Raw genomic sequence first — 41,750 nt, 5'->3', positions numbered from 1 at the left:
ATCAACACACCCGGACAACACCGCCACCCCGCCCGCCGTCACGGCCTGCGCAGCGCATTCAACCGATACCGCTACGTGCGGAGGATGGGTCTAGCCGGTCCACCACTTGAGGTCGGCTTCGGTGACCGGCCCGAAGGCAGCCAGGTAGTGACGGGCCATGGCGGCCTGCGCGTCGGCCCGGGGCATGCGCGGCAGGGGTTCGGCCGGTGCCCAGCGGAACCGGGCGGAGGTCCAGTTCCCTGCCGGGCGGGCACGGCGGATACGGCCTTCGGCGGCGAGGACGCCGAGAACGGTCGAGCAGACGCGCTGGCGCGACTCGTACGGCCTGCCGGGGGAGACCGTGATCTGTTCGGCCAGGGCGGGCATGGCTGCGGCGAGCTGGGCTGCGGTGACCTCGCCGCGCTCGGCGAGGACGGTCACGTCGCCGCACGCCTGGCCGCCGCCCCCGCCCGCTACGCGTTCCGCGCCACCGTGCCCGCCGACGCCGAGACGGTACGCGCCCGTACATGGTCCCTGCCCGGCCGCGTCCACCCCGTCGACGACCACAACAGCGCTGAGGGGGGAATTGCCCCTCTGGAAGCCCGAGTTCATGACCTAGAAGAAGCCGAGCCTCTTCGGCGAGTAGCTGACCAGGAGGTTCTTGGTCCACTGGTAGTGCTCCAGCATCATCTTGTGCGTCTCGCGGCCGATGCCGGACTGCTTCGTCCCGCCGAAAGCGGCATGCGCGGGGTAGGCGTGGTAGCAGTTCGTCCAGACGCGGCCCGCCTGGATCGCGCGGCCCGCGCGGTAGGCCGTGTTGATGTCACGGGTCCAGACGCCCGCGCCGAGGCCGTACGCCGTGTCGTTGGCGATCCGGACGGCGTCGTCGAAGTCCTCGAACGAGGTCACGGACACCACCGGGCCGAAGATTTCCTCCTGGAAGATCCGCATGCGGTTGTCGCCCTCGAAGATGGTCGGCTCGACGTAGAAGCCGCCCGCCAGTTCACCGCCGTGCTCGATGATCCCGCCGCCCGAGAGGATCTTCGCCCCCTCCTGCCGGCCGATCTCCACGTACGACAGGATCTTCTTCAGCTGCTCGGCCGAGGCCTGCGCGCCGATCATCGTGTCCGTGTCCAGCGGGTGCCCCGGCACGATCAGTTCGGTCCGGGCGACGGCCGCGTCGAGGAAGTCGCCGTAGCGGCCCCGCTCGATCAGGGCGCGGGACGGGCTGGTACACACTTCGCCCTGGTTGAGGGCGAACATCGTGAAGCCCTCCAGAGCCTTGTCGCGCAACTCGTCGTCGGTGGTCCAGATGTCGTCGAAGAACAGGTTCGGGCTCTTGCCGCCGAGCTCCAGGGTGACCGGCTTGAGGTGCTCGGCCGCGTACTGCATGATCAGCCGCCCGGTGGTCGTCTCCCCGGTGAAGGCGATCTTCGCCACGCGCGGACTGGACGCCAGCGGCTTCCCGGCCTCCTCCCCGAAGCCGTTGACGATGTTCAGCACACCGGGCGGCAGCAGGTCCGCCACCAGGCTGAGCCAGTAGTGCACCGAGGCCGGGGTCTGTTCGGCCGGCTTCAGTACGATCGTGTTGCCTGCCGCCAGGGCCGGGGCCAGCTTCCACACCGCCATCAGGATCGGGAAGTTCCACGGGATGATCTGGCCGACCACGCCCAGCGGCTCGTGGAAGTGGTAGGCGACCGTGTCGTCGTCGATCTGGCTGAGGGCGCCCTCCTGGGCGCGCAGCGCACCCGCGAAGTACCGGAACTGGTCGATGGCGAGGGGCATGTCGGCGGCGAGCGTCTCCCGGATCGGCTTGCCGTTCTCCCAGCTCTCCGCGACCGCGAGGGCCTCCAGCTTCTGCTCCATCCGCTCCGCGATGCGCAGCAGGATCGTGGACCGCTCGGTGATCGAGGTACGCCCCCACGCGGGCGCGGCGGCGTGCGCCGCGTCGAGGGCGCGCTCCACGTCCTCGGCCGTACCGCGCGCCACCTCGGTGAAGGGCTCGCCGGTCACGGGGGAGGGGTTGTCGAAGTACCGGCCGCGGACGGGCGGGGCGTACTCGCCGCCGATGAAGTGGTCGTAGCGGGACGCGTACGACATGAGCGCCCCCTCGGTACCGGGCGCAGCGTAACGGGCCATGGATCCTCCCCTTGCCGGGCGCCGCCCTCCGCCGGGCAGCGCACGCAGGGGAGGCTAGGGGCGGGCAGGTTGCCGGTACGTTGCACGGCCACCCGGTAAACCCTGCTCCGACGGCCCGAGTTCGGCGTCGAGGGCCCGTACGCGGGCCAGCGCGGCCGACCGGTCCGCAGCCGGCAGCGCCGCCGCCAGGGCCCGCCACACCTGCGGGTCGTCCGCGCCCCAGGGGCTGCACACCCAGTCGCGCAACAGCCCCGCGTCCGCACGGGCGATCACCGCGGCCCGCGCCTGGTCCTCGATGCGACGCCGCAGCCGGACGATCCCGGGCGCGGTGGAGGCCGGCAGCAGGGGGCCCGGGTACTGGTTGAGGGCGGCCGAGACGGCGCCCGACGCCAGGTGGCGGGCCACGGCGGTGAAATCGGCCTCCACGGGCGCGGCAGTGCGGTAAGGACGGGAGAGCGGCGCCCGGGAGCCCAACAACCGCCGCAGCCGGGTCATTTCGGCGCGCAGGGTCACCGGTGACACCGACTCGTCCTCGTACAGCGCGATGGCCAGCTCCTCACCCGAAAGACCCTCGGGATGGTGTGCGAGCAGCGCCATGATCTCGCTGTGCCGCCGCCCGAGGCGCACCTTGCGGCCGTCGGCGACCAGCAGCGCCTCGTCCCGGCCCAGTGCGCAGAGCGTGTCCCCGCCGGCCCGCGGGAACGGCTCCAGCAGCGCCAACTGTGCCTCCGCCGCCCGGGCCACCGCCTGTACGAAGGCGAGCGAGTGCGGATGGGCCAGCCCGTCACCGCCGGTGATGTCCACCGCGCCGAGCACCCGGCCCGTGCGGGGATCCCTGACCGGAGCCGCCGCGCACGTCCACGGATGCACCCGCCGGCTGAAGTGCTCGGCGCCGAAGACCTGGACCGGCTCCCCGACCGCGACCGCCGTGCCGGGCGCGTTGGTCCCCATCGCCGTCTCCGCCCAGCGCGTGCCCGGGACGAAGCCGAGGCGCTCGGCCCGCCGCAGGGTCGCGGGCTCGCCCTCCACCCAGAGCAGACTGCCCCGCGCATCGCACACGGCCAGCAGGTGGGCCCCGTGCGCGGCGAACGCCCCGACGAGGTCCCGGAACACCGGCAGCGCCCGGGCCAGCGGATGCTGCTCCCGGTACGCGCGCAGCTCCGCCTCGGCCAACTCGACCCGTGGCACGCACTCCGGGCTGACCCGGGCCCGGGCGCAGCGGCGCCAGGACTTCGCGATGACCGCCCGGACGGGAGCCTCGATCCGCCCGTCCTGGGTGAACGCGGAGTGGGCCCGGCGCAGTTCCCGGGAGCGGGCGGCGGGATCGGCCCCGCCCGGCAGCGCCACCGAAGGATCGCCCATGCCACCCACCCTCCCGTGGTGCCGCGGTACCCGGAGCGCCCCATCGTCGCCGCGCTCCCGTGTCCCGGCAAGCGGTACGTCGGCCAGTACGTCGGCCGATCCGCGCCGAAACCCGGGCAGCCGGGTCAGGTCTCCTCGGCCGGGTCCAGCGCGGCCAGCGCCGCCGCCGGGTCGGCGTCCGACGGGCCCGCCGGGACCCACCGGCCGGCCTCGCGGCGGTACGGCCACCAGCGCCCCTCCCGGCCCAGGCGGAGCTGGCGGCCGGTACCCGGCTCGGTCCAGCGGGCACGGACGCGGCGGAGCTCCGGGGCGGGGGTGCCGGCCCCGCCGTCGGGGGTGTCCCCGTCCGGCGCCTCGTCCGCCCAGGCCGCGGCGAGTGCCGTACGGGCGCGGGTCAGGGCGGCCCGGTCCGGCGTCCAATCGTCCTCCAGCGCCGCCAGGGCCGGGGCCGCGCCGAAGCCCCAGGCGAGAACGGCCAGGTCCATGGCGGCCCGGTTCCTGTCGGTAGCCGCCGACAAGCGGGAGCGGACCCGGAAATCACCGCCCTCGGCCGTGAGTCGTACGGCGTCTTCGGAAAGCGTGAGCGGGGGCTGCGGTGCCCGCTCCGCATGGGCCGGAGCGAGCGCCTCTGCCAGCAGCCGGTGGGCCTCCGACGCGGCCGCCTGAGCGAGGAATTCCACCGCGTCGACGTCCAGGCCGGCCGGAGGCTCCGACTCCGACTCCGTGTCCAGGGTCGGCGGCTGGCCCGGCGCCTGCGGCAGCCGCGGCAACGGGGGCAGCGGCGGCAGCACCCCCCGGGCCGCCCACGCCTCGGCGGCCGGGATGCCGGCGTCGGCGTCGCCTCCGGATCCGGCGCCGGACAGGTCATCCGGAGCTTCCGCTTCCGCGGTGCTGCGCTCCTCCAGCTCGTCGAGCAGGTCCCGTTCGCCGCGGCCGCGCAGGAGCAGCAGCACGAACGGGTCCTGGTCCAGCAGCCGGGCCACCTGGTAGCAGAGCGCCGAGGTGTGCGGGCAGTGGTCCCACTCACCGCAGTCGCAGCGCGGGTCCAGGTCGCCGATGCCGGGCAGCAGTTCCACCCCCGCCGCCGACGCGTCCTCGGCCAGCTCCGGCGGCACCTCACGGTCCAGCAGCGCCGCGATGTGCCCCGACTCCGCGGCCGCCAGCGCGAGCAGCCGGTCCCATTCCGCTTCCGTGAACTCCTGCACCAGCACGTCGGTCCGGTGCGCCGTGCCGTCCGGGTCGCGCACCACCGCCGTGAGCCCGCCGGGGCGCACCGACACGGCCCCGACCGCACCCGTGCGCGCGTACCGGCGGCCCTGCCTGACCTGTTCCCCGTCGAGCGCGCTGTCCTCCAGGGCGCGCAGCCAGGCGTGGCCCCACCAGGTGCGTGCGAAGCCGCGGCCGGCGGCCGGCGGGAGGGCGGCGAAGGTCTTCTCGTACGGATCCTGCGCGTTCACCGGCTCACTCCCCGGGGGTGGTGCGGAGTGCGACGAGCGCGGCCAGCTCGGCATCGGTCAGTTCGGTCAGTGCGGCCTCGCCACCCGCGAGGACGGCGTCGGCCAGGGCCCGTTTGCGTTCGAGGAGCCGCGCGATGCGGTCCTCGACGGTGCCTTCGGCGATGATGCGGTGGACCTGGACGGGCTGGGTCTGGCCGATGCGGTAGGCGCGGTCGGTGGCCTGTTCCTCGACGGCGGGGTTCCACCAGCGGTCGTAGTGGATGACGTGTCCGGCGCGGGTGAGGTTGAGGCCGGTGCCGGCGGCTTTGAGGGAGAGCAGGAAGACGGGGACCTCGCCGGCCTGGAAACGGTCGACGAGCTCCTCGCGGCGGGCCACCGGGGTGCCGCCGTGCAGGAGCTGGGAGGAGATCCCGCGCGCGGTGAGGTGCTTCTCCAGGATCCGGGCCATCGTCACGTACTGGGTGAAGACCAGCACCGAACCGCCCTCGGCCAGGATCGTGTCGAGCAGCTCGTCGAGGAGTTCCAGCTTCCCGGAGCGGGCGGCGGCGCTCACGGCCTTCGGTCCGTGCTCCCCGAGGCCGTGCTCCTTCAGGCCGTGCTCCTTCAAATACTGCGCCGGGTGGTTGCAGATCTGCTTGAGCGAGGTGAGCAGCTTGACCACCAGTCCGCGCCGCTCCATCCCGTCGGCCTCGTAGATCGCGGCGAGCGTCTCGCGCACCACCGCCTCGTACAGGCCCGCCTGTTCGCGGCTGAGCGCCACGGTGTGGTCGGTCTCGGTCTTCGGCGGCAGCTCGGGCGCGATGCCCGGGTCGGACTTCTTGCGCCGCAGCAGGAACGGCCGTACCAGCGCCGCCAGCCGGGCCGCCGCCCGGGGGTCCCGGCCGCTCTCGACGGGCTCCGCGTACCGGGTGCGGAAGGCCGCGAGTCGGCCCAGCAGGCCGGGTGTGGTCCAGTCGAGGACGGCCCACAGCTCGGAGAGGTTGTTCTCCACCGGGGTGCCGGTGAGGGCCACCCGGGCGGTGGCGGGGATGGTGCGCAGGGCCTTGGCGGTGGAGGAGCGCGGGTTCTTGACGTGCTGGGCCTCGTCCGCGACGACCATGCCCCAGGAAGTCGCGGCGAGGCGGGGCGCGTCCAGGCGCATCGTGCCGTACGTGGTGAGCACGAAGCCGCCGGTGAGGCCGTCGAGGGTGCGGCCCGCGCCGTGGAAGCGGCGCACGGGCGTACCGGGCGCGAACCGCTCGATCTCCCTCTGCCAGTTCCCCAGCAGGGACGCCGGACACACGACGAGCGTCGGGCCGGCGGTGGCGGGGTCCTGGGCACGGTGCAGGTGGAGGGCGATGAGGGTGATGGTCTTGCCGAGGCCCATGTCGTCTGCGAGGCAGGCGCCGAGGCCGAGCTCCGTCATCCTCGCGAGCCAGCCCAGACCGCGGAGCTGGTAGTCGCGGAGGGTGGCGCGCAGGGCCGCGGGCGCCGCGGGCCCGGGTGCGCCGGGAGCCTCGGGATCGATGGTGAGCAGCGCGCGCAGCCGCTCCAGCGGACCGGTCGCCTGTACGTCGATACGCGCGCCGTCGATCTCCGCGGAGCCGGTCAGTACGGCGGCCACGGCGTCGGCGGCCGACACTTCGCGGTCCCGTCGCGCGCGGGCCCGCCGGGCCTCGGCCGGGTCGATCAGGACCCACTGGTCGCGCAGTCGGACCAGGGGGCGGTTGGCCTCGGCGAGCCGGTCGAGTTCGGCGGCGGTCAGGTCGCCCTGGCCACCCAGGGCGTAGCGCCAGGTGAAGGAGTGCAGGGCCCCGGGTGAGAGCAGGCCCGGGAGATCGGACGCGGGGGCCGTGGCGGAGCCGCCGACGACCGCCCGGGCGGTGAGCGTACGGGCGAGTCCGCGCGGCCAGTGCACCTGCACTCCGTCGGCGGCCAGCGCCCGCCCGGCGTTGCCGAGCAGCTCCGCGACCTCCTCGTCGGCGAGGTCGACGGCGTCGGGGACGGCGGCGCCGAGCAGCGGATCGAGCGGGGGCCACAGCCGGGCGGCGCGGCGAAGGGCGCGCAGGGCGTCCATCCGGGCACGCGGCGGGAAGCCGGCCGCGGCGGCGCCGGAGCCGGCCCAGACGTCGGCGGCATCGGCGACCAGGGCGGCGTCGGCCAGGCTGTGCATCTGCAGGACCGCGCGGAAGGCCGGGCCGGACGCGGAGCCGGAAGCGGAGTCGAAAGTGGCGTCGGCCTCGATGGGCCGGTCCAGCTCGATCCGGAGCGAGATGCGGACGCCCGCATCGTGCGCGGCGGCGATCTCGGCGGCCCAGCCGCGCAGCTCGGGGCGGTGCAGGGGCGCCACCGCGGCGTAGGCGGCCCCGCCGGCGGCGGTCGGCGCGGCGGGGGAGCGGGGCAGGGTGTCCGCGACGGCGTCGAGGAAGGCGCGCAGCAGCGGCTCCGGCGTCGGCAGCCGGGGCGGGCCCGCCGCGTCGAGGGGAACGCAGTGCGCGGAGGGCGGCATGGCGGCCGCCAGCTCCCGTACCGCCTCCAGGTCGGCGGCTTCGAGCGGGCCGAGCCGCCAGGCGTCGTACCCGGCGGGACTCAGCCCGGGCAGCAGCAGCCCGCGCGCGGCGAGCCGGAGGGCGAGCAGCGCGGCGGCGCCCCAGAAGACGGTCGGGGACACGACGCCGGGAGCGATGCCGGAGGCGGACTCCGGGGCCGCGGTGTCCCCCGAGGCGGCGGCCGCCCGGGCACGGGTGAGCAACGGCAGTGCAGCCGCGACGGGCATGACGAGGGCGGTCACGGCGGTGCGCCGCAGATCGGGAGTGACCACGGTGATTTCCTCGGCGGAACCGAAGGCGGCACCAGCACCAGCGCCGGAACCACCGCTGCCGCTGCCGCCGACTGCGGTCGCAAGGGCGGCGGCGGCTCCGTCGGGCTGCCAGAAGGCGATCCGGCCGCAGCGGGCCGGGTCGGCGGGCAGGAAGGCGGCGGAGCACTGGACGAGGCCGGAGATCTCGGGGAGCACGCGTTCCTCAAATTTGACTACTGGATACGGGGTGGACGACAGTACCTCGCTCGGGCCCCCGGGTGTCGGAGGCGGGCCGTGACGCGGGTCACTTCGCGGAGCGTTCACGCGACCGGGAACGCGCGGCCGAAACCGTGCGTTGATGGGGGTAGTGGCCGACGTAGGAGGAGGTGTCCGCAGATGTCCACGAGCGGAAAGGTCGCGGTTGCCGGAGTCGTGGCAGCCATCGTGCTGTTCTGGGCGGTCGGGTTCTGGGCCGGCCTGTTGGTGCTGATCGGTGTGCCGACGGCGGCCTACCTGCTGCTGGACTCCTCGCAGCGCCGTAGGGTGCGGGGCATATCCAGGAAGCGCATCGGCCGCTGACGGCGGCAGGGGGGGCATTCATGAACACCGGGATGGATACTGCGCAGGCGGCGCAGGTCACTGCGGTCAGCAGCAACGGCGTGTACTCGTTCACGAAGCCCGCGCGGGAGCACATCACGCTGCTCGCCGGGCTCGGGGTGGAAGGGGACGTGCACTCGGGAGTGACCGTCAAGCACCGCTCCCGCGTGGCCCAGGACCCGACGCAGCCGAATCTCCGCCAGGTCCACCTGATCCACCGGGAACTGTTCGACGAGGTGGCCGAAGCCGGCTTCAAGGTCGAGCCGGGCCAGCTCGGGGAGAACGTGACCACGCAGGGCATAGACCTGCTCGGCCTGCCGACCGGCACGCTGCTGCAACTCGGCGGCGAGGCGGTGGTCGAGGTGACCGGCCTGCGCAATCCGTGCCTGCAGATCGACAACTTCCAGAACGGTCTGCTCAAGCAGTTGGTCAACCGCGATGCCGAGGGTCAGCTGGTCCTCAAGGGAGGGATCATGGGCGTGGTCCGCCAGGGCGGCACCATTCGTCCGGGCGACACCATCACGGTGACCCTCCCGTCGGAGCCGCACGTCCCGCTCGAGCGCGTCTGACCGCACCTGCCCCCTTCCGGACTTCGGCAGTGGCCCCGCTGTCAGTAGTAGTCCCGCATCAGCTCCGTGGACCACTGCGGCTGGTGCAGTTCGCCGCGGGGGCCGAACTCGGTCATGTACGGCTTGAGGTCGAGCACCGGCGTGCCGTCCACCGCGTCCAGACCCTCCACGTGGACCTCCAGACCGTCCACCTTCAGGATCCGGCAGCGCGAGACGCCCAGCCGGTTCGGCCGGTTCTTGCCGCGCTGGGCGAAGATGCCCACCAGCGGCCAGTCCTGGTTGCCGCGGGGGTGCCTGGCGCCCGTCTCGATCTTCTCCACCGGCACCCGGTCGAAGTGGTAGACCACCTCGACGTGCGAGAAGTCGGCCAGCCCGTACAGGGCCTCCGGGCCGAACCGCTCGCCGTCCAGGCGGATCGCCGCGGTCTCCCGACCCCAGTCGTCGTCCACGGCCTCCGCGCGGCCACCCACCACCACGCCCACCGGTTCCATCAGCACGGCTTCCCCCTCGTTCGTGTTCCCGTGTCCTTCGAGCGCGTCGTATGCGCCGTATCAGTCGCGCACCCCGCGCACCCCGCGCACCGCGCGCACCCCGCGCACCGCGCGCACCCCGCGCACCCCGGTACGTTCAGACCGGTCGCACCGCGACCCGGTCCAGCGCCGCCAGCAGCCCGGCCAGCTCCGGCAGTTCCGGGTCCCCGTCCCGGGGGACCTGGAGCACCTCGCCCGGCTCCTCGTCCAGCAGCACGAAGGCCGCACCCGCGGTGCGGGCCACCAGCGACCAGCCGGGCCCGTCCACGCGCAGCGTGCGCGCCTCCTCGCCCGCGAACGAGGACCGCACCCGGCCCGGCGGCGGGGGGCTCTGTGTGTACTCCAGGGCCTCCTTGAGCGCCCGGGCCAGCCCCGGATGCGCCGCGGCCGCCGCACCCCCGTCCTCGGGTTCGCGTTCGCTCCAGTCCGCCCACTCCCGGGCGATCTGGTCCGCGCCCATCCGCCGCTGCACCGGACCCCAGGACTCGGCCGAGGGCGGCGCCAGCGGCACCCGGCCGGTGCCGTCCGCGCCCTGCTCGGGATCGTGCGGCTCGGGGATGCCCGCCGTCGCCACCGCCAGCTCCAGGGGCCAGCCCGCCAGCGAGACCACGATGCTCTGCTCGTCAGGGGACAGGTCGTAGTCCATGCCGCAGTCCCACGAGGCGATCGCCATGGCCACGAGCGAGACGTCGTCCACGACCACGGTCCAGCGCGCCCCTTCCTCGTCCTGCCCGAGCACCAGCCCGTAGCCGTCCGGCGCCGGAGGCACGCCCAGAAGCGAGCAGGCCTCCGGGAAGTCGTCACCCAGGATGCTGGGGAACTGCGCGGGGGTCAGCAGCACGGCCGTCAGCACGTACAGCGACCCGCCGTCCTCCTCGTCGGACACGTGGCCTCCCGGTCTCTCTCGTCGGCGCACCCTAACCAGCCGGTAACCCGCGCGTCGAGAGCTGGCGGGCAGCGATTTCCAAGCCCGCTACCTGCACGTAGAGTTGGGAGCCCGCCACAGAAAGGGACACCGGTGCAGCGTTACGACCGGCTGAGGGAGATCCTCCGTCTCGACCCCGACAAGGACTTCCTCTCCATCTACCGGCTCACCGCCACCTACGAGTTCCCATGGGACTTCACCCGCGCCCTGGAACTAGCCCTCTTCCGGACCTACGCCGTCCCCAGCATCGGCAGCCTGCTCGCCGAGACCGCCGAGTTCACCGACCGCTCGCAGAAGCGCTACGACGACACGGCCCTGCTCCTCGACGCGATCGTGGAGCACGGCTTCGAGTCCGACACCGCGCGCACCGCCATCCGCCGTGTCAACCAGATGCACCGCAGCTACGACATCGGCAACGAGGACATGCGCTACGTCCTGTCCACTTTCGTGGTGATTCCCGCGCGCTGGCTGGACGCCTACGGCTGGCGTCCGCTGACCGGCCACGAGCGCCGGGCTTGCGCGAACTACTACGCCGCCCTCGGCCGACACCTGGGCATCACGGACATCCCGGGCTCCTACGAAGAGTTCGAGGCCACCCTCGACGCCTACGAAGAGGCCCACTTCGGCTGGGACGAGGGCGGCCGCGCGGTCGCCGACGCCACCCTCGACCTGATGGCCTCCTGGTACCCGGCGCCGCTGGCCCCGGCCGTGCGCCGCGGCAGCCTCGCCCTGCTCGACGAGCCGCTGCTGCACGCCTTCCGTTACGAGTCCCCGCGCCCCGGGGTCCAGCGGCTGGTCCGGGGCGCCCTGCGGCTGCGCGGGCGCGCCGTCCGCCTGCTGCCGCCGCGCAGGGCCCCGCACTACGCCCGCCAGAACCCGGAGATCAAGGGCTACCCCGATGGCTACGACGTGGGCGAGCTCGGCACTTTCCCGGTGCCCGGCTCGGGCGGGTGCCCCGTGCCCCATCCGCGCCGGCCGGCCGGAGCGGAGGCTCAACCTCCGACCTGATCCCGATCGCCTCCGCGGACCCCCGCGCAAGGGGGCGACGTACAAAAGGGTTTGCGGTCTCTCAGGTTCGTCGGACCGCGAGGGCCAGGAACCGGGCGTCCTCGTCGGCGTACGAGGTCAGCTGCCAGCCCGAACCGGCGAGCAGCGGGCCGAGGTTGTGCTCGGCCCGCATGTCGTCCGCGGTCAGCTCGCGGCCGTGGTGTGCGGCGAGGGCCGCTCGCCCGATCGGGTGGAACAGCGCGAGCCGGCCGCCGGGGCGGACGACGCGGGCGAGCTCGCGCAGGTTCTCCGCCGGATCGGGCAGGTGGGCGATGAGCCCCGCCGCGAAGACCGCGTCCAGCACCGCGTCGCGCAGCGGCAGCCGGGCCGCGTCCGCGAGCAGCAGCGTCCCCTCCGCCGCCCGGCCGGCCTGCTGCGCGGCGGTCAGCATCTGCGGGGTGAGGTCGGCGCCGAGCACGGTTCCCGACGGGCCGACCGCCGCCCGCAGCGGCGTCAACGCCCGGCCGGTGCCGCAGCCCGCGTCGAGGACCCGGTCACCGGGCCGGAGCCCGAACTCGGCCACGGCGGTCGCGAAGGCGGGTCCGTCCCCGGGGAACTTGCGGTCCCAGTCGGCCGCGCGCGCCCCGAAGAAGTCCTGTACGTGCGTGTGGTCTTCGCTCATGCGCTCATAATCCCCCACCGTGCGCCCTGCGCGTCATGGGCGCCCTGCGCTGCGTGTGCAAGGTGGCACGCGGTGTGATCGAAGATGAACGTATCTCTGTCATATTCCAGCAGTTCCAGCGGCTTTCGGAATGCGCCCCTTGTTCGCGCCCTCACCCGGACTAGCGTCCGGTGGCCATGGGACACCTGGACCACGCCGCCTATGGCTGGCTTACCCCCGTGCTGTCATACGTGATGGCATCGATAGGCGCTGCCCTCGGGCTGCGCTGCACCGTCCGCGCGCTCGCCGCGACCGGACCCTCCCGCCGCAACTGGCTCATCACCGCGGCCTCCGCCATCGGCACCGGCATCTGGACGATGCACTTCGTCGCCATGCTCGGCTTCCACGTCACCGGCACCGAGATCCATTACAACGTGCCGCTGACCATCCTCAGCCTCCTCGTCGCCATGACCGTCGTCGGTGCCGGCGTCTTCGCCGTCGGCTACGGCAAGGACCGCGGCCGCGCCCTCGTCCTCGGCGGACTCACCACGGGACTCGGCGTCGCCAGCATGCACTACCTCGGCATGGCCGCCCTGCGGCTGCACGGCGGCATCTCCTACGCCCCGCTGACGGTCGGGCTCTCGGTGGCCATCGCCGTCGTCGCCGCCACCGCGGCACTGTGGGCCGCCCTCAACATCAAGTCGCCGGTGGCCGTCGCCGTGGCCTCGCTCGTCATGGGCGCGGCCGTCAGCAGCATGCACTACACCGGAATGCTCGCCGTCTCCGTGCACGTCACGCCGTCGGACGAAGCCCTGCCCGGCGCCACAGCCATGCAGTTCATCTTCCCCCTGGCCGTCGGACTCGGCTCCTACCTCTTCCTCACCTCCGCCTTCGTCGCGCTCTCCCCGACCGCCGACGAACGGGCCGCGTCCGCCTCGGCCTCCGCCGCCCAGCACCTGGGGGAGCACCCGTCGCCGGCCCGCTGAGGCCGACCCATCACATGCGGATCCGTACCCCCGTCCGCATCCGTACTCGCACAACGCTCGTACCGCACCCGCACCCGCACCCGCACCCGCACAACGCCCGTACCGCCCCGGAACGAGGAGCCCATGCGCACACCCCGCACAGAACCGGAAGCAGCGGCGCCGCGGCTGCCCGCGCACGCGGGCGGTCCCGGTAAGGGGACTGGCCGCCGGGCCCACGCCGGACCGCCCGCCGAGGAGCCGGCGGACCACGGGCCGATCCGCCCGGGCGGCGGCCCGGCCCCTGCGACAACCGCCGGCCCGCGGCTGCGGCTGCGCCCCGGCACCGTCCGCGCGAAGATCGTCTCGTTGCTGATGGTGCCGGTGGTCTCCCTGCTCGCCCTCTGGGCCTTCGCCACCGTCAGCACCGCCCAGGACATCGCCCGCCTCGACCGCGTCCGGCAGGTCGACGCGCAGATACGCACCCCCGTCGCCGCCGCGGTCGCCGAGCTCCAGGCCGAACGGCGCGCCGCCGTCCGACTGCTGGCCGATGCCGCCGGTGCACCCGGCGCCTCCGGCGCCCCTGCCTCCGGCGCGTCCGCCGCCACCGACCAGGCGGTCGCCCAGTCCGCCGCCGCCCTGGACCAGCAGGCGCGCCGCACAGACACCGCCGTCCAGCCGCTGCGCCTCGGCGACCGGAACACCGTGGCCGACACCGGTGACCACACCGCCGACCTCGTCGCCCGGCTGCGCGGCTTCGTCGCCGCCGCGGAGGAGCTCGGCCCCTTCCGCAAGGAGATCGCGAACCGCCGCGTCACCGCCGACGTCGCCCATGACACGTACACCAGCGTGATCGACTCCGCCCTCGCCGTCTCCAGCGCCCTCTCCGGCGGTGGCCGGGACGCCGAACTCGGCCCCGACGCCCGGGTCCTGCTGGAGTTCGGGCGGGCCGGGGAGCAACTGTCCCGTGAGGACGCGCTGCTCGCCGTACCGGGGCAGCGCAGTGCCGAAACGCTTCGCCGCCTGACGGGGGTGATCGAGACGCGCCGCGCGCTGACCGACGCCGCGGCCCGGGACCTGCCCGGTGCGCAGCAGGCCGCCTGGGAAGCCGTCGTCAAGTCCGCCGCCTACGCCGATCTCGCCGCGGCCGAGGACCGCGCCCTGGCCGCCGGGACCGGCCGGGACGCACATGGCGCGCCCGCCGGCTGGGAGGCCGCGTACAGCGGGGTCGCCGGCTCGATGAGGGAGATCGAGGCGGCGGCGCACACCGCGGCCGCCGACCGTTCCGAGCCGTTCGCCGAGGGCGCGCTCAGCCCGGCGGGAGCCGCCGTGCTGCTCGGGCTCGCGGCCGTCGCGGCCTCGCTCGTCATCTCGGTGCGGATCGGGCGGGCCCTGGTCGTGGAGCTGGTCTCGCTGCGCAACACCGCCCTGGAGATCGCGCACCGCAAACTCCCGCAGGCCATGGACAGGCTGCGGGCCGGCCAGGACATCGACGTCGACGCCGAGACCCCGCCCGGTCCGGTCGCGGAGGACGAGATCACCCAGGTCGGCGAGGCCCTGGCCACCGTCCACCGGGCCGCCCTCAGCGCCGCCGTCGAGCGTGCGGAACTCGCCGGCGGGGTCAGCGGCGTCTTCGTGAACCTCGCCCGGCGCAGCCAGGTGCTGGTGCACAAGCAGCTCACCCTGCTCGACTCCATGGAGCGGCGGGCGGACGACCCGAGCGAACTCGGGGACCTGTTCCGACTCGACCACCTCACCACCCGGATGCGGCGGCATGCGGAAAGTCTGATCATCCTGTCGGGCGCCGCCCCGGGGCGCGCCTGGCGCATGCCGATCCCGTTGACCAATGTCGTACGGGCCGCCGTCTCGGAGATCGAGGACTACCCACGCGTCGAGGTCCGCCAGCTCGCCGAGGCCGCCGTGGTCGGCGGCGCGGTCGCCGACCTCACCCACCTGCTCGCCGAACTCATCGAGAACGCCACCCAGTTCTCCCCGCCCCACACCAAGGTCCGGGTCAGCGGCGAGCCCGTCGGGGCCGGCTACGTCCTGGAGGTCGAGGACCGCGGCCTCGGGATGGGCCGCGAGTCCCTGGGCGAGGCGAACCGGCGCATCGAGCAGTCCGAGGCGCTCGACCTCTTCGACAGCGACCGCCTCGGGCTGTTCGTGGTCAGCCGTCTCTCGGCCCGCCACGGAGTGAAGGTGCACCTGCGCACGTCGCCGTACGGCGGTACCACCGCCGTGGTGCTCCTGCCGCACTCCCTGCTCCAGGGCGCGCTCACGACCGGCGCCGGCGCCGTGGAACCGGATGCCATGGAGGCCATGGGGGTCGTGGAAGCCGCGGAGCCGGAGCAGCAGCCGGCCATGAGCCTGGTACGGGAGGACGTGCGCGCCTCGGCGGTACGGGAGGACGCGCGCGGGATCCCGGCCGCCGGGCGGTCCCCCGTACGGGAGGAGCCGCGCCCCGCCCCGGTGGCGTCGCTCCGGCCGCGCGGCCCCGGGGGCACGGTGACCCGTACGCCCGCGGTCGCCGGCGCGCCCGTAGCGGCCGGGGCGGCGGTCTCCGGCTCGGGCTCGGCTTCGGCGTCGGCATCCACCTCGGGTTCGGGTTCGGCCTCGGCTTCGGCTTCGGTGACCGAACTCCCGCGCCGGGTGCGCCAGGCCAGCCTCGTCCCGCAACTGCGCGAGGCCCCCGCCCCGAAGGCCCCGGCCGGCTCGCGGCTCGCGGAGGACCCGCCGGGGCGCAGTCCCGAACAGGCGCGGGAGCGGATGGCGGCGTACCGGGCCGGCTGGGCGCGCGGCGCTCAGGAGAACTCCCCGAACGCACGCAGCGAAGGCGAAGAAGAAGGAGGAGAACGGCGATGATCGAACACCAGAGAATCGACCTCGAAGGCGTCCGCAGGTCCGGGGAACTGGACTGGCTGCTCGACGACTTGGTGGTCCGGGTCCGCGAGGTCCGGCACGCCGTCGTCCTGTCCAACGACGGCCTGGCGGTCGGCGCCTCCAGCGCGCTGAGCAGGGAGGACGCCGAGCATCTGGCGGCGGTCGCCTCCGGCTTCCACAGTCTGGCCAAGGGCGCGGGCCGGCACTTCCACGCCGGGGGCGTGCGCCAGACCATGGTGGAGATGGACGAGGGGTTCCTCTTCGTCGCGGCGGCGGGCGACGGCTCCTGCCTGGCCGTGCTCAGCGACGCCACGGCCGACATCGGGCTGATCGCGTACGAGATGGCCCGGCTGGTGAAGCGGGTCGGGGAGCACCTGCACACCCCGCCCCGGTTCGCGGCGCGCCCGCCGTCCGCCGGCTGAGGGCGGTCCTGCACATGAACGGCCAGTGGTACGACGCCGACGCGGGCCCGCTCGTCCGTCCGTACGCCATGACCGGCGGGCGTACGAGGCCCGGGCCCCACGGCGTCCGCTTCGACCTGATCGCGCTGGTCGTGATGGACCCGGACGGGACGGACGCGGCGGCCGAGGCGCTGCTCGGGCCGGAGCACCGGGCGCTGCTCGGGCTCTGCCGCGACGAGACCCAGTCGGTGGCGGAGCTCGCGGCGGACGCGGACCTGCCGGTGGGCGTGGTGCGGGTACTGCTCGGCGACCTGCTGGAGGCCGGGCACGTCAAGGTCAGCCGGCCGGTACCGCCGGCGCAGCTGCCGGACGAGCGGATTCTGCGTGAAGTCATCGAGGGATTGCGAGCGCTGTGATGGGACTGCACGACAACGGATCCGACGGTGACGGCGAGCTGGCCTCGCTCGCGCTGAAGATACTCGTGGCGGGTGGCTTCGGGGTCGGCAAGACCACCCTGGTCGGGGCGGTCAGTGAGATCCGGCCGCTGCGGACCGAGGAGGTGCTCAGCGAGGCCGGGGAGCTGGTCGACGACACGGGCGGGGTCGACCAGAAGACGACGACGACCGTGGCCATGGACTTCGGCAGGATTACGATCCGCTCCGGGCTGTCGCTGTACCTGTTCGGGACACCCGGGCAGGACCGGTTCTGGTTCCTGTGGGACGAGTTGTCGCAGGGTGCCCTGGGGGCGGTGGTGCTCGCCGACACGCGGCGGCTGGAGGACTGCTTCCCGGCGGTGGACTACTTCGAGCACCGGCGCATTCCCTTCGTGGTCGCCGTCAACTGCTTCACGGACGCCAGGCGGTACGGGGCGCACGAGGTGTCGCGGGCGCTGGACCTGGACCAGGGGACGCCGGTGGTGCTGTGTGACGCGAGGGACAAGGACTCGGGGAAGGAAGTGCTGATCAGGCTGGTCGAGTACGCAGGTCGGGTGCACACCGCGCGCTTGCTGGACTCGGTCGAGCCGCAGGCCGATTCCGTGTGAACGCGAACGGGCCTGCGGCAGCTGGCAGCGGGCAGTGGGCGGCGGGCGGCGGGCGGCGGGCGGCGGGCGGTCGGGATCGTCGGCGATGCCGGCTTGGGCGACCACCTTGTCGATGGGGACGCGGACGAGGAGTTCACTGGGGACGGCGTTGCGGCGGCCGAAGGCCTCGGCCCGCTCCTCGCCCATGGAGCGGGCGCCGATGCGCGTCGCCCAGTGCCCGGCCGCCACGCAGCACCCCGGCCGCGTCGTCGGCGCGCCCGTTGATCTCGGCGCGGCCTTGCAGGACGACGTAGGAGAAGGGCGGCCGGTCGTCGTCCACGCAGAGCGCGACGCGGCCGTCCCGGGCCGGATCGCGCCCCTTGACGGTGTCCTTGCCGGTGCTGAAGACGAAGGAATCGCCGTCGAGAACGAACCGGATCGGAGCGATGTGCGGGCTTCCGTCCTCGCGGACGGCGGCCAGCTTGCCGGTACGGGTGGAACGGGAGACGAATGCCCGCCATTCCTCTTGAGTCATCTTCTTCGCCATGGCTCCATCCTCCTTGCCGGAAAGCCGCTGGTGGGGAAGGCTTGCGCCACAACTACGAGGGGTGGGGCGCGGCCGTGTCGGCCGCGTCAACGGGGAGGGGCTTGAAATGGCACTGGACAAGCAGCTGGACTGGCTGTTGGACGACCTGACACGGCGCGTCCAGCAGGTGCGGCACGCGGTGGTGCTCTCCAACGACGGCCTGGTGACGGGCGCGAGCGCCGGGCTGGCCCGGGAGGATGCGGAGCACCTGGCGGCCGTCGCCGCCGGCCTGCAGAGCCTGGCGAAGGGGTCGGGGCGGCACTTCCGGGCCGGTGAGGTGCGTCAGACCATGGTCGAGTACGACGAGGGAGTCCTCTTCGTCATGGCGGCGGGCGCGGGCAGTTGCCTGTGCGTGCTGAGCGCCGCCGAGGCCGACATCGGGCAGGTCGCGTACGAGATGACGTTGCTGGTCAACCGGGTCGGGGAGCACCTGGGCGTCGCGGAGCGGCGGATCACCGGCGGCTGACTGACCTGGCCTTTTCCGAGTTATCCACAGACCTCGCGGGATGTTGTCGCGCTGAGTTACGGTCTTCACACAGAGTAATCGCTGCTCGTGGGGAGGACCGTGATGACAACGATGGACACAGTGGCGGGCGACCGGGTAGCCGTGGCCGCGGAGACGGCCGCGGACGTGGACGCGGATGTGGTGATGGGCGGCGTACAGGCCGCAGGGGCGCTGGGGTTGAGCCGGAGCGAGTTCGCGCGCGCCGTCCAGCTGGGAATCGTACGGGCCGGGCCGCCGGCCCCGGGCGGGGCCGCGCGCTTCACTCGGGGCGAGCTCGACCGGGTCCGCTCGGCGGGGGGCTGCCCCGACACCCTGCGCGGGCGCGTCGAGACGGCGGCCGGGGCGCAGGCCTCGGCCGGCGTGATGGGGGTCGGGCCCAGCCGGTTCACCCGGCTCGCGCGCTGCGGACACCTCACCCCGGTCGGGTACCGGATCAACCGCTACCGGGCCGTGGTCTGGCTCTATCTGACCGCGGAGCTACGGGACTTCGCGGCCCGGGAGCCGGGGATGCTGCGCGGGAGCGCCCCGCCGGCGGACCGGGAGCTGATGGCTGCCAAAGCAGATCTGCGCCCGCGGAAGTGGCGCGAGAGGCATGTGGGGCTCCTGCTGAGACGGGCCACCGACCCATGGGAGCGGGCGGGCGTACTGGCCTCCGTACTTCCGGAGGAGGAGGTGCGCGAGGCGGTGCCCGACCCGGCGGAGCGGATCGTACTCACCGCGCTCGCCCCGCCCCCGCCCTACGGGCACCCGCAGGTCCCGGCGGCCGCGGCCGTGGCGGCACGGCTGCTGCGAGCGGAGGCGGCCGACGAGATCCACTGGTACCGCACCAGCCTGGACTTCGCCCTGACCGGGGCCCGCGGTCAGTCGAAGTCGACGGGGGACAGGGGGCCGACGTAGACCCAGGCCCCGCCCTCGCGCGAGAAGCTGCTGTGCTCGTGCAGTGAACCGGTGTGCCGACCCTCCCGGTAGTGCGCCCGGAACTCCACCGACCCCTGCGTCTCGAACATTCCGCCGCGCTCGGTGGCCAGGATCTCCAGCCGCTCCCAGCGCTGCCCGGGGTCCAGGTCGAGCCCGTCGGGGCGGGTGGAGGGGTGCCAGGAGCGCAGCAGGTAGGCGGTGTCGCCCACCGCGAAGGCGCTGAACCGGGAGCGCATCAACAACTCGGCGGTGGGCGCCTGCCGTTCACCGGAGTGGAAGCGGCCGCAGCACTCCGGGTAGGCGGCGGGCAGCCCGCAGGGGCAGGGGATGGCCGGGATGGGCATGAGTGGGCTCAGCTCTTCGGGGTGGGGACGGTGAGGAGGGAGGGCGGAAACTACTGCGGCGACGGGGCCGGCTTGGCCGCGTCGGCCGGATACGGGCGGAACAGGCCCTCCTGGACCACGGAGACCAGCAGCCTGCCCTCCAGGTCGTAGATACGGCCACGGGCCAGACCCCGGCCGCCGTGCGCGATGGGGGACTCCTGGTCGTACAGGAACCACTCGTCCGCCCGGAACGGGCGGTGGAACCACATGGCGTGGTCCAGCGAGGCCATGTCGAAGCCGCGCATGCCCCACAGGGGTTCCTCGGGGATGCGCACCGCATCGAGGAGGGTCATGTCACTGGCGTAGGTGAGGGCGCAGGTGTGCACGAGCGGGTCGTCGCCCAGCGGGCCGACCGCGCGCATCCACACCGCGCTGCGGGGATCGGCGTCCTTGAGCTCCTCAGGAGTCCAGCGGAGCCGGTCCACGTACCGGATGTCGAAGGGCTGGCGGCGGGCCATCCGCTCCAGCGCCTCCGGCAGCGCGCCCAGGTGCTCGCGGATCTCGTCCGCGACCTTCGGGAGCGTGTCCGGGTGGGGGAAGTCGAGGCGGGGAGGCAGCTGGTGCTCGATGCTGCCCTGTTCGGGGTGATGGAAGGAGGCGGTCAGATTGAAGATGGTCTTGCCCTGCTGGACCGCGGTGACCCGGCGCGTGGTGAAGGAGCGCCCGTCGCGCACCCGCTCCACCTGGTACACGATCGGCACCCCGGGGATACCGGGGCGCAGGAAGTACGCGTGCAGGGAGTGGACCGGCCGGTTGCTCTCGATGGTGCGGCCGGCGGCGACCAGGGCCTGTCCGGCGACCTGCCCGCCGAAGACGCGCTGGAGTGACTCCTGGGGGCTCGCGCCCCGGAAGATGTTGACCTCGATCTGCTCCAGGTCGAGCAGATCGACAAGTCTCTCGGCGGGGTTCGTCATCAGAGGTTCTCCACTGTCGGGTCCGGCGGCCGCGGTGGCGCCGGTCGTTTGCGGGGGACTGTCAGAGCTGGCCGAGCTCGCCGACCGAAGTGACCCTGATGACCGCGCGGCCCTCCTCGTCGGAGGCCGCGAGGTCCACCTCGGCGCTGATGCCCCAGCCATGGTCGCCGTTGGGGTCGGCGAAGGTCTGGCGGACGCGCCACAGGCCGTGCGCCGGGTCCTCCTCGATCTGGAGGAGCTTGGGGCCGCGGGCGTCGGGGCCGGTGCCCAGGTCGTCGTACTCGTCCCAGTACCCGTCCATGGCCTCGCCCCAGGCGTCGGCGTCCCAGCCGGACTCGGCGTCGAGTTCGCCCAGCACGTTGACGTGGTCCAGCGCGGCCAGTTCCACCCGCCGGAACATCGCGTTGCGGACGAGGACGCGGAAGGCGCGGGAGTTCGCGGTGACCGGCTTGACCTGGTCGGCCTTCTCCTGAGCCTGCTCCGCCGTCTCCACCTCCGGGTTCGCCAGCTGCTCCCACTCGTCGAGCAGGCTGGAGTCGACCTGGCGGACCAGCTCGCCCAGCCAGGCGATGAGGTCCTGGAGGTCCTCGGACTTCAGGTCGTCGGGGATGGTGTGGTCCAGCGCCTTGAACGCGCTCGCCAGATAGCGCAGCACGATGCCCTCGGTGCGGGCGAGCTCGTAATAGGAGGTGAACTCGGTGAAGGTCATCGCGCGTTCGTACATGTCGCGGATGATCGACTTCGGGGAGACCGGGTGGTCGCGCACCCACGGGTGGCTCTTGGCGTACACGTCATAGGCGTGGAAGAGCAGCTCTTCGAGGGGCTTGGGATAGGTGACCTCCTGGAGCCGCTCCATCCGCTCCTCGTACTCGATCCCGTCGGCCTTCATCGCGCCCACGGCCATGCCGCGTTCCTTGTTCTGCTGGGCGGCCAGGATCTGGCGCGGGTCGTCCAGCGTGGACTCGACGACCGAGACCATGTCCAGCGCGTAGGAGGGGGATTCAGGGTCCAGCAGGTCGAAGGAGGCCAGCGCGAAGGTGGACAGCGGCTGGTTGAGCGCGAAGTCCTGCTGGAGGTCGACGGTCAGCCGGATGGTGCGGCCCTCGGCGTCGGGGGTGTCGAGCTTCTCCACCACACCGCCGTCCAGAAGGGAGCGGTAGATGGCGATGGCCCGGCGGATGTGCCGCAGCTGGGCCTTGCGCGGCTCGTGGTTGTCCTCGAGGAGGTGGCGCATGGCCTTGAAGGCGTCGCCCGGCCGGGCGATGACCGACAGGAGCATGATGTTGGTGACCTTGAAGCGCGAGGTCAGCGCCTCCGGGTCGGCGGCGATGAGCTTCTCGAAGGTGGTGTCCGACCAGGCCACGAAGCCCTCGGGAGCCTTCTTGCGGACCACCTTGCGGCGCTTCTTCGGGTCGTCGCCCGCCTTCGCGAGGGCCTTCTCGTTCTCGATGACGTGCTCGGGCGCCTGGGCCACCACATAGCCCGCCGTGTCGAAGCCGGCCCGGCCGGCGCGGCCGGCGATCTGGTGGAACTCGCGGGCGCGCAGGGTGCGGACCCGGTTGCCGTCGTACTTGGTGAGCGCGGTGAACAGCACGGTGCGGATCGGGACGTTGACGCCGACGCCGAGGGTGTCCGTACCGCAGATGACCTTCAGCAGGCCCGCCTGGGCCAGCTTCTCCACCAGGCGCCGGTACTTGGGCAGCATGCCCGCGTGGTGCACGCCGATGCCGTGGCGGACGTAGCGGGAGAGGTTCTGGCCGAACTTGGTGGTGAAGCGGAAATTGCCGATCAGATCGGCGATCTTGTCCTTCTCCTCGCGGGTGCACATGTTGATGCTCATGAGCGACTGTGCCCGCTCGACCGCCTGGGCCTGCGTGAAGTGCACGATGTAGACCGGCGCCTGCCGGGTCTCGAGCAGCTCGGTGATGGTGTCGGTGATCGGCGTCGTGACGTACTCGTACGACAGCGGGACGGGCCGGGTCGCGGAGCGGACCACGGAGGTCGGCCGACCGGTGCGCCGGGTCAGGTCCTCCTCGAACCGCTTCATGTCGCCGAGGGTCGCCGACATCAGCACGAACTGCGCCTGCGGCAGTTCCAGCAGCGGGATCTGCCAGGCCCACCCGCGGTCCGGTTCCGCGTAGAAGTGGAACTCGTCCATCACGACCTGGCCGATGTCGGCGTACTTGCCGTCGCGCAGGGCGATGGAGGCCAGCACCTCGGCGGTGCAGCAGATCACCGGGGCATCGGCGTTCACGGAGGCGTCGCCGGTCAGCATGCCGACGTTCTCGGTACCGAAGAGCTTGCACAGGTCGAAGAACTTCTCCGACACGAGCGCCTTGATCGGGGCGGTGTAGAAGGTGACCTTGTCCTGGGCCAGGGCGGTGAAGTGCGCCCCCGCCGCGACCAGGCTCTTGCCGGAGCCGGTCGGAGTGGAAAGGATCACGTTCGCCCCGGAGACGACCTCGATCAGCGCCTCCTCCTGAGCCGGGTACAGGGTGATGCCCTGTTCCTCCGCCCACGAGGAGAAAGCCTCGAAGAGGGCGTCGGGGTCGGCGTTCGGCGGGAGCTGATCAATGAGGGTCACACCCCCCATCTTGCCTGGCTTCCCCCCGGATGAGGGAACCGGCGGCCGGAAGGAAGATCATCGACGGTACGCTGTGCCGTCGATGCGGCCCGACCGACACCGTCGACAGGGCCCGACCAGCACACGACCGGGGTGGGGAACGACCATGATGGGTCCCGCGCACTCACTGTCCGGGGCAGCGGCCTGGCTGGGGGTCGGCGCGGCGGCAGCGGCAGCCGGTCACCCGATGCCGTGGCCCGTTCTCGTCGTCGGCGCACTGATCTGCGCCGGCGCGGCTCTCGCCCCGGACCTCGACCACAAGTCGGCGACGATCTCGCGCGCCTTCGGCCCGCTCTCCAGGGGCCTGTGCGAGGTGGTCGACAAGATCTCCTACTCCGTCTACAAGGCCACCCGGGCCCCGCGTGACGCCCGCCGCACCGGCGGTCACCGCACCCTGACCCACACCTGGCTCTGGGCCGTCCTGATCGGCGCCGGCTCCTCCGCCATCGCCGTCACGGCCGACCGCTGGGGCGTGCTCGCGCTGCTCTTCGTCCACCTGGTCCTCGCCGTCGAAGGCCTCCTGTGGCGGGCCGCCAGGATGTCCAGCGACGTCCTGGTCTGGCTGCTCGGCGCCACCAGCGCCTGGATACTGGCCGGAGTGCTCGACCAGCCCGGGAACGGGGCGGGCTGGCTGTTCACCGGCCCCGGCCAGGAGTACCTCTGGCTCGGCCTGCCGATCCTGCTGGGCGCCCTGGTCCACGACATCGGCGACGCGCTGACGGTCTCCGGCTGCCCGATCCTGTGGCCCCTGCCCATCGCCGGCAAGCGCTGGTACCCGATCGGCCCGCCGAAGATGATGCGCTTCCGAGCCGGCAGCTGGGTCGAGCTCAAAGTCCTGATGCCGGTCTTCATGCTGCTCGGCGGGGTGGGCGGCGCCGCCGCCCTCGGTTTCATCTAGGCCGCCGTCCGCCGGCCCGGCTGCCCGGGCCGGCGGACGGTCGCACCTCCGGTCACAGCGCTACCCGTGCCAGGACCGCCACAGCGCCGCGTACGCGCCGTCGGCCGCGACGAGGTCGTCGTGCGAGCCCAGTTCGCTGATCCGGCCGCGCTCGACCACCGCGATCACGTCCGCGTCGTGCGCGGTGTGCAGCCGGTGGGCGATCGCGATGACCGTACGGCCGTCCAGCACCCGGGCCAGCGAGCGCTCCAAGTGCCGGGCGGCACGCGGGTCCAGCAGCGAGGTCGCCTCGTCCAGCACCAGCGTGTGCGGGTCCGCCAGCACCAGCCGGGCCAACGCGATCTGCTGGGCCTGCGCCGGGGTCAGCGCCGTACTGCCGGAGCCGACCTCGGTGTCCAGACCGGACTCCAGCGCCCGTGCCCAGCCGTCCGCGTCCACCGCGCCCAGCGCCGCCCACAGTTCGCAGTCGTCGGCACCCGTCCGGGCGAGCCGTAGGTTGTCCCGCAGGGAGCCCACGAACACGTGGTGCTCCTGGTTGACCAGCGCCACGTGCTCGCGCACCCGCTCCGCCGGCATCTCCGCCAGCCGCGCCCCGCCGAGGGTGATCTCACCGGTCCGCGGCGCGTAGATGCCCGCGAGCAGCCGTCCCAGAGTCGACTTGCCCGCGCCCGAGGGCCCGACCAGAGCCATCCGTGTGCCCGGCGGCACGGACATCGACACCTGGTGCAGGACGTCCACGCCCTCCCTGTAGCCGAAGCGGACCTCGTCCGCCCGTACGTCCCGGCCCTCGGGCGCGACCTTCGCGTCTCCCGTGTCCGGCTCGATCTCCCGTACGCCCACCAGCCGCGCCAGTGAGACCTGGGCGATCTGCAGCTCGTCGTACCAGCGCAGGATCAGCCCGATCGGGTCGACCATCATCTGCGCGAGCAGCGCGCCCGTGGTCAGCTGCCCGACCGACATCCAGCCGTGCAGCACGCAGAAGCCGCCGATCATCAGCACGGAGCCGAGGATCGTCACGAAGGTCACGTTGATGACGGGGAAGAGGACGGTCCGCAGGAAGAGCGTGTACCGCTCCCACGCCGTCCACTCCTTGATCCGCCGCTCCGACAGCTCGATGCGGCGCGAGCCGAGCCGGTGCGCCTCGATCGTGCGGCCCGCGTCCACCGTCTCGGTGAGCACCGCCGCGACCGCCGCGTACCCGGCCGCCTCGGAGCGGTACGCCGAGGGCGCCCGCTTGAAGTACCAGCGGCAGCCGATCACCAGCACCGGCAGGGCCACCAGCGCGGCCAGCGCCAGCGGCGGCGCGGTCACCGCGAGCGCCCCGAAGAGCAGCCCCGCCCACACCACGCCGATGGCCAGCTGGGGCACGGCCTCGCGCATCGCGTTGGCCAGCCGGTCGATGTCGGTGGTGATCCGCGACAGCAGGTCTCCGGTGCCGGCGCGCTCCAGCACACCCGGAGGCAGGCCGACCGAGCGCACGAGGAAGTCCTCGCGCAGGTCGGCCAGCATCTCCTCGCCGAGCATCGCCCCGCGCAGCCGGACCTGGCGGACGAACACCGTCTGGACGACGAGCGCCACCGCGAACAGCAGCGCCACCCGTCCCAGATGGAGCTCGCGCGCCCCCGCCGCGAGTTCGTCCACGACCTGCCCGAGCAGGTACGGGCCGACCATGGAGGCGATCACCGCGACCGCGTTGACCGTCACCAGCAGCAGGAAGGCCCGCCGGTGGCGGCGGAACAGGCCGCGCACGTAGCCCCGTACGGTCGCCGACGTGCCCACGGGCAGGGTCGCGGCCGTCTCGGGGGCCGCCGGATCGTAGTCCGGCGGCGCGATGCCGATCATGCGGTTTCCTCGATCTCTGTGAGTGCTTCTTCCATCCGGGCCAGCCGCTGTTCCTCGTCCGTCTCCCGCGTGACGACCGCCCGGTAGCGCGGTTCGCCGTGCAGCAGTTCGCGGTGCGTGCCGGTCGCCACGGCGGCGCCCTCGTGGATGAGGACGACGCGGTCGGCCCGGTCCAGCAGCAGCGGCGAGGACGCCAGTACCACCGTCGTGCGCCCGGCGCGCAGGGCGCCGATGCCGTCCGCGATCCGCGCCTCGGTGTGCGAGTCGACCGCCGAGGTCGGCTCGTCGAGCACCAGCACCTCCGGGTCGGTGACCAGGGACCGGGCCAGCGCGAGCCGCTGGCGCTGCCCGCCGGACAGCGACCGGCCGCGCTCGGTGATCCGCGCGTCCATCGGCTCCGCGACCCCGTCCGGGGCGGACTGCAGCAACGCGTCCAGTACGTCCCCGCACTGGGCGGCCTCCAGGGCCGCGGCGGGCCCGACCGCGCCGGACGCGGGTACGTCGAACAGCTCGTGCAGCGTCCCGGACAACAGCACCGGCTCCTTGTCCTGTACGAGGACCAGGGTGCGCGCGGTGTCCAGCGCGAGCTCGTCCAGTGCGACCCCGCCGAGCAGCACCGGGGCGCCGCCGACGGCCCCGGCCGCATCGTGAACGGGATGACCGCCCAGCCGTTCCGCGAGTCGGCCCGCCTGGTCCGGGTCCCCGCACACCACGGCGGTGAACCGGCCCGCCGGGGCCAGCAGCCCCGTCACCGGGTCGTAGAGGTCGCCGCCCGGAGCGGGCGCGTGCGCCGACGTGGCATCCGGCTCCGCCGCGTCGCGCCCGGCCGCGTCGGGCTCGGCCGCATCCGACTCGGTGCGCGTCAGCGACAGCACCCGGGCGGCCCGCTTCGCGGAGGGGCGGGAGAAGGAGTACGCCATCGCGATCTCCTCGAAGTGCCGCAGCGGGTAGAGCAGCGTCGCCACCGCGCTGAACGCCGCGACGAGTTCACCCACCGCGATGCGTCCGTCCACGACGAGCGTGGCGCCGTACCAGACCACCGTGATCAGCAGCGCACCCGGCAGGAGCACCTGGATCGCGGAGATCAGCGCCCACATCCGGGCACTGCGCACCGCGGCCTTGCGGACCTCCTGCGAGGCCTCGCGGTAGCGGCCGAGGAACAGTTCCTCGCCGCCGATCCCGCGCAGCACCCGCAGGCCCGCGACGGTGTCCGAGGCCAGCTCAGTGGCTTTGCCCGCCTTCTCCCGCTGGAAGTCCGCGCGCTTGGTGGCGCGCGGCAGCAGCGGCAGGGCGGCCAGGGCCACCACGGGCACCCCGATCGCCACGACCACGCCGAGCGCGGGGGCGTAGAAGAGCAGGCCCACGCAGACGAGGACGACGGCGAAGGCGGCGGCGAGGAAGCGGGAGACCGCCTCGACGAACCAGCCGATCTTCTCCACGTCGCCGGTGGAGACCGCGACCACCTCGCCCGCGGCGACCCGCCGGGTCAGTGCGGAGCCCAGTTCGGCCGTCTTGCGGGCGAGCAGCTGCTGCACGCGCGCGGCGGCCGTGATCCAGTTGGTGACGGCGGTGCGGTGGAGCATGGAGTCACCGAGCGAGATGGCCACGCCCAGCAGGACGAGCAGGCCACCGACGAGCAGCAGCCGGGTGGAATCGCGGTCGACGACCGCGTCGACGCCCATTCCCACGGCGTACGGCAGTCCGGCGATGCCGGAGAAGTGCAGCAGCCCCCAGCACAGGCTCTTGGCCTGCCCGCCGAGTTGGCCCAGGCCCAGCCACACGAGGAAGCGAGGACCGGATCGAACGTCGGGCACCCCTGGGTCCGGATACGGAAGATCGCTGATCTGCATGACGCCCCATGACTGGTCGAGTGGTCCAAACCGTGCAAGGTTCGCCTTCCGGACCCGTGCCCGGCAATCGATTTTCCGTGGCGCGGAGCGCTCCCGGGGCCGTCAGGGGCGGCTGGCGCGCTCCAGTTCGAGCAGCGCCGAGTAGTAGCTGCGTCCTGTGGCCCGGTCCATGCCGACCTCGCACATCCGGTTCGCCGACAGGTGCGCATCGAACTGCCGGGCCGTCACCTCCGCGGCCTCGCGGGCCGTCGCGGAGGCGGTCAGCTCGGGGTGCAGCATGCCGCGATCGCCGGCGAAGGCGCAGCAGCCCGCATCCTGCGGCACCACCACCTCCTCGGCGCAGGCCTCGGCGACCGCCCGCAGCTGCGCCTCGTCGTCCAAGTGCCGCATCGAGCAGGTGGGATGGAGCACGGCCGAGCCGATCGTGCGCCGGATCTCCAGGTGCGGCAGCAGCTCCTGCGCCGCCCAGACGATGGAGTCGACGATCCGCAGCTCCGCGTGGAGCGCGCGGTTGGCCTCGGTCAGGTAGGGGACCACCTCGTGCGCGATGCCCAGCGTGCACGACGAGGCGTCCACCACGAGCGGCAGCCGTCCGCCCGCCGTCCACCCCCAGGCGGCGGCCACGATCCGGTTCGCCATCACCCGGTTCCCGGCGTCGTACCCCTTGGAGTGCCAGATCGTCGCGCAGCAGGTCCCGGTGACGTCCTTGGGGATCCACACGGGTTTGCCGGCCCGCTCCGAGACCGCCACCACGGCCTCCGGCAGGGAGGGGCCGGGCTGTCCGTCGGGGCCGCCGAAGATCCGGTTGACGCAGGCCGGGTAGTACACGGCGGCGGCGCCCACCCGTCGCGTCGGGGGCAGTCCGGGGGCCGCGGCGCCGGGGATCTGCGGCAGCCACTCCGGAACCAGGTCCGGTCGTACGGCCTTGCGCGCGGCCCCCGTGACGGCCTCCAGCAGCCGGTCCCCGAGCCGGGCGGTGATCTTGTCGGCGGCGGCCACGGCCAGCCGGGCGGCGGCCTCGACGGTACGGAAGCGGCGCGCGGCCAGTTCGGCGGCGCGCTCCTCGCGCGGGCTGTGCCGCCGGTGGCGGAAGTCCTTCATCAGCGCGCCCGTGTCGATGCCGACCGGGCAGGCGAGCTTGCAGGTGGAGTCGCCCGCGCAGGTGTCCACGGCGTCGTAGCCGTAGGCGTCGAGCAGGCCGTCGAGCACGGGGGAGCCGGGCTGCTGGCGCATCATCTCGCGGCGCAGCACGATCCGCTGCCGCGGCGTGGTCGTCAGGTCCTCGCTGGGGCAGGTGGGTTCGCAGAACCCGCACTCGATGCACGGGTCGGCGACGGCTTCGACCTGCGGGATCGTCTTCAGGCCGCGCAGGTGCGCCTTCGGGTCGCGATCGAGCAGGATCCGCGGGGCGAGCACCCCGTCCGGGTCGACGACCCGCTTGGTGCGCCACATGAGCTCGGTGGCCTCGGGGCCCCACTCCAGCTCCAGGAAGGGCGCCATGTTGCGGCCGGTGGAGTGCTCGGCCTTCAGGGAGCCGTCGAACCGTTCCACGGTGAGCCGGCAGAAGGCGTCCATGAAGGCCGCGTACCGCTCGACGTCACTGGGTTTCGCGGCGTCGAAGGCGAGCAGGAAGTGCAGGTTCCCGTGGGCCGCGTGGCCGGCGACGGCCGCGTCGAAGCCGTGCTCCGCCTGGAGTTCGAGGAGCGCCTCGCAGGCCTCGGCCAGCCGGGACGGGGGCACCGCGAAGTCCTCGGTGATCAGGGTGGTTCCGGAGGCCCGGGCGCCGCCGACGGCGGTGACGAAGGCCTTGCGGGCCTTCCAGTAGCCGGCGATGGTCTTCGCGTCCCGGGTGAAGGCGTTGGTCACCGAGGCCACGGGCGCGACCAGTTCCAGCCCGGCTACCACCTCGGCGGCGCGCCGCTCGTACGCGGCGCGGCCCGCCTCGTCCGGGGCCCGGAACTCCACCAGCAGCGCGGTGGTGTCCTTGGGCAGCCCGGCCCAGTCGGCGGGCACCCCCGCGACGCTGACGGAGGCGCGCAGGGTGTTGCCGTCCATCAGCTCGACGGCGAGGGCGCCCGCCTCGTTGAACAGGGGCACGGCGGCGGCCGCGGCGGGCAGCGAGGGGAAGAAGAGCAGTGCGCTGGTGAGTTCGCGGTCCAGCGGAAGGGTGTCGAAGACGACCTCGGAGATGAAGCCGAGGGTGCCCTCGGAGCCGACCATCAGCCCGCGGAGGATCTCGACCGGGGTGTTGCCGTCGAGGTAGGCGTCCAGCCGGTAGCCGGTGGTGTTCTTGATCTCGTACTTGGCGCGGATCCGGGCCACCAGCGCGGGATCGGCCTCGATCTCCCGCTTGATGTCCATCAGCCCCCGGCAGAGCGCCGGTTCGGCGCGTGCCAGCTCCTCGTCGGCCAGCGGATCCGCCGTGTCGACGACGGTGCCTCCGGGCAGCACCAGGGTGAGGGAGGAGAGCGTCCGGTACGAGTTCCGCGTGGTTCCGGCGGTCATGCCGGAGGCGTTGTTGGCGACGACACCGCCGAGCGTGCAGGCGATGGCGCTGGCCGGGTCGGGGCCGAGGATCCGGCCGAACCGGGCGAGCGCGGCATTGGCCCGCAGGACGGTGGTGCCGGGCTGGATCCGGGCCCGCCGGCCCTCCTCCAGCACTTCGACGCCGGCCCAGTGCCGGCGTACGTCGACGAGGATGTCCTCGCCCTGTGCCTGGCCGTTGAGCGAGGTCCCGGCGGCGCGGAAGACGACCTCGCGCTGCCTGCCGTGGGCGTACGAGAGGACCGTCGAGACGTCGTCGATGTCCTCGGCGATCACCACGACCTGCGGCAGGAACCGGTACGGGGAGGCGTCGGAGGCGTAGCGGACGAGGTCGGAGACCTTCCACAGCACCTTCTCCGCGCCCAGCAGCTCGCTCAGCTCGGTGCGCAGCGGCTCGGGGGTGCCGGAGGCGTGCCGCTCGGGCACCCGGTCGGGGGCGGGGCCGCTGATGCTGCGCGGGCGCAGGGCCCCGGGCTTCGGTTCCAGCAGCGGCATGTGCGACCCCTCGCCTCACTCGTTCGGCCCAGTCCCGGGGTTCGGGAACGGACCGGTGCGGTCTCAGCAGCGCCGCTCCGCCGCCGGGGCGTCCGCGAGCGCGTCGAGCAGACCGCCGAGCACCTTGCGCTGATCGCCGGTCAGTGGAGCCAGGATCTCCTCTGCCGCGTCGGTTCGCGCGTTGCGCAGCCGCCGCAGCGTGGCGCGGCCGGTCTCGGTGAGCTCGATCCGTATCACGCGCCGGTTCGCCGGGTCGGGCGAGCGGCGCACGCACTCGGCGGCCTCCAGGCCGTCCACCAGGGTGGTCACGGCGCGGGGCACGACTTCCAGGCGGGCGGCGAGGTCCGCCATCCGGGGCGGCTCGACACCGTCGTAGTGCGAGACCAGGCGCAGCAGCCGGGACTGGGCGGGGGTGATTCCGAGCGGCTCCAGATGGCGTTTCTGGATGCGGTGGAGCCGGCGCGTCAGGCGCAGCAGCTGCTCGGCCAGAACGCCGTCTGTGGTGTCGGTCTCGGAAGCGGTCCTCATACTGGGAACAGTATCAGGACCAGATTCATTGTGAGCATAGGTAACAATGAGCTATGCTCATGCGAGTCTCGTCAGAAGGAGGCCCATGCGCCCCAAAGAACCCGAGTGGACCCCATCGAAAGAAGCCCTCGTCCCCGGCCACCCGGCCCCGGCGGAGCAGTCCCGTGAACTGCGCCGCATCGTCGGCCTCTTCCGCCCCTACCGCGGCCGCCTCGCCGTCGTCGGCCTGCTGGTCGGCGCCTCCTCGCTGGTCGGCGTGGCCTCGCCGTTCCTGCTCAAGGAGATCCTCGACGTGGCGATCCCGCAGGGGCGTACCGGGCTGCTCAGCCTGCTCGCCCTCGGCATGATCCTCACGGCCGTCGTCACCAGCGTCTTCGGCGTGCTCCAGACGCTGATATCCACCACGGTCGGCCAGCGCGTCATGCACGACCTGCGCACCGCCGTCTACGCCCAGCTCCAGCGGATGCCGCTGGCCTTCTTCACCCGCACCCGCACCGGCGAGGTGCAGTCCCGCATAGCCAACGACATCGGCGGCATGCAGGCGACCGTCACCTCCACGGCGACCTCGCTCGTGTCGAACCTGACGGCCGTCATCGCCTCCGTCGTCGCGATGCTCGCCCTCGACTGGCGCCTCACCCTCGTCTCGCTCCTCCTGCTTCCGGTCTTCGTGTGGATCAGCCGCCGGGTGGGACGCGAGCGCAAGAAGATCACCACGCAGCGGCAGAAGCAGATGGCCGCCATGGCCGCGACGGTCACCGAGTCCCTGTCGGTCAGCGGGATCCTGCTCGGCCGCACCATGGGCCGCGCCGACTCGCTCACCGCGTCCTTCGCCGAGGAGTCCGAGAAGCTCGTCGGCCTCGAAGTGCGCTCCAGCATGGCCGGGCGCTGGCGGATGTCCACCATCGGCATCGTCATGGCCGCCATGCCCGCGCTCATCTACTGGGCCGCGGGCATCGCCCTCCAGTCGGGCGCCCCGTCGCTCTCCATCGGCACCCTCGTCGCCTTCGTCACCCTCCAGCAGGGCCTGTTCCGGCCCGCCGTGAGCCTGCTGTCGACCGGCGTCCAGATCCAGACCTCGCTCGCGCTGTTCGCCCGCATCTTCGAGTACCTCGACCTGCCGGTGGACATCACCGAGCGCGAGGAGCCGGTCCGGCTGGGCCGGGCCAAGGGCGAGATCCGGCTGGAGGGCGTGGACTTCGCGTACGAGGCCAAGCACGGCCCCACCCTGAAGGGCATCGACCTCACGGTCCCGGCCGGCGGCTCCCTCGCCGTGGTCGGCCCCACCGGATCCGGCAAGAGCACCCTGAGCTACCTCGTGCCCAGGCTCTACGACGTGACCGGCGGACGGGTCGCCCTCGACGGGGTGGACGTGCGCGACCTGGACTTCGACTCGCTGGCACGCTCCATCGGAGTGGTCTCCCAGGAGACCTACCTCTTCCACGCCTCCGTGGCCGACAACCTGCGCTTCGCCAAGCCCGACGCGACCGACGAGGAAATAGCCGAAGCGGCCCGCGCCGCACAGATCCACGAGCACATCGAGTCCCTGCCCGACGGGTACGACACCCTGGTCGGCGAGCGCGGCTACCGCTTCTCCGGCGGCGAGAAGCAGCGCCTCGCCATCGCCCGCACCATCCTGCGCGACCCTCCGGTGCTGATCCTCGACGAGGCCACCAGCGCCCTGGACACCCGCACCGAGCATGCCGTGCAGCGGGCGATCGACAACCTGTCCGCGGGCCGCACCACCATCACCATCGCGCACCGCCTCTCCACCGTGCGGGACGCGGACCAGATCGTGGTCCTGGACAAGGGCCGCATCGCCGAGAGCGGTACGCACGAGGAACTGCTGGCGGCGGACGGCCGCTACGCCGCCCTGGTCCGGCGGGACCGCGAGGCCGAGCTGAAGCCCGAGCCCGCGCCGGAGCCGGTGCCCGTAGCGCAGTCGGCCGCGCACGTCGGCGGGGCGGAGCCGGTCCCGGTAAACGTGTGATCGTATGGCCCGTACGACCGGCGCACGGGCCGGATGCCGGGAATGTGGCAGTTCGCGGGTTAGCGTGCCCGTATGCGTCATGAGTACCGGCAGCCATCGCCGCACCGCCCCAGGCTCACCCGCCGGGGCCGGCTGGCGCTCCTGTTCGGCATGCTGCTCGCGATCGGGGCAGGCGTCCTCATCCCGATGCTGCCGCACGAGGAAGCGCCCGAGAAGCCGCGCCAGCTGCTGATCCCCGAGGGCTGGCGGGCCCCGCAGGTCTACACCGCCATCGACCGCGAGCTGAAGCTCCCGGCCGGCTCCGCCAAGGCGGCGGTCGCCACGGCCGCCCTGGCCCTGCCCGCCGAGGCGAAGGGCAATCCGGAGGGGTACCTCTTCCCCGCCACTTACCCGGTGACCTCGAAGAGCACCCCCGCCACCGTCCTGCAGTACATGGTGCAGACGGCCAACCAGAAACTCGCCACCAAGGCCGTCGCCGACGGCGGCAAGGCGCACGGGATGACCCCGTACCAGACCGCCACGCTCGCCAGCATCATCGAGGCGGAGGCCGACACCCGCGCCGACATGGGCAAGGTCGCCCGCGTCGTGCACAACCGGCTGGCGAAGTCGATGCCGCTCCAGATGGACTCCACCATCAACTACGCGCTGAACCGTTCCACGGTGGACACCACGCTGGCCGAGACGCGGATCGACAGCCCGTTCAACACGTACGAACGCCAGGGCCTGCCGCCCACGCCGATCGACAGCCCCGGCCTGGAAGCCATGGCGGCGGCGGTCGCCCCCACGCCCGGCGACTGGCTGTTCTTCGTCACCGTGAAGCCGGGCGACACCCGCTTCTCCGCCACGTACGAGGAGCACAAGAAGCACGTCGCGGAGTTCAACCGGATCCGCGCGGCGGCCGGCCGTGCGCAGGCGGGCGCCCCCGGGGACGCCTCCTGAGGTCAGCGGGCCGGCAGGGCGGGGACGGGCTCCGGCCGGGCCGTCAGCAGGCGGCGGACGGCGCGGGCGGCGGCCGCGCCCCCGCGGTTGGCGCCGATGGTGGACGCCGACGGGCCGTAGCCGACCAGGTGGACCCGCTCGTCGCGGGCCGCGCGGGTGCCTTCGACCCGGATGCCGCCGCCCGGTTCGCGCAGGTGCAGCAGGGCCAGGTGGTCGATGGCCGCGCGGAATCCGGTGGCCCAGAGGATCACGTCCGCGTCCACGCGGCTCCCGTCCGCCCAGCCGGCGCCCGTCGCGGTCAGGTGGTCGAACACGGGCCGGCGCTCCAGCACCCCCGACTCCAGCCCCGCCCGGACCGCGTCGTTCAGCGGTAGTCCGGTCACGCTGACCACGCTCTGCGGCGGCAGCCCGCGCCGTACCCGCTCGTCCACCAGTGCCACCGCCGCCCGGCCCTCGGCCTCGCCGAAGCCGCCGTCGCGGAACACCGGGGGCCGCCGGGTGACCCAGGTGGTCTCCGCCGCGACCTCGGCGATCTCCAGCAGGTGCTGCACCGCAGAGGTGCCCCCGCCGACGACGATGACCCGGGCTCCGGCGAACTCCTGCGGCCCGGGGTAGTTCGCGGTGTGCAGCTGGCGACCGCCGAAGAGCTCCTGCCCCGGGTAGCGCGGCCAGAACGGCCGGTCCCACGTCCCGGTGGCGTTGACCAGGGCCCGCGCCGACCAGGTGCCGGCCGAGGACTCCACCAGCAGCCGCCCGGCGGCGCCGTCGCGCACGGCCGTGACGTCCACGGGGCGCCGTACGCGCAGGTCGAACCGCTCCTCGTACGCGGCGAAGTACGCCCCGATCACCTCCGAGGACGGGCGCAGCGGATCGGCGCCGGTGAGCTCCATCCCGGGCAGGGCGTGCATGCCGTGGACCTTGCCGTACGTGAGCGAGGGCCAGCGGAACTGCCAGGCCCCGCCCGGACGGGGCGAGTGGTCCAGGACCACGTGGCCGATCCCCGCCCGCGCCAGGTGGTAGGCGCTGGACAGCCCCGCCTGCCCGGCGCCGATGACCACCACGTCCACGTCCACCGCGCCCACCGCAATATCGTTCACGGTTCTACTAACTCGACCCGACCGCAGGATCTTCCCGGCTCCCCCCGAGGTGCGGACCGCCACCGCGGCCCCCGTCGGCGGATGCCGCTGCGCGAGGGCAAGGCGCCTCGCTATGGTCGGAGCTCACCGGGGGAGACGGTGGCGAGCGAACGGCGGGGGCGGCTGGGTGGCGCGACGATTCTTCATCGGCATGGGCAGCGGCAGGTACTGCCACCTTCCCCAGGACGAGCAGCTCGCCTCCGTGCCCACGGACATCCGCACCGTGTCCGCGCTCTTCTCGTCCTTCGGTTACACCGTCGTGCTCCCCGGCCTCGGCGAGTACGACGGGGCCGAACAGCTCCGCCAGAAACTGCGCCACTGGTCCGCCGACACGGCCCTCACGGGCGAGGACATCGTGGTCCTCTACTTCGCCGGACACGGCGCCGTCGAGGTGCGCGACCGGCACTACCTGCTCTGCTGGGACTCACAGGACACCGACCTCGCCGCCACGGCCTTGGCCACCGAGGACCTCGTCCGCATCCTCTGCAAGGGCGGCCTGCGCCACCTCCTGTTGATCCTCGACACCTGTTCCGCGGGCGCGGGCAGTGCGGACGCCACCGCGGTCGCCTTGCAGACCATCGTCTACCGGGGAGCCGCGGCCGACGCCTCCGCCGGGCTCTGGTTCCTGGCCACCGCCCGGCGCAAGGATGTGGCGGACGACGGGGCCTTCGTCGCGGCGCTGGGCGACGCGGTCGCCACCACGACCGAACGCACCGGCCAGCGCCAGCAGTACCTCGACCTCACCGAGCTGGTGAAGGCCGTCAACGAGCGGTTCGAAGCCGACGGCCGCGGACAGCGCGCCGAACTCGCCAGCGGGCTCGTCACCGGACTCGCCCCCTTCCTCGCCAACTCCGGCTACCACGAGGAGTTACCGCCGCTCGGTACGGATCTGGAAGTCCAGCGCCGCATCGTCGAACGCGACCTCACCGAGCACTTCGGACCCCGCTCGCGCGGCGTGGAGTTCGAGTCGGAGCAGGGGCTCTGCTTCAGCGGCAGGGTGGCCGTCCTCTCGGAGCTGGCCGGCTGGCTGACGGCCGCCGACGGCGACGGCCGCGGCCGCGTCGTCACCGGCAGCCCCGGATGCGGAAAATCCGCCATCCTCGGCCGGATCGTCGCCCTCTCGGACCCCGCCTACCGGGCCCGGCTCGACCTGAGCGGCGTCGACCCGCGCTCGGTGGTTCCCGAGGGCTGCGTCACCGCCGCCGTGCACGCCCGCCACAAGCGCCTCGAAGAAATCGTCGACAGGATCGCCGCTGCCGTGGGCACCGAGGCGGACGGCGCGGCCGCCCTGCTCCAGGAACTGACCCGGCGCGGCCGCCAGGGACCCCCGCTCGTGATCGTCGTCGATGCCGTCGACGAGGCAGGCTCCGACACCGCCGCCGACGCGGGCGGCCACGGCGAACCCCGTCGCATCACCCGTGAGCTGCTGCGGCCCATGTCGGAGATCCGGGGAGTACGCCTCCTCGTGGGCACCCGACACGAACTCGTGACCCCCCTCGGCCCCACCTTCGTCCGCCTGGACCTGGACCGCGCCCAGTACCGGGCCGGCCGGGAGGACGTCACGGGCTACGTCGCCCGGGTCCTGCTCGCCGCCGAGGAGGCGGACGTACGCACCCCCTACCGGGGCCGCCCCGAGCTGGCCCGCGCCGTGGCCGCGGAGGTGGCCGACAAGGCCGCCGGGGTCTACCTCTACGCCCGCACCACGGCCCGTACGCTCCGGTCCGACGAGGAACCCATCGACACCGCGAAACCCGGCTGGGCCGACGACCTGCCCAGCGAGGTCGGCGATGCCTTCGACGACTACCTTGCCCGATTCGGCCCCGACGAGCCCAGGGTCCGGCGGATGCTGCTCGCCCTCGCCTTCTCGGAAGGCAAGGGCCTGCCGCGCGGCCGGGTGTGGACGGCCCTGAGCTCGGTCATCTCCGGAGTGCCCTGCGAGGAGCATGACGTCAGCTGGGTCCTGAACATCGCCGGTGCGTACATCGCCGAGGTCGTCGACGACGACCGCCGCTCCGCCTACCGGCTCTACCACAAGGCCCTGGCCGAGCACCTGCGGGCCACCGCCGACCGGCCGCCTGCCGAGATCCAGCACTCGGTGGTCGAGGCCCTGCGCTCCCTCGTCCCCGGTGCGGCGGACGGCCGCCCCGACTGGTTCGCCGCGGTGGCCTACGTACGCCAGCACCTGGCCACGCACGCCGCGGCGGCGGGCGGGCTCGCCGAGCTGATCGAGGACCCCGGGTTCCTGCTCGCCGGCGAACCGCTGTCCCTGCTGCGGGCGTTCGCCGCGATCGAGGGCGAAGCCGCGCGCCGCATCCGCGGTGCCTACGAGCAGGTGGCCCACCGGCTGACCGCCGACAGGCCCCTCGGGGAGCGCGCCGCCGACCTCCAGCTCTCGGCCCGGCGCTGCGCGGCGGACGGCCTCGCCGACCGGGTGGAGGAACTCGCCCTGGCCCGGCCCTGGTCGGCCCGCTGGGCCTGGTGGTCCACCAGCGGGGTCCACCGGTTGCTGGCCGGCCACACCCGCGCCGTGGGCTGCGTCGCGGCCGGACTCCTGGACGGCCGCCCCATCGCCGTGACGGGCAGCCAGGACCGTACGGCCCGGGTGTGGGACCTCACCGCGCAACGGCAGATCGGCGACCCGCTGCCCGTCGGCATCGCCGTCAGTGCCCTGGCCATCGGGGACCTCGGCGACTACACGGTGGTGCTGACGGGAGGCGACGACGGCACCGTCCGGATCTGGGACCTGTCCTCCGGCCAGGAGTACGGGGAGCCGCTCAGGGGACACACCAACCGCGTCGAGTCCATCGTCATCGGGGCGGTGCGCGGCCGGCCGGTGGTCCTGACCGCCGGCGCCGACGGGACGGCACGCATCTGGGACCTGGCCACACGCCACCAGCTCGGCCGGGACCTCTACGCCCACCGCCGCTCGGTCCGCGCGGCGGACCTGGGGGAGCTCGACGGCCGGCCGATCGCCGTCACGGGTGGCGACGACAAGTCCGTCCTCGTGTGGGACCTCTCCGAGATCCCGGACGGCGGCGACGCGAAGCTCCGTGGCAGCCCGCTCATCGGCCCCGCGATGGCCGTCACCGCGGTGTGCGTGGCGCGCCTCGACGGCCGCACGGTGGCTCTGGTGGGCGACCAGGCGGGCATGCTCAGCCGCTGGGACCTGGCCGAGCGCCGCCAGATCGGTGAGCCGGTGATGGCGCACGTGCACATCGCCCGCAGCGGGGTGTTCTCCGCCTCGGTGGGTGAATTCGGGGGCCGGACCGTGGCGTTGAGCTGCGGACCCCGCAGCGCCCGGCTGTGGGACCTGCGCACCCTGCAGCCGCTCGCGCACCAGTTGCGCGTCCGCCGCCGCTCTGGACTCCCGCGTGTCGGGGCCGCAGGACCGCAGCCGCCTGCGGACCCCGCACCTGGTGCAACGGGCCCTGGACGCCCTCAGCCACTCCGCCTTCTTCGCCGGGGTCAGCGAGCGCCTGACGATCGGCGCCGCCCGGCAGGTCCGGCGGTACTTCACCGAGCCCACCCTGCGGGAAGGGGTGCGGCAGCGGTTCGCCGACGCCGTCACCGACCGGACCGAGGTGGTCGTCGCGCACTCCCTCGGCTCGGTCGTCGCGTACGAGGAGCTGTGCGCGCGCCCGGACCGGCCGGATCTGACGCTGGTGACCCTGGGGTCCCCGCTCGGGGTGCGCAACGTCGTCTTCGACCGGCTCCGGCCGGAGCCCGTCCAGGGCCGGGGCCGCTGGCCCGCGCCGGTGCGGCAGTGGGCCAACATCGCCGACCGGGGCGATGTCGTGGCCCTGGCCAAGCAGCTGGGACCGCGGTTCGGCGACCGGGTGCGGGACCTGGCGATCCACAACGGCGCCCGGGCGCACGACGTACGGCCCTACCTGACGGCGGCCGAGACGGGCCGGGTCATCGCCGACGCGCTGGCCGGCCGGCCGCGCTGACCCTCAGGCGGCGCGGTGTTCGCCGAGCCACTCGTAGGCGGTGTCCGCGCTGAACTCGGGCTGCCCGCCGCGGAACAGCAGGCCCGCCGTCGCGAAGGCCGGGTCGTCGGCGGTGTCCGGGACGTACGGGACGGCCACGCAGCCCATGCCGGCGGCTCGGGCGGCATGGGCGCCCGGGGCCGCGTCCTCGATGACCACGCAGTCGGCGGGGTCCGCGCCCAGGCGGCGCGCCGCCTCCAGGAAGACGTCCGGGGCGGGCTTGCCGTGCGCCACCTCCTCGGCGGAGACCACCGTGGTCAGCAGCGCGTCCAGCCCGGTGCCGGCCAGCACCGCGTCGATCGCCTCGCGGGAGGAGCCGGAGGCCACCGCCATCGGGATCCCGTCGCAGTGCAGCCGCTCCACGAACTTCCGCATCTCGGGGAAGGCCTCGGTCCCGGCGCGGGCCAGTTCCAGGTAGGCGTCGTTCTGCTCGGCGAGGAGCTGTTCCACCGGGGCCTGGATCCCGTACCGCTCCTTGAGGATCTCCAAGGTCTCCAGGGTTCCGATGCCGATGAAGCGGGAGTGCTGCTCCCACGTGAAATCGGGGACACCGTGCCGCTCAAGTGTCCGGCGGCCCGACTCGTAGTAGTTCGGCTCGCTGTCCACGAGGGTGCCGTCGAGATCGAATATGACGGAAATCATCCGGTGTGCCCGTCCTGCCGGTCGTGTACGTGTCCTGGCCATCTTGTCAGGATTTGCCCGCTGCTCGTCCCACCGACTCGACCAGCGGCAGCAGCCGGTGCGGGACCCGCTCGCGCAGCGCGACCTCGGTGCGCGTCCGGACCACGCCGGGGAGCCGGATCAGCCGCTGGATGACGTCCTCCAGGTGCGCGTTGTCCCGCGCCGCGACCCGGGTCAGCAGATCCCCGCCACCGGTGATCGAAAAGGCCTCGATGATCTCGGGTACGGAGGCCAGCGCGTCGCCGACCTCGTCCAGGTGCCCCTGGGTGACCTCGATGTGCACGAACGCCAGCACGGGATGCCCCAGCGCCGCGGGGGAGAGCACCGGCCCGGTCCCGGTGATCACCCCGGTCCGCTCCAGCCGGTCCAGCCGGGCCTGGAGGGTGCCGCGCGCCACGCCGAGGATGCGGGCGTACTCGCGCACGCTGGTGCGCGGCTGCTCGATCAGCAGGCGCAGGATCCGGGTGTCGAGCTCGTCCACGGCCATGCCGCGACTGTACCAATGGCCCCCTCGCAGCCCCGTTTCCCGGCACAGTGGCCCGCCCGAGGCTCCCGGGCCGGAGCAGGGCCGGAGCCGAGCCGGGAGGGGCCGTTCGGGGGACCCGTGCATCCGCAGGCACCGGACCGCGGGAATCCAGTACAGGGACAGTACGGGGACAGTCCGGCCACGGCCACGGCCACAGCCACCGGCGCGACGAGCGGAGAGAGTCATGACGGGTCTGCACTGCCTGGTCAGCGGGGCCACCGGCTACATCGGCGGCCGGCTGGTGCCGGAGCTCCTCGACGCCGGCCACCGGGTCCGGTGCCTGGCCCGCTCCCCGGAGAAGCTGCGCGACCACCCGTGGGCCGGACGGGTCGAGGTCGCCCGCGGGGACGTCACCGACCCGCAGTCCGTCGGGGCGGCACTGCGCGGAATCGACGTGGCCTACTACCTCGTGCACTCCCTCGGCACCGGCGCGGACTTCGAGGAACGCGACCGCACCGCGGCCCGCGTCTTCGCCGACCGGGCCCACGCGGCCGGGGTCCGCCGCATCGTCTACCTGGGCGGGCTCACCCCCGCGGGCATCCCGGTCCGCGCGCTCTCCCCGCACCTGCGCTCGCGCGCCGAGGTCGGCGAGATCTTCCTCGCCTCGCCCGTCCCCGCCACCCACCTGCGCGCCGCCGTCATCATCGGCTCCGGCTCGGCCTCCTTCGAGATGCTGCGCTACCTCACCGAACGGCTCCCCGTCATGGTCACCCCGAGCTGGGTCGGCACCCGCTGCCAGCCCATCGCCGTGCGCGACGTGCTGCGCTACCTCGTCGGCAGCGCCGCCATGCCGCCCGAGGTCGACCGGGCCTTCGACATCGGCGGGCCGGACGTCGTCACGTACGAGGAGATGATGCGGCGGTACGCGGCCGTCGCCGGGCTGCCCCAGCGGCTCATCCTGCGCGTGCCGATGCTCACCCCGCGGCTGTCCAGCCACTGGATCGGGCTCGTGACGCCCGTCCCCCGGGCGCTGGCACGGCCGCTCGCCGAATCCCTGCGCCACGAGGTGGTCTGCGGCGAGCACGACATCGGCCGGTACGTACCCGACCCGCCCGGTGCCCCCATCGGCTTCGACCAGGCCCTGTCCCTCGCACTCCAGAAGGTCCGCGAGGCCGAGGTGACCACCCGCTGGTCCTCCGCCGCCGCGCCCGGCGCGC

General features: G+C 73.2%; 33 protein-coding genes and 1 pseudogene (1 of these 34 cut by a window edge). 15 read left to right on the top strand and 19 right to left on the bottom strand.

Going from position 1 to position 41,750, the window contains the following annotated elements; genetic code table 11:
* Positions 1–90: 90 nt before the first annotated feature.
* The 5 genes from AB0M99_RS01985 to AB0M99_RS01965 form a co-directional block, all read right to left on the bottom strand.
* A complete protein-coding gene (locus AB0M99_RS01985) occupies positions 91–591 on the bottom strand; it encodes a crosslink repair DNA glycosylase YcaQ family protein (RefSeq protein ID WP_365916498.1) in 501 nt (166 codons plus the stop codon).
* Between the two features lie 3 nt (positions 592–594).
* Complete coding sequence (locus AB0M99_RS01980; protein ID WP_365916496.1) at positions 595–2,118, bottom strand: aldehyde dehydrogenase family protein; 1,524 nt, start codon at positions 2,116–2,118, stop codon at positions 595–597.
* A 54-nt stretch (positions 2,119–2,172) separates the two neighbouring features.
* Positions 2,173–3,480: a GAF domain-containing protein gene (locus AB0M99_RS01975; protein WP_365916494.1), complete on the bottom strand. Its 1,308-nt coding sequence runs from the start codon at positions 3,478–3,480 to the stop codon at positions 2,173–2,175.
* 125 nt (positions 3,481–3,605) lie between these two features.
* A complete protein-coding gene (locus AB0M99_RS01970; protein ID WP_365916492.1) occupies positions 3,606–4,937 on the bottom strand; it encodes an SWF or SNF family helicase in 1,332 nt (443 codons plus the stop codon).
* A 4-nt stretch (positions 4,938–4,941) separates the two neighbouring features.
* The gene (locus AB0M99_RS01965; protein WP_365916490.1) at positions 4,942–7,932 is read right to left on the bottom strand and encodes a DEAD/DEAH box helicase; all 2,991 of its coding nucleotides are present in this window, start codon (positions 7,930–7,932) and stop codon (positions 4,942–4,944) included.
* Between the two features lie 180 nt (positions 7,933–8,112).
* Between AB0M99_RS01965 and AB0M99_RS01960 the strand changes: the two genes are divergently transcribed.
* Together AB0M99_RS01960 and AB0M99_RS01955 are read left to right on the top strand one after the other, a co-directional pair.
* Complete coding sequence (locus AB0M99_RS01960; protein WP_365916488.1) at positions 8,113–8,295, top strand: hypothetical protein; 183 nt, start codon at positions 8,113–8,115, stop codon at positions 8,293–8,295.
* 32 nt (positions 8,296–8,327) lie between these two features.
* Positions 8,328–8,882 carry an MOSC domain-containing protein gene (locus AB0M99_RS01955; protein ID WP_365916486.1) on the top strand — a complete coding sequence of 185 codons (555 nt, stop codon included), beginning with the start codon at positions 8,328–8,330 and terminating at the stop codon, positions 8,880–8,882.
* 41 nt (positions 8,883–8,923) lie between these two features.
* Here the strand turns inward: AB0M99_RS01955 and AB0M99_RS01950 are convergent, their stop codons facing one another.
* Together AB0M99_RS01950 and AB0M99_RS01945 are read right to left on the bottom strand one after the other, a co-directional pair.
* Positions 8,924–9,373 carry an SAM-dependent methyltransferase gene (locus AB0M99_RS01950; protein ID WP_365916534.1) on the bottom strand — a complete coding sequence of 150 codons (450 nt, stop codon included), beginning with the start codon at positions 9,371–9,373 and terminating at the stop codon, positions 8,924–8,926.
* 136 nt (positions 9,374–9,509) lie between these two features.
* Positions 9,510–10,298 carry a hypothetical protein gene (locus tag AB0M99_RS01945; protein ID WP_365916484.1) on the bottom strand — a complete coding sequence of 263 codons (789 nt, stop codon included), beginning with the start codon at positions 10,296–10,298 and terminating at the stop codon, positions 9,510–9,512.
* Positions 10,299–10,430: 132 nt separating this feature from the next.
* Here AB0M99_RS01945 and AB0M99_RS01940 point away from each other — a divergent pair, with 132 nt between their 5' ends.
* Positions 10,431–11,345, top strand: a complete 915-nt coding sequence (locus tag AB0M99_RS01940) for an oxygenase MpaB family protein (RefSeq protein ID WP_365916482.1) — start codon at positions 10,431–10,433, stop codon at positions 11,343–11,345.
* Positions 11,346–11,406: 61 nt separating this feature from the next.
* Here AB0M99_RS01940 and AB0M99_RS01935 read toward each other — a convergent pair whose 3' ends face one another.
* Positions 11,407–12,006, bottom strand: coding sequence for a methyltransferase domain-containing protein (locus AB0M99_RS01935; RefSeq protein WP_365916480.1), 600 nt, complete (start codon positions 12,004–12,006; stop codon positions 11,407–11,409).
* A 176-nt stretch (positions 12,007–12,182) separates the two neighbouring features.
* Here AB0M99_RS01935 and AB0M99_RS01930 point away from each other — a divergent pair, with 176 nt between their 5' ends.
* The 5 genes from AB0M99_RS01930 to AB0M99_RS01910 all read left to right on the top strand — a co-directional run bounded on the left by AB0M99_RS01930 (position 12,183) and on the right by AB0M99_RS01910 (position 17,270).
* A complete protein-coding gene (locus tag AB0M99_RS01930) occupies positions 12,183–12,971 on the top strand; it encodes an MHYT domain-containing protein (protein ID WP_365916478.1) in 789 nt (262 codons plus the stop codon).
* Between the two features lie 123 nt (positions 12,972–13,094).
* On the top strand, positions 13,095–15,809 hold the full coding sequence (locus tag AB0M99_RS01925) for an ATP-binding protein (RefSeq protein ID WP_365916476.1): 2,715 nt from the start codon (positions 13,095–13,097) through the stop codon (positions 15,807–15,809).
* Positions 15,806–16,249: a roadblock/LC7 domain-containing protein gene (locus tag AB0M99_RS01920; RefSeq protein WP_365916474.1), complete on the top strand. Its 444-nt coding sequence runs from the start codon at positions 15,806–15,808 to the stop codon at positions 16,247–16,249. Before AB0M99_RS01925 ends, AB0M99_RS01920 begins: the two co-directional genes overlap by 4 nt.
* 14 nt (positions 16,250–16,263) lie before the next feature.
* Positions 16,264–16,644, top strand: coding sequence for a DUF742 domain-containing protein (locus tag AB0M99_RS01915; protein WP_365916472.1), 381 nt, complete (start codon positions 16,264–16,266; stop codon positions 16,642–16,644).
* Positions 16,644–17,270 carry an ATP/GTP-binding protein gene (locus AB0M99_RS01910; protein ID WP_365916470.1) on the top strand — a complete coding sequence of 209 codons (627 nt, stop codon included), beginning with the start codon at positions 16,644–16,646 and terminating at the stop codon, positions 17,268–17,270. Before AB0M99_RS01915 ends, AB0M99_RS01910 begins: the two co-directional genes overlap by 1 nt.
* A gap of 78 nt (positions 17,271–17,348) precedes the next feature.
* Here AB0M99_RS01910 and AB0M99_RS01905 read toward each other — a convergent pair.
* A pseudogene (locus AB0M99_RS01905) lies at positions 17,349–17,796 on the bottom strand (PPOX class F420-dependent oxidoreductase); the annotation flags it as partial.
* Between the two features lie 106 nt (positions 17,797–17,902).
* On the opposite strand from AB0M99_RS01905, the gene AB0M99_RS01900 reads away from it, so the two are divergent.
* Together AB0M99_RS01900 and AB0M99_RS01895 are read left to right on the top strand one after the other, a co-directional pair.
* Positions 17,903–18,301, top strand: coding sequence for a roadblock/LC7 domain-containing protein (locus AB0M99_RS01900; RefSeq protein ID WP_365916468.1), 399 nt, complete (start codon positions 17,903–17,905; stop codon positions 18,299–18,301).
* Positions 18,302–18,403: 102 nt separating this feature from the next.
* On the top strand, positions 18,404–19,237 hold the full coding sequence (locus AB0M99_RS01895) for a DUF6397 family protein (protein WP_365916467.1): 834 nt from the start codon (positions 18,404–18,406) through the stop codon (positions 19,235–19,237).
* On the opposite strand, the gene AB0M99_RS01890 is transcribed toward AB0M99_RS01895, so the two are convergent.
* From AB0M99_RS01890 to AB0M99_RS01880, 3 genes are all read right to left on the bottom strand, one after another.
* Positions 19,201–19,602, bottom strand: coding sequence for a YchJ family metal-binding protein (locus tag AB0M99_RS01890; RefSeq protein ID WP_365916465.1), 402 nt, complete (start codon positions 19,600–19,602; stop codon positions 19,201–19,203). The two genes, AB0M99_RS01895 and AB0M99_RS01890, sit on opposite strands and share 37 nt — an antisense overlap.
* A gap of 50 nt (positions 19,603–19,652) precedes the next feature.
* Positions 19,653–20,555, bottom strand: coding sequence for an acyl-CoA thioesterase II (locus AB0M99_RS01885; RefSeq protein ID WP_365916463.1), 903 nt, complete (start codon positions 20,553–20,555; stop codon positions 19,653–19,655).
* A 61-nt stretch (positions 20,556–20,616) separates the two neighbouring features.
* Positions 20,617–23,139 carry a DUF3516 domain-containing protein gene (locus AB0M99_RS01880; RefSeq protein WP_365916461.1) on the bottom strand — a complete coding sequence of 841 codons (2,523 nt, stop codon included), beginning with the start codon at positions 23,137–23,139 and terminating at the stop codon, positions 20,617–20,619.
* 145 nt (positions 23,140–23,284) lie between these two features.
* On the opposite strand from AB0M99_RS01880, the gene AB0M99_RS01875 reads away from it, so the two are divergent.
* A complete protein-coding gene (locus AB0M99_RS01875) occupies positions 23,285–24,076 on the top strand; it encodes a metal-dependent hydrolase (protein WP_365916459.1) in 792 nt (263 codons plus the stop codon).
* 60 nt (positions 24,077–24,136) lie between these two features.
* Here the strand turns inward: AB0M99_RS01875 and AB0M99_RS01870 are convergent, their stop codons facing one another.
* The 4 genes from AB0M99_RS01870 to AB0M99_RS01855 all read right to left on the bottom strand — a co-directional run bounded on the left by AB0M99_RS01870 (position 24,137) and on the right by AB0M99_RS01855 (position 31,335).
* Positions 24,137–25,918: an ABC transporter ATP-binding protein gene (locus AB0M99_RS01870; RefSeq protein WP_365916457.1), complete on the bottom strand. Its 1,782-nt coding sequence runs from the start codon at positions 25,916–25,918 to the stop codon at positions 24,137–24,139.
* Positions 25,915–27,768: an ABC transporter ATP-binding protein gene (locus AB0M99_RS01865; RefSeq protein WP_365916455.1), complete on the bottom strand. Its 1,854-nt coding sequence runs from the start codon at positions 27,766–27,768 to the stop codon at positions 25,915–25,917. Before AB0M99_RS01865 ends, AB0M99_RS01870 begins: the two co-directional genes overlap by 4 nt.
* A 102-nt stretch (positions 27,769–27,870) precedes the next feature.
* Positions 27,871–30,807: an FAD-binding and (Fe-S)-binding domain-containing protein gene (locus tag AB0M99_RS01860; protein ID WP_365916453.1), complete on the bottom strand. Its 2,937-nt coding sequence runs from the start codon at positions 30,805–30,807 to the stop codon at positions 27,871–27,873.
* A 63-nt stretch (positions 30,808–30,870) separates the two neighbouring features.
* Positions 30,871–31,335, bottom strand: a complete 465-nt coding sequence (locus AB0M99_RS01855) for a MarR family transcriptional regulator (RefSeq protein ID WP_365916451.1) — start codon at positions 31,333–31,335, stop codon at positions 30,871–30,873.
* Positions 31,336–31,420: 85 nt separating this feature from the next.
* Here AB0M99_RS01855 and AB0M99_RS01850 point away from each other — a divergent pair, with 85 nt between their 5' ends.
* Both AB0M99_RS01850 and mltG read left to right on the top strand, forming a co-directional pair.
* The gene (locus AB0M99_RS01850; protein WP_365916449.1) at positions 31,421–33,322 is read left to right on the top strand and encodes an ABC transporter ATP-binding protein; all 1,902 of its coding nucleotides are present in this window, start codon (positions 31,421–31,423) and stop codon (positions 33,320–33,322) included.
* A gap of 72 nt (positions 33,323–33,394) precedes the next feature.
* Positions 33,395–34,261 (top strand): endolytic transglycosylase MltG, encoded by an 867-nt coding sequence (mltG, locus tag AB0M99_RS01845; protein WP_365916447.1) that lies wholly within the window; start codon positions 33,395–33,397, stop codon positions 34,259–34,261.
* A 2-nt stretch (positions 34,262–34,263) separates the two neighbouring features.
* Here the strand turns inward: mltG and AB0M99_RS01840 are convergent, their stop codons facing one another.
* Positions 34,264–35,358, bottom strand: a complete 1,095-nt coding sequence (locus AB0M99_RS01840) for an FAD-dependent oxidoreductase (protein WP_365916445.1) — start codon at positions 35,356–35,358, stop codon at positions 34,264–34,266.
* A 166-nt stretch (positions 35,359–35,524) separates the two neighbouring features.
* Here AB0M99_RS01840 and AB0M99_RS01835 point away from each other — a divergent pair, with 166 nt between their 5' ends.
* Positions 35,525–39,400: a caspase family protein gene (locus AB0M99_RS01835; RefSeq protein WP_365916443.1), complete on the top strand. Its 3,876-nt coding sequence runs from the start codon at positions 35,525–35,527 to the stop codon at positions 39,398–39,400.
* Here the strand turns inward: AB0M99_RS01835 and AB0M99_RS01830 are convergent.
* Both AB0M99_RS01830 and AB0M99_RS01825 read right to left on the bottom strand, forming a co-directional pair.
* On the bottom strand, positions 39,351–40,028 hold the full coding sequence (locus tag AB0M99_RS01830; protein ID WP_365916441.1) for an HAD family phosphatase: 678 nt from the start codon (positions 40,026–40,028) through the stop codon (positions 39,351–39,353). The two genes, AB0M99_RS01835 and AB0M99_RS01830, sit on opposite strands and share 50 nt — an antisense overlap.
* Before the next feature lie 46 nt (positions 40,029–40,074).
* The gene (locus AB0M99_RS01825; protein WP_365916439.1) at positions 40,075–40,554 is read right to left on the bottom strand and encodes an Lrp/AsnC family transcriptional regulator; all 480 of its coding nucleotides are present in this window, start codon (positions 40,552–40,554) and stop codon (positions 40,075–40,077) included.
* Positions 40,555–40,777: 223 nt separating this feature from the next.
* Between AB0M99_RS01825 and AB0M99_RS01820 the strand changes: the two genes are divergently transcribed.
* On the top strand, positions 40,778–41,750 hold the 5' portion of the coding sequence (locus AB0M99_RS01820; RefSeq protein ID WP_365916437.1) for an SDR family oxidoreductase. 629 nt of this gene lie beyond the right edge of the window; 973 of the gene's 1,602 nt are visible here — the first part of the coding sequence; its start codon is at positions 40,778–40,780; the stop codon falls past the right edge of the window.

The sequence above is a fragment of the Streptomyces sp. NPDC051183 genome (assembly GCF_040682455.1).
In the GTDB taxonomy this organism is placed as follows: domain Bacteria; phylum Actinomycetota; class Actinomycetes; order Streptomycetales; family Streptomycetaceae; genus Streptomyces.
Note: the sequence above shows the minus strand (reverse complement) of the source record. Positions and strands in the feature narration are given on the sequence as shown.

Excerpts from the sequence above, each read along its gene's own strand:
- AB0M99_RS01985 (WP_365916498.1), bottom strand. The coding sequence starts at position 591 with ATGAACTCGGGCTTCCAGAGGGGCAATTCCCCCCTCAGCGCTGTTGTG.
- AB0M99_RS01980 (WP_365916496.1), bottom strand. The coding sequence starts at position 2,118 with ATGGCCCGTTACGCTGCGCCCGGTACCGAGGGGGCGCTCATGTCGTAC.
- AB0M99_RS01975 (WP_365916494.1), bottom strand. The coding sequence starts at position 3,480 with ATGGGCGATCCTTCGGTGGCGCTGCCGGGCGGGGCCGATCCCGCCGCC.
- AB0M99_RS01960 (WP_365916488.1), top strand. The coding sequence starts at position 8,113 with ATGTCCACGAGCGGAAAGGTCGCGGTTGCCGGAGTCGTGGCAGCCATC.
- AB0M99_RS01955 (WP_365916486.1), top strand. The coding sequence starts at position 8,328 with ATGGATACTGCGCAGGCGGCGCAGGTCACTGCGGTCAGCAGCAACGGC.
- AB0M99_RS01950 (WP_365916534.1), bottom strand. The coding sequence starts at position 9,373 with ATGGAACCGGTGGGCGTGGTGGTGGGTGGCCGCGCGGAGGCCGTGGAC.
- AB0M99_RS01935 (WP_365916480.1), bottom strand. The coding sequence starts at position 12,006 with ATGAGCGAAGACCACACGCACGTACAGGACTTCTTCGGGGCGCGCGCG.
- AB0M99_RS01930 (WP_365916478.1), top strand. The coding sequence starts at position 12,183 with ATGGGACACCTGGACCACGCCGCCTATGGCTGGCTTACCCCCGTGCTG.
- AB0M99_RS01925 (WP_365916476.1), top strand. The coding sequence starts at position 13,095 with ATGCGCACACCCCGCACAGAACCGGAAGCAGCGGCGCCGCGGCTGCCC.
- AB0M99_RS01920 (WP_365916474.1), top strand. The coding sequence starts at position 15,806 with ATGATCGAACACCAGAGAATCGACCTCGAAGGCGTCCGCAGGTCCGGG.
- AB0M99_RS01915 (WP_365916472.1), top strand. The coding sequence starts at position 16,264 with ATGAACGGCCAGTGGTACGACGCCGACGCGGGCCCGCTCGTCCGTCCG.
- AB0M99_RS01910 (WP_365916470.1), top strand. The coding sequence starts at position 16,644 with ATGGGACTGCACGACAACGGATCCGACGGTGACGGCGAGCTGGCCTCG.
- AB0M99_RS01900 (WP_365916468.1), top strand. The coding sequence starts at position 17,903 with ATGGCACTGGACAAGCAGCTGGACTGGCTGTTGGACGACCTGACACGG.
- AB0M99_RS01895 (WP_365916467.1), top strand. The coding sequence starts at position 18,404 with ATGACAACGATGGACACAGTGGCGGGCGACCGGGTAGCCGTGGCCGCG.
- AB0M99_RS01890 (WP_365916465.1), bottom strand. The coding sequence starts at position 19,602 with ATGCCCATCCCGGCCATCCCCTGCCCCTGCGGGCTGCCCGCCGCCTAC.
- AB0M99_RS01885 (WP_365916463.1), bottom strand. The coding sequence starts at position 20,555 with ATGACGAACCCCGCCGAGAGACTTGTCGATCTGCTCGACCTGGAGCAG.
- AB0M99_RS01875 (WP_365916459.1), top strand. The coding sequence starts at position 23,285 with ATGATGGGTCCCGCGCACTCACTGTCCGGGGCAGCGGCCTGGCTGGGG.
- AB0M99_RS01870 (WP_365916457.1), bottom strand. The coding sequence starts at position 25,918 with ATGATCGGCATCGCGCCGCCGGACTACGATCCGGCGGCCCCCGAGACG.
- AB0M99_RS01865 (WP_365916455.1), bottom strand. The coding sequence starts at position 27,768 with ATGCAGATCAGCGATCTTCCGTATCCGGACCCAGGGGTGCCCGACGTT.
- AB0M99_RS01860 (WP_365916453.1), bottom strand. The coding sequence starts at position 30,807 with ATGCCGCTGCTGGAACCGAAGCCCGGGGCCCTGCGCCCGCGCAGCATC.
- AB0M99_RS01855 (WP_365916451.1), bottom strand. The coding sequence starts at position 31,335 with ATGAGGACCGCTTCCGAGACCGACACCACAGACGGCGTTCTGGCCGAG.
- AB0M99_RS01850 (WP_365916449.1), top strand. The coding sequence starts at position 31,421 with ATGCGCCCCAAAGAACCCGAGTGGACCCCATCGAAAGAAGCCCTCGTC.
- mltG (WP_365916447.1), top strand. The coding sequence starts at position 33,395 with ATGCGTCATGAGTACCGGCAGCCATCGCCGCACCGCCCCAGGCTCACC.
- AB0M99_RS01830 (WP_365916441.1), bottom strand. The coding sequence starts at position 40,028 with ATGATTTCCGTCATATTCGATCTCGACGGCACCCTCGTGGACAGCGAG.
- AB0M99_RS01825 (WP_365916439.1), bottom strand. The coding sequence starts at position 40,554 with ATGGCCGTGGACGAGCTCGACACCCGGATCCTGCGCCTGCTGATCGAG.